General features: G+C 40.3%; 44 protein-coding genes (1 of these 44 cut by a window edge). 3 read left to right on the plus strand and 41 right to left on the minus strand.

Annotated elements, in window-relative coordinates; genetic code table 11:
* From ACFOU2_RS05250 to rpsU, 25 genes are all read right to left on the minus strand, one after another.
* A protein-coding gene (locus tag ACFOU2_RS05250) for a Nif3-like dinuclear metal center hexameric protein (RefSeq protein ID WP_377912872.1) crosses the window boundary here: on the minus strand, positions 1–849 show its 5' portion. It extends 273 nt beyond the left edge of the window; the window shows 849 of its 1,122 coding nt (coding positions 1–849); the start codon lies at positions 847–849; its stop codon lies beyond the left edge, outside the window.
* The gene (locus ACFOU2_RS05255) at positions 842–1,555 is read right to left on the minus strand and encodes a tRNA (adenine(22)-N(1))-methyltransferase (protein ID WP_377912874.1); all 714 of its coding nucleotides are present in this window, start codon (positions 1,553–1,555) and stop codon (positions 842–844) included. Before ACFOU2_RS05255 ends, ACFOU2_RS05250 begins: the two co-directional genes overlap by 8 nt.
* A gap of 446 nt (positions 1,556–2,001) precedes the next feature.
* A complete protein-coding gene (cccA, locus tag ACFOU2_RS05260) occupies positions 2,002–2,361 on the minus strand; it encodes a cytochrome c550 (protein WP_377912876.1) in 360 nt (119 codons plus the stop codon).
* Between the two features lie 410 nt (positions 2,362–2,771).
* Entirely contained in the window at positions 2,772–3,911 is a 1,140-nt protein-coding gene (locus tag ACFOU2_RS05265) for an acyl-CoA dehydrogenase family protein (RefSeq protein ID WP_377912878.1), read from the minus strand.
* Positions 3,912–4,007: 96 nt separating this feature from the next.
* Entirely contained in the window at positions 4,008–4,550 is a 543-nt protein-coding gene (locus ACFOU2_RS05270; protein ID WP_377912880.1) for a hypothetical protein, read from the minus strand.
* A gap of 72 nt (positions 4,551–4,622) precedes the next feature.
* On the minus strand, positions 4,623–5,750 hold the full coding sequence (gene rpoD / locus ACFOU2_RS05275; RefSeq protein WP_377912882.1) for an RNA polymerase sigma factor RpoD: 1,128 nt from the start codon (positions 5,748–5,750) through the stop codon (positions 4,623–4,625).
* Between the two features lie 52 nt (positions 5,751–5,802).
* Positions 5,803–7,602, minus strand: coding sequence for a DNA primase (dnaG, locus tag ACFOU2_RS05280; protein WP_377912884.1), 1,800 nt, complete (start codon positions 7,600–7,602; stop codon positions 5,803–5,805).
* Between the two features lie 40 nt (positions 7,603–7,642).
* Positions 7,643–8,128, minus strand: a complete 486-nt coding sequence (locus tag ACFOU2_RS05285) for a YaiI/YqxD family protein (RefSeq protein WP_377912886.1) — start codon at positions 8,126–8,128, stop codon at positions 7,643–7,645.
* Between the two features lie 305 nt (positions 8,129–8,433).
* On the minus strand, positions 8,434–9,240 hold the full coding sequence (locus tag ACFOU2_RS05290) for a pyruvate, water dikinase regulatory protein (protein WP_377912888.1): 807 nt from the start codon (positions 9,238–9,240) through the stop codon (positions 8,434–8,436).
* Between the two features lie 66 nt (positions 9,241–9,306).
* Positions 9,307–9,945, minus strand: coding sequence for a helix-turn-helix transcriptional regulator (locus ACFOU2_RS05295; RefSeq protein ID WP_377913594.1), 639 nt, complete (start codon positions 9,943–9,945; stop codon positions 9,307–9,309).
* A 235-nt stretch (positions 9,946–10,180) separates the two neighbouring features.
* Positions 10,181–10,972: a DNA repair protein RecO gene (gene recO, locus ACFOU2_RS05300; protein WP_377912890.1), complete on the minus strand. Its 792-nt coding sequence runs from the start codon at positions 10,970–10,972 to the stop codon at positions 10,181–10,183.
* A 31-nt stretch (positions 10,973–11,003) separates the two neighbouring features.
* On the minus strand, positions 11,004–11,150 hold the full coding sequence (locus tag ACFOU2_RS05305; RefSeq protein WP_377912892.1) for a YqzL family protein: 147 nt from the start codon (positions 11,148–11,150) through the stop codon (positions 11,004–11,006).
* A gap of 116 nt (positions 11,151–11,266) precedes the next feature.
* Positions 11,267–12,175, minus strand: a complete 909-nt coding sequence (gene era / locus ACFOU2_RS05310) for a GTPase Era (protein WP_377912894.1) — start codon at positions 12,173–12,175, stop codon at positions 11,267–11,269.
* Positions 12,168–12,566, minus strand: coding sequence for a cytidine deaminase (locus ACFOU2_RS05315; RefSeq protein ID WP_377912896.1), 399 nt, complete (start codon positions 12,564–12,566; stop codon positions 12,168–12,170). Before ACFOU2_RS05315 ends, era begins: the two co-directional genes overlap by 8 nt.
* A 253-nt stretch (positions 12,567–12,819) precedes the next feature.
* A complete protein-coding gene (locus ACFOU2_RS05320) occupies positions 12,820–13,197 on the minus strand; it encodes a diacylglycerol kinase family protein (RefSeq protein ID WP_377912898.1) in 378 nt (125 codons plus the stop codon).
* Positions 13,181–13,648, minus strand: a complete 468-nt coding sequence (ybeY, locus tag ACFOU2_RS05325) for an rRNA maturation RNase YbeY (RefSeq protein ID WP_377912900.1) — start codon at positions 13,646–13,648, stop codon at positions 13,181–13,183. The genes ACFOU2_RS05320 and ybeY overlap by 17 nt, the downstream gene beginning before the upstream one ends.
* Positions 13,635–15,695: an HD family phosphohydrolase gene (locus ACFOU2_RS05330; protein ID WP_377913596.1), complete on the minus strand. Its 2,061-nt coding sequence runs from the start codon at positions 15,693–15,695 to the stop codon at positions 13,635–13,637. Before ACFOU2_RS05330 ends, ybeY begins: the two co-directional genes overlap by 14 nt.
* A gap of 140 nt (positions 15,696–15,835) precedes the next feature.
* Positions 15,836–16,798: a PhoH family protein gene (locus ACFOU2_RS05335; RefSeq protein ID WP_377912902.1), complete on the minus strand. Its 963-nt coding sequence runs from the start codon at positions 16,796–16,798 to the stop codon at positions 15,836–15,838.
* Positions 16,799–16,801: 3 nt separating this feature from the next.
* The gene (gene yqfD / locus ACFOU2_RS05340; RefSeq protein WP_377912904.1) at positions 16,802–17,992 is read right to left on the minus strand and encodes a sporulation protein YqfD; all 1,191 of its coding nucleotides are present in this window, start codon (positions 17,990–17,992) and stop codon (positions 16,802–16,804) included.
* A 17-nt stretch (positions 17,993–18,009) separates the two neighbouring features.
* Positions 18,010–18,294, minus strand: coding sequence for a sporulation protein YqfC (yqfC, locus tag ACFOU2_RS05345; RefSeq protein WP_377912906.1), 285 nt, complete (start codon positions 18,292–18,294; stop codon positions 18,010–18,012).
* A 59-nt stretch (positions 18,295–18,353) separates the two neighbouring features.
* Positions 18,354–18,755, minus strand: a complete 402-nt coding sequence (locus ACFOU2_RS05350) for a hypothetical protein (RefSeq protein WP_377912908.1) — start codon at positions 18,753–18,755, stop codon at positions 18,354–18,356.
* A gap of 27 nt (positions 18,756–18,782) precedes the next feature.
* Entirely contained in the window at positions 18,783–19,772 is a 990-nt protein-coding gene (gene floA / locus ACFOU2_RS05355; protein ID WP_377912910.1) for a flotillin-like protein FloA, read from the minus strand.
* A 13-nt stretch (positions 19,773–19,785) separates the two neighbouring features.
* Entirely contained in the window at positions 19,786–20,559 is a 774-nt protein-coding gene (locus ACFOU2_RS05360) for an NfeD family protein (protein ID WP_377912912.1), read from the minus strand.
* Between the two features lie 126 nt (positions 20,560–20,685).
* Positions 20,686–21,129 (minus strand): GatB/YqeY domain-containing protein, encoded by a 444-nt coding sequence (locus ACFOU2_RS05365; RefSeq protein WP_377912914.1) that lies wholly within the window; start codon positions 21,127–21,129, stop codon positions 20,686–20,688.
* A gap of 14 nt (positions 21,130–21,143) precedes the next feature.
* Entirely contained in the window at positions 21,144–21,317 is a 174-nt protein-coding gene (rpsU, locus tag ACFOU2_RS05370) for a 30S ribosomal protein S21 (RefSeq protein WP_003152957.1), read from the minus strand.
* Positions 21,318–21,514: 197 nt separating this feature from the next.
* Between rpsU and ACFOU2_RS05375 the strand changes: the two genes are divergently transcribed.
* Entirely contained in the window at positions 21,515–22,453 is a 939-nt protein-coding gene (locus ACFOU2_RS05375; protein WP_377912918.1) for a Na/Pi symporter, read from the plus strand.
* 223 nt (positions 22,454–22,676) lie between these two features.
* Here the strand turns inward: ACFOU2_RS05375 and deoC are convergent, their stop codons facing one another.
* From deoC to gpr, 13 genes are all read right to left on the minus strand, one after another.
* Positions 22,677–23,348: a deoxyribose-phosphate aldolase gene (deoC, locus tag ACFOU2_RS05380; protein WP_377912920.1), complete on the minus strand. Its 672-nt coding sequence runs from the start codon at positions 23,346–23,348 to the stop codon at positions 22,677–22,679.
* Between the two features lie 156 nt (positions 23,349–23,504).
* Positions 23,505–24,860: a tRNA (N(6)-L-threonylcarbamoyladenosine(37)-C(2))-methylthiotransferase MtaB gene (gene mtaB, locus ACFOU2_RS05385; protein ID WP_377912922.1), complete on the minus strand. Its 1,356-nt coding sequence runs from the start codon at positions 24,858–24,860 to the stop codon at positions 23,505–23,507.
* A gap of 5 nt (positions 24,861–24,865) precedes the next feature.
* Positions 24,866–25,618, minus strand: a complete 753-nt coding sequence (locus ACFOU2_RS05390; protein WP_377912924.1) for a 16S rRNA (uracil(1498)-N(3))-methyltransferase — start codon at positions 25,616–25,618, stop codon at positions 24,866–24,868.
* 38 nt (positions 25,619–25,656) lie between these two features.
* A complete protein-coding gene (prmA, locus tag ACFOU2_RS05395) occupies positions 25,657–26,598 on the minus strand; it encodes a 50S ribosomal protein L11 methyltransferase (protein WP_377912926.1) in 942 nt (313 codons plus the stop codon).
* Between the two features lie 212 nt (positions 26,599–26,810).
* Positions 26,811–27,938, minus strand: a complete 1,128-nt coding sequence (dnaJ, locus tag ACFOU2_RS05400) for a molecular chaperone DnaJ (RefSeq protein WP_377912928.1) — start codon at positions 27,936–27,938, stop codon at positions 26,811–26,813.
* 549 nt (positions 27,939–28,487) lie between these two features.
* Positions 28,488–30,317 carry a molecular chaperone DnaK gene (gene dnaK / locus ACFOU2_RS05405; protein ID WP_377912930.1) on the minus strand — a complete coding sequence of 610 codons (1,830 nt, stop codon included), beginning with the start codon at positions 30,315–30,317 and terminating at the stop codon, positions 28,488–28,490.
* Positions 30,318–30,349: 32 nt separating this feature from the next.
* Positions 30,350–30,931 (minus strand): nucleotide exchange factor GrpE, encoded by a 582-nt coding sequence (gene grpE, locus ACFOU2_RS05410; RefSeq protein ID WP_377912932.1) that lies wholly within the window; start codon positions 30,929–30,931, stop codon positions 30,350–30,352.
* A gap of 110 nt (positions 30,932–31,041) precedes the next feature.
* The gene (gene hrcA / locus ACFOU2_RS05415) at positions 31,042–32,073 is read right to left on the minus strand and encodes a heat-inducible transcriptional repressor HrcA (protein ID WP_377912934.1); all 1,032 of its coding nucleotides are present in this window, start codon (positions 32,071–32,073) and stop codon (positions 31,042–31,044) included.
* A gap of 84 nt (positions 32,074–32,157) precedes the next feature.
* Positions 32,158–33,297 (minus strand): radical SAM family heme chaperone HemW, encoded by a 1,140-nt coding sequence (gene hemW, locus ACFOU2_RS05420; protein ID WP_377912936.1) that lies wholly within the window; start codon positions 33,295–33,297, stop codon positions 32,158–32,160.
* A 357-nt stretch (positions 33,298–33,654) separates the two neighbouring features.
* On the minus strand, positions 33,655–35,493 hold the full coding sequence (gene lepA / locus ACFOU2_RS05425; RefSeq protein ID WP_377912938.1) for a translation elongation factor 4: 1,839 nt from the start codon (positions 35,491–35,493) through the stop codon (positions 33,655–33,657).
* A 236-nt stretch (positions 35,494–35,729) separates the two neighbouring features.
* Positions 35,730–36,050 (minus strand): YqxA family protein, encoded by a 321-nt coding sequence (locus ACFOU2_RS05430; protein WP_377912940.1) that lies wholly within the window; start codon positions 36,048–36,050, stop codon positions 35,730–35,732.
* 218 nt (positions 36,051–36,268) lie between these two features.
* Positions 36,269–37,468 (minus strand): stage II sporulation protein P, encoded by a 1,200-nt coding sequence (gene spoIIP / locus ACFOU2_RS05435; protein WP_377912942.1) that lies wholly within the window; start codon positions 37,466–37,468, stop codon positions 36,269–36,271.
* Positions 37,469–37,764: 296 nt separating this feature from the next.
* Positions 37,765–38,892, minus strand: coding sequence for a GPR endopeptidase (gene gpr, locus ACFOU2_RS05440; protein WP_377912944.1), 1,128 nt, complete (start codon positions 38,890–38,892; stop codon positions 37,765–37,767).
* Between the two features lie 330 nt (positions 38,893–39,222).
* On the opposite strand from gpr, the gene rpsT reads away from it, so the two are divergent.
* The gene (gene rpsT, locus ACFOU2_RS05445; RefSeq protein WP_377912946.1) at positions 39,223–39,489 is read left to right on the plus strand and encodes a 30S ribosomal protein S20; all 267 of its coding nucleotides are present in this window, start codon (positions 39,223–39,225) and stop codon (positions 39,487–39,489) included.
* Positions 39,490–39,528: 39 nt separating this feature from the next.
* Here rpsT and holA read toward each other — a convergent pair whose 3' ends face one another.
* Positions 39,529–40,557, minus strand: a complete 1,029-nt coding sequence (holA, locus tag ACFOU2_RS05450) for a DNA polymerase III subunit delta (RefSeq protein ID WP_377912948.1) — start codon at positions 40,555–40,557, stop codon at positions 39,529–39,531.
* Positions 40,558–40,878: 321 nt separating this feature from the next.
* Between holA and ACFOU2_RS05455 the strand changes: the two genes are divergently transcribed.
* Entirely contained in the window at positions 40,879–41,013 is a 135-nt protein-coding gene (locus tag ACFOU2_RS05455) for a YqzM family protein (RefSeq protein ID WP_377912950.1), read from the plus strand.
* 88 nt (positions 41,014–41,101) lie between these two features.
* On the opposite strand, the gene ACFOU2_RS05460 is transcribed toward ACFOU2_RS05455, so the two are convergent.
* Both ACFOU2_RS05460 and ACFOU2_RS05465 read right to left on the minus strand, forming a co-directional pair.
* A complete protein-coding gene (locus ACFOU2_RS05460; protein ID WP_377912952.1) occupies positions 41,102–43,408 on the minus strand; it encodes a DNA internalization-related competence protein ComEC/Rec2 in 2,307 nt (768 codons plus the stop codon).
* A 217-nt stretch (positions 43,409–43,625) separates the two neighbouring features.
* Positions 43,626–44,204: a ComE operon protein 2 gene (locus ACFOU2_RS05465; protein WP_377912954.1), complete on the minus strand. Its 579-nt coding sequence runs from the start codon at positions 44,202–44,204 to the stop codon at positions 43,626–43,628.
* Positions 44,205–44,368: the final 164 nt, after the last annotated feature.

Raw genomic sequence — 44,368 nt, forward strand, 5'->3', positions numbered from 1 at the left:
GACTTTTTCCTCCAGGTTTCCTACGACTCTTACCGCCTTCACGTCTAGAGCCGTTTTAACATGTTCGGCAAATTCTTTCAGTGTCATTTCTTTTTCAAGCCTTCCGACTCTCCCCAACCCGTGCACTGCCCCTTCATTATCCAAAGGATAAATGTCATAGGCAACTTCCTCATAAGGGTGGTTTTTCAATAAAACGTTGATCACTTTACGCTCGATTGTCTCAGGAAAAATGGTTTCAAGACGAACTTCATCGACATGCTCCAACCGCCCTTTTTGGCCGATGAAAGGGTTTGTTCCCTCTAACGGCAAGAAGGTTCCTGTCCCTTGAACATTAAAAGTGCAGTGGCTGTAATTTCCAATATGGCCTGCCCCGGCCCGACTAACAGCATCCCTGACCTTTTCTGCATGAGTACTCGGAACGAACACGACTAGCTTTTTCAGTTTAACAGTTGTTGTTGGAGCGAGTATGTCTGTATCTTTCAGATCTAAGGCCTCAGCCAGTAAATCATTGACTCCGCCAATTGCCACATCCAGGTTTGTATGAGCGGCGTATACAGCAATGTCATGTTTAATACATTTTTCAAATAATCGTCCAGGTGGCTGATCTGTTACAATTTGCTTAAGCGGATGAAAAATCGGGGGATGATGGGCGATAATTAAATCGACCTTTTGAGATATCGCTTCGTCCACTACTTCTTCCAGCACATCCAACGTAATCATGACCCTATGGATCCGTTTATTTAATGTCCCCACCTGAAGGCCAATTTTATCCCCTTCCATCGCCAAGCTTTTAGGAGCAAACGATTCAAACAATTGAATCACCTCATAACCATTTGGCACCTTACTCATGGGCCAACACCTCCTCGATAATGGCAACAGCCTGCTGCAGTTCTTCTTTTCTCGCTTTATTTTCGCGGTTCTCTTCTGTTTTTTCTAATTGAGCAATGACTCTTTTCCAGTGATTCAATTCATGAGTCCATTTTTTAACGAAGGCCTCATTCCTCTCGCGCATTAGCATAGGGCCAAGCAACAATCCCGCTTCTCTCTTTTCACCGTAAGGCTTTAAAGCATCCCCCGGCTCTGCTGCAATAATTTCGTATATTCTTCCGTCCTCTTCTAAAATTTTCTCTTCTTTGATTTCCCATGAATATTCAATTAACCATTGTCGAACAGTTTTTGCTCCGATATTAGGCTGAAGTATAAGCCTTTTGACTCCCGCTAATTTCTCTTTTCCTTGTTCTAAAATCTTGCGAATCAACGTTCCGCCCATACCGGCGATGATTACACAGTTCACTTCATTTGGGGAAACAACCTCAAGACCGTCTCCTTTTCGAACATCAATAATATGTTCCAGTCCTACCCTTTTTACTTGCTGAACAGCGGACTGAAAGGGCCCATCCGTAATTTCACCTGCTACAGCTTTTTTAATGAAACCTTGTAAATATGCATAGCATGGCAAATAGGCGTGATCAGACCCTATATCTGCAATGATCGAATTTGACGGAATACATTTTACGACTTCTTCTAAACGTTTTGATAGTTGTAGTTCGTTCATAACTTCACCTTTTATTATGTAATCTTTCTATTCATCATAAATTGTTCACCTAATACTTGCAAGCGAACTCTATGTTATCATTTTTCTTGTTCAAGAAAAAGAGCTCATTGGAGCCTGGCTGCTCCCCTTCGCATATACTTGATGACATCCCGCTTCCCATAAGCTTGATATGGCAAAAAAATAAAGGAGTTGACTCAAAGCCTCTCCTTCATATGATAAAACGATATAAATCCGGCTTAATTTTTTGACATCCGGCACCGGGCTTTTTCTATTCGCATCTTTCTGTTCTCTCATCTTGAATGGGCTTACAACGGTTCTCGTATAAGCGGTTGACAAGAACCCTCAAGGAAGCTTGGCAACCACTTATGCGTAAAGAATTGGACATGGGCTTTTTTTCCTCATGTCCAATTCTTTATGTGAATTCATATCTCTTATAGATTAACAAATTATTTTAACGTGCCGAGCCATTCTGCCATTTCATCAGCCTTGTCTTCCGGAACTAGATTAGCCGGCATCGCACCACGGCCTTTTGTAATGACTTCCTTAATTTGATCTTTTGATAAGCGATCGCCAACCCCTTTAAGAGAAGGTCCTACACCACCCTGATATTGGTCACCATGGCAACCAATACAAGTTTGCTTATAAACATCTTCCGGCTTTGCTGCAGCTTCTTGCTTAGCTCCGCCGCCTTCTTTTTCGGCAGCAATCTCTTTTGCATTGTTTACACCATTAACAGCTAAAACAAGCATAAGGATAAGGCCGACTGCCATGATAAGAAAAAAAGGCGCAAGCGGGTTACGGTTCATTTCGTTTACCTCCTTATGTATCCGTTATCAATTATGAATAGTGAGAAAAGTACAAACACACTCTATTTTACTTCAAAATGATAGTTAGTGAAACCCCTATTCGTGACGTTCTGGATGAAATTCACTAAATAGACAAAAAATAACTAAAGTTGCCTCTAAGCTTTGCTCCACACAGCTTAGAGGCAACCTTTCGCAATGGACCTTTCTATAATGGGGAAAACCTCTAGTTAGAGTGAAGGTCCATTGCGTAAAAAACGATATGGAATCGGCCTCTACTTTCTGAAACAGCCCATAAAAGTCTTTCTCTTCTTTTATCTCGTATCATAAAATAAGTCCATATAAATAATTGATTTTATTTTTATAGACAATATTTATAAAAGCTTCACTCTATTTATTCTTATTGAGAAATTCTAGCATCCAATTTGTCGGGCAATGACCATTCTTTGAACCTCAGACGTTCCTTCTCCAATTTCCAGTAATTTTGCATCTCTCATGTAGCGTTCAACTTGATACTCTCTCATATAGCCGTATCCGCCATGGATTTGAATCGCCTGACTCGTTACTTCCATGCAAATCTCTGAGGCATACAATTTACACATGGATGCCTCTTTTGTAAATCTGCGGCCCTGGTCTTTTAACCATGCCGCTTTATATACCATATTGCGGGCTAACTCGATTTTCATTGCCATGTCAGCCAGCTTAAACTGGATAGCCTGAAATGAAGAAAGTGATTTTCCGAATTGTCGTCTCTCTTTTGCATATTGTAGTGCGCGCTCATAAGCAGCCTGCGCGATTCCAACTGCCATTGCGCCAATTCCGATGCGGCCTCCATCCAGAGTAACAAGGAATTGCTTGAATCCTTCACCGCGTTTTCCAAGAAGATTTTCTTGTGGAACTCTTACATCTTCTAATACTAATTCAGTTGTATTGGAAGCGCGGAGACCCATTTTTTCATAATTATCAATTATCGTAAAGCCATCTGCATTAGTTGGGACAATAATGGCAGATATTTCTTTTTGACCATCTTTTCTTCCTGTAATAGCCGTTAAAGCGAGGTGCTTAGCGTAACTTGCATTCGTAATATAACATTTATTTCCATTGATAATGAAATCTTCTCCATCTTCAACCGCTTCCGTTTGCGTTCCGCCTGCATCACTTCCCGCATTTGGCTCGGTTAGGCCAAACGCTCCAAATGACTCTCCTGTACATATAGGCACTAAATATTTTTGCTTCTGCTCTTCTGTACCAAACAAGTATAGTGGCGCTCCCCCTAGCGATACATGGGCTGAGTATGTAATACCTGTTGAACCGCATGCGCGGCTCAATTCTTCCACAACAATGGCAAAGCTAATGGTGTCAGCACCGCCTCCGCCGTATTCTTCAGGAAATGGTAAACCCATAATACCTAAGTCAGCGAGTTTTTTAAAAACCTCCACAGGAAATTGTTTTTCTTTGTCACGTTGTTCTGCCCGTGATGCTACTTCTGCTTCTGCAAACTCCCGAATTGTCTTTTGAATGAGCTTTTGTTCCGTCGTTAAGTCAAAATTCATATCCATCCCCCCCTGAATTCTGAATCCGCTTACAACAAAATTATAAAACACATAACGGAATTTTCTCAACTTTTAAATTTTTTAAAAAAATTCATGTTATAATAAATTAAACACTAAAACAACGAAAACCCCAAGGACTCCTGCTATTTTAAAATAAGGAATGCGCAAAATGACGCCGGTTATGAACCACATCAAACATTGAAGAATGAGAAGGGCACTCATGACCGGCATATTGTTCGGAAAATAGTAACTTGCTGTTTTATACGTAATAAATAACACACAAAATGCACTTATAACTAATAATCCATGCAATAGAAATCTTTTTTTAATAAAAAATAGTAGTGTTCCTAAACAAACCAAGACAAAAAGACTATAAAGGAGCATTTGCAAAACAAAAGACAATTCAGTAAAATAAATGACAAGAAGGATTACTGGTAAAAATAACAAAATAATTCCAGCTATCCACCTTTTATGCTTCCTGGTGGGGTTAGATTGATTTACATTGTTTTTCTGATTGTTTCTGTTTCCTTCTGTATATAATGCCAATAAGTAGTCGCAATATTGTTCCGGCAGTAAATGACTTTCTTTCCACCATTCTATTTCGCTTATAATGATCTGTTTTTTCGTCTTTCGCTCCATCCGTTTCACTCCAAAAAAAAATAGTTTACTTCCATCATAAGAAGTAAACTATTAATTGTAAATATGAATTCATTATTCTAAAAAGTCTTTTAAACGTTTGCTCCGGCTCGGATGTCGTAATTTCCGAAGCGCTTTTGCTTCAATTTGGCGAATGCGCTCACGAGTAACACCAAAAACTTTGCCTACTTCTTCAAGAGTACGCGTACGTCCATCATCAAGCCCAAAGCGCAAACGAAGTACGTTTTCTTCACGATCCGTTAAAGTGTCCAGCACATCTTCAAGCTGCTCTTTTAACAATTCATAAGCTGCGTGCTCTGAAGGGGATGTTGCATCCTGATCTTCAATGAAGTCGCCTAAGTGCGAATCATCTTCTTCACCGATTGGTGTTTCTAATGAAACTGGCTCTTGCGCAATTTTTAAAATTTCACGAACTTTATCCGGTGTTAAGTCCATATCTTCAGCAATTTCTTCCGGAGTTGGTTCTCGACCTAAATCCTGCAGTAATTGGCGCTGAACACGAATCAATTTGTTAATCGTTTCGACCATATGGACTGGGATACGGATGGTTCTTGCCTGGTCTGCGATAGCACGCGTAATTGCTTGGCGAATCCACCATGTTGCATACGTACTGAATTTATAGCCTTTTCGATAATCGAACTTTTCAACGGCTTTGATCAAGCCCATATTACCTTCTTGGATTAGGTCCAGAAATAACATACCACGTCCAACATAACGTTTTGCGATGCTGACAACGAGACGTAAATTCGCTTCTGCCAAGCGTCGTTTCGCTTCTTCATCGCCGTTTTCGATACGCTTAGCCAGTTCAATTTCTTCTTCTGCAGAAAGCAGGTCGACACGTCCTATTTCTTTTAAGTACATGCGAACAGGATCGTTGATTTTCACTCCCGGAGGAACACTCAAATCATTAAGGTCAAACTCTTCCTCTTTGGATAAGTCTTGAATATCAGGATCGTCTTCATCGACTTCCGATTCATTCATCACTTCAACACCTTGTTCAGTTAGATACTCATAATATTCGTCCATTTGATCAGACTCTAATTCAAATCCGGACATACGCTCTGCAATTTCTTCATATGTTAAGACACCACGTTTTTTCCCTACTTCTGTTAACTGTTCTTTCACTTGATCGAGGGTTAATTCAGAGTCAAGTTCTTTAGAGCGAGCAGATTTTTCAGCCATGTGGCCCCCTCCTTCCGACAATTGTACAACTATATATTCATTAAGGTATTACCTATTTTAACGCTTTTTTTAATTGGATAATTTCCATTGCGATGGATGCTGCTTTCACATGATCTTTACGTCTTTCAGCTTCTTGTTTATCTTTTTCCTTTTCTTTTATTGTTAACAACTTTCGATAAATCAACACCTGCTGAACGTAATCATGGAGTGCTTGCTCTGAAAGTTCTTCATTAATGGACATCATCGCTAGTTCAGAAACAAGATGAACTAATCTTTTATCGGGTAAATATTCAACAAATAAACTTAAATTTGGTTCATGCTCTTCTTCATAGAAACCGTATAAGTAAGTAGCCAGAGCCTGATGCTCCTCCATATTGAAGCTTCCGTTAATCATATCCTGCACCCGAATAGCAAGATTTTGATCTCTCAGCATATAAGCAAGGAGCATCCTTTCGGCATTTTGATAGGCCGGTAACAGTTTCGCCTGGGCGGCCGGTTGTCTAGCTATATTATTTCTATTCCTACGAGCATTATCCTTTTTCTTTTTTTCAAATCTATAAATTTGGTATTGCTGCTTCAGTGCTTCCAAAGAGATTGAGAACTCTTCTGACAACTGCCTTAAATAATGGTCCCTCTCCACCGCTTTAGGTAAAGCACCGATTTCTTTTAGGACCTCATCAATGTATTGCATTCGTTCCGCTTCATTTTGAAGGTTTTTTCCTCTTCGCAAATATTGCATTTTAAAAGACATTAAAGTTAGACTCGCTTCAATCACTTCTTGCCTAAACTTTTCTGCGCCGAATTGCTGGATATATTCATCCGGGTCATAGCCTTTAGGCATTGTGGCAACCTTAACATAGCATCCTGCTGTGTGGAGTATATGAGCCGCTTTATAAGCTGCCTCAATTCCTGCTTGATCGGAATCATAGCAAACAATAATGGATTCAACATTCCGACGAATAATTTTGACTTGTTCATCCGTTAAGGCCGTACCCATCGTTGCAATAGAATTTTCACAGCCTGCTTTAAAAGCAGAAATGACATCGGCAAAACCTTCAAATAATACAACTTCCTGATTTTTCCTTATATGTTTTTTAGCACGATGGAAATTATAAACCGTCTTACTTTTATTGAAAATAGCTGTTTCAGGACTGTTTAAATATTTCGGTTGTCCCTCTCCTAAAATCCTGCCGGAAAATGCGATAGTTTTTCCTTGCAAATCTTGGATGGGAAACATAATGCGATTTCGAAAACGATCAAAATATTTACCGTCCGAATCCCTCTTTATAAGCAGTCCCGCACGCTCCATTTCCTCGAGAGAAAACCCTCGTTTGCCCAAAAACTTCATGGCAAAGTCCCAGGAATCCAGAGCGTAGCCAATTTCAAACTCTTCAATCATTTCCTTTGTAAAGCCGCGCTGTATTAAATAATCAAAAGCCTTTTGACCCTCTTTTGTGTTTACCAATAAATGATGGTAAAATTTCTTTAGGAGCTCGTGAGCTTCAATCATTTTGTTTGCAGGTTTGCTGGATGAAGATTGAGGCTGGTCTGTTGGAAGTTGCACTGAGATTCCAAATTTGTCCGCAAGGTGTTTAACAGCTTCTAAAAAGGAGAATCCCTCCATTTCCATAACGAAAGAAAAAGCATTTCCTCCTGCTCCGCAGCCAAAGCAATGATAAATTTGCTTTTCGGGTGCCACAGAAAACGAGGGAGTGTTTTCCCCATGAAATGGACATAAGCCGAAATAATTTCGCCCTTGCTTTTTTAGCTGGACATAATCACCGACAACATCCACAATGTCAACAGAATGTCGAATGCGATCTATTACTTCGTCAGGTATACGTTCTGCCATCGTTAACAGCTCCGTGTATTGTATTATTCTTCACTAAAAACTAAATTCCTGCAAGTTTCGACAATAACTTATCCATAACTGTTATAAACCGCTGTCGCTCTACTTCGTTAAAGGGGTTTGGCCCTTTCGAATGGTGGCCTGCTCTTCGTTCTTTTGCAGAAATGTAACGAAAAAAAAGGATTGCATCCATATCCTCTTCATTGAAATACTTCCCACGGGGGGACAAAGTGTAAACCCCCTGTTTTACAAGGATGCTTGCCAAACCTGTATCCTGTGTAACAACAACGTCATGCTCTCTGACATGGTTAATGATGTATAAATCGACAGCTTCTCGACTCATATCAACATATCTCCATTCTCCGCCATTTATTTTATTTTGAACATGAGCGTATGAAGCAACAAAAATGACATGAATGCCATATGTATTGGCGAGTTGTAGAATTTCCCTTTTAACAGGACATGCATCAGCATCGACAAAAATACTGAATTTTCTCTGTGTATAACTCTCTATTCTACATCCCTCCAAAGATTCCTTCTTTGACTTACCAATTTACATATAGATGGTTTTTGTCGAATTTTACTCTAGTCCCATCTCATCTTTTATATACATAGTTTATTCGTTCTAGACAAAGTCTAAACCTAAAACAACTGCTTTTTATCACAATTTTTTATTATAATATAAAATTTAATTATTTGCTACAAGAAAAATGAATTTATTTAAAATATATAAAAGCAATCCTCTCCATCCGGACAATTGTTGTTGATTCAACTAAATTATCGGACAGAGTGATTGCTATTATAGAAGCTCAATACCTTTCTTTTGCCTTCGGCTTACGAATGACGATGATATAGATTCAAAATCACATTAGCCGTCTCTTCCACGGCTTTATTCGAAACATCAATCACCTGACAGCCCATTCGTTCCACAACACCGTCAAAATACTTAATTTCTTCTTTAATGCGTTCAACATTGGCATAAATTGCTTGATCGTTTAACCCCAATGATTTTAAGCGTTCTCTGCGGATATGATTTAACTTTTCAGGACTGATTTTTAAACCGAAGCATTTTTCCGGGGGCACTAAAAATAATTCTTCTGGAGGTTCTACCTCAGGAACGATCGGAACATTTGCGACCTTTAATCGTTTATGTGCCAAAAATTGAGACAACGGCGTTTTGGACGTACGAGAAATTCCCACCAATACAATATCTGCGCGCAATATGCCGCGGGGATCCCGGCCGTCGTCATATTTGACGGCAAATTCGATCGCTTCGACTTTTTTGAAGTAATCTTCGTCAAGCTTTCGAACCATGCCTGGTTCATGTTTTGGCTTCAAATCATATGTCTCTTGAATTTTGTCTATAATAGGACCAATAATATCAATAACTTCTACATCATGCTTCCCTGCTTCTTCAATTAAAAACTTTCGCATTATCGGCTTTACAAGGGTAAAGCCGATAATGGCATTGTTCAGCTTAGCGAGTGACACCACTTCTGACAACGTAGCTGTATCCTCTACATATGGCACACGTTTAATCATCACTTCTGCGGGATTAAACTGGCTTGTTGCTGCTTTTACTACTAGTTCGGCTGTTTCGCCTACTGAATCAGAAACGACATAAATGAGCGGGTTGGTCATTTACTTACACATCCCCTTTACCATCAATATTAACAACTTGAAACTATATTCCTCTTTTGTGATTGGCTATAATACTTCATCGTTAGCCAATCCCACTAATAATTTCGTAATGTTTGTTTTCGTGATCCTGCCTATCACCTCATATCCAAGGTCTGTCTTTTTTACAACAGGCATCGCATCTATTTGTTTATTAATTAACGTTTTGGCAATGTCAATGAGGTAGTCTTCTCTTTCGCAAAACGTAATATTGGGCATTCTTGTCATAATAATATTTACGGGAATAGACGTTAACTCTTGCTTTCCTATGCTTGCTCTGAGCAAATCTTTTCGAGATAATACTCCTACTAGTAAAGAATGTTCATCCACTACAAATAACGTCCCTACATCTTCTAAAAACATGGTACAAATTGCATCATAAACGGATACACTTTCATTAACCACAACAGGAACAGATTGATACTCGCCTACCTTTACCTTGCGAATCTTATCGGTCAGCAATTGGGCGCCTGTTTTACCCGTATAAAAATAACCCACTCTTGGCCGGGCCTCTAAATATCCAGCCATCGTTAAAATTGCTAAATCAGGCCTTAAAGTAGCACGTGTTAAGTTCAAACGGTCAGCAATATGTTCTCCTGTGATCGGCCCATGGTCCTTTACAATTTGCAAAATTTGTTCTTGTCTTTTATTCAGTTCGATTGTTCTCACCACCTTCGATTATGACCATTGTGCTATACTGTTTACATCAATATTATATACTTTTTGTAAAGAATAGAAAGAATAATATATTAAGTTGAGGTTTGAGAACGCAAAGAAGGGGGATGACTCAAAAGGGAAAAATTCTCCTTTCTCAGTCATCCCCGTACAATGAACCAGTATGTTACATCCAGTAGCATCAAAAATTCCCGTGAAAGGTCCGTTGTACATTTAAACTAAACCATATTTATTCAACCTGTAAGCCGGATTCTTGTGTATCTTGTGGAGACAGCGATTGTCTCAGGTTTTCTATTTGATTCAAAAAACGCTTAGTTTTTAAATAGAGTCCCGAATACTCTTCATAATAACTGTCAATAACCTGCTTTAGTTGCTTTTTTGTTTCCTCTTTGACAGAAATAGATCCTAATCTTTTTATATCCATATAATACAACAGTCGTAACAATTTTACAGCAGCAGGGGTCAGCTTAAAGTGATAGGGGTCTTTTTCAAAACAACGGTGGCAAATCAATCCGCCTTCACGTATTGAGAAGCCGAAAACCCCGTCTTTTGCCTGACATATGCTGCACTGACCGAGACAAGGATATAACCCTAATACGCTCAGCATCTTGAGTTCGTAAATGTAGGTTAAGATATCTAAATCATAACCCTCATTCATAAAAGATAACGTTTGATAAAGCAGCTCAAACAAAAACGGATTCGATTTTTCATTTTCCGTGGATTTGTCGGTTAACTCCACAATATAAGAAGCATACGCGGTGCTGAATATGTCTTCGCGTATGCCTCGCATAGATGAAATAACTTCCCCTTGTTGAAGGGTTCCCATACCGGATCCTTTTTGCACTAAAAAATGACCATACGTAAAAAGCTGAGTAAGAGAAGCAAAACGGCTGCTCGGCTTTTTTGCGCCTCGCGCCATCAATCCTATTTTTCCCGCTTCTCTCGTGTATATCGTTACTACTTTATTGGCTTCGCCATAATCACTTGTACGAATGACGATTCCTTCACATTTACTTAACAAACTGGTCACCTACCGTTTTTAGAAGGAACGTCTAAGAAACTGGAAGATTAAAGTCCTTTAATTCCTCATCCTGGCTATCGTCGGGTGTTTCCATGTTCTCCTTTTGAATTTCTTTAAAAAGAAGATACGTATCTATATTACCTGTACTACTAAAAACTCTCCAGGTAAAATCTAACATCAAAACCCCACCTTTCTAATCAAAAGAGCTCAGATATATAGTCCAATTCCTTATGATTAGATTGACCTTCCTTCTGCAAAATCATGTAACACAATTTTTGTCAATGGCATCAGATTTTAATATTCGTCTTCCCTAAATCCAAAGTCCCTTAATTGGGATGCTTTATTGCGCCAATCCTTTTGCACTTTTACCCATAGTTCCAGAAATACTTTAGAACCAAGGAGCGCTTCAATATCTACTCGTGCTCTTTGACCGATTTCTTTCAACATTTTCCCTTGCTTTCCGATAATGATTCCCTTTTGTGAATCTCTCTCTACAATGATGGTAGCCCCCACATAAACGGTATTCCCATTCTCTCTTCTTTGCATGGAATCAATAACAACCGCAATGGAATGCGGAATTTCTTCACGCGTTAAATGAAGTGCCTTTTCACGAATTAACTCCGCTACGATAAAACGTTCAGGATGGTCTGTTACTTGATCTGCCGGGTAATATTGCGGCCCTTCAGGCAATAATTCTTTAATTTGATTTAGCAGTGTTTCAACGTTATTGCCTTGTAAAGCCGAAATTGGAATAATTTGTTCAAATGGGTATAGATTTTGGTATGTTTCAATAAGAGGAAACAACTCATCCGGATGAATCTCATCAATTTTATTAATCACTAAAAAAACAGGAGTGTTCATTCCCTTTAAACGTTCAATAATGAACTCATCACCGCGGCCAAAACCTTCCACGGCATTGACCATGAATAAAATCAAATCTACTTCTTTTAAAGTGTTTTGGGCTACCTTCATCATAAAATCGCCCAACTTATGCTTTGGCTTATGTATGCCCGGTGTATCAATAAAAACAATCTGTGCCTCATTCTCTGTATATACCCCTTGAATTTTATTTCTTGTTGTCTGGGGCTTATCACTCATGATGGCGATTTTTTGGCCTATCACACGATTTAAAAACGTGGATTTTCCTACATTCGGTCTCCCTATAATCGAGACAAATCCTGACTTAAATCCTTCTTTAATCATTTAGATCCTCCGCTGAAAATGCTCCTGGCAGCAACTCTTCTACCGTTAACTCCTGTATATCTCCATGCAAATTCGTCAAAAAAACTTTCATATCCTTTGGGCAAAGCTCGGATATCACCTGTCTGCATGCTCCACAAGGTGGTACAGGTCGTTCCGTGTCCGCTACAACCGCAATGGCCGCGTACTCTTTATCCCCTTCCGAATAAGCTTTGAATAAAGCCGTTCGTTCCGCACAATTACACATACTGTAAGCTGCATTTTCAATGTTGCAACCGCGATAAACTTTTCCGTCTTTCGTTAACAAAGCGGCTCCTACTTGAAATTTAGAATAAGGAACATACGCGAGCTCTCTCGCCTTCATAGCTTCTTGAATTAACGCTTGCTTATCCATTGCGCCCTTCCTTTCAAAAACAGAATTAGTGAACTGCCAGTTAGGAACATTGATTACTTTGTAGTAATTCATCTTATCAAAAATGAGAGAAAACAACAACTTTTTCACTGTCCTGGACTGATTCCAGGAAACCTTCAATCAGTTCGGGACACCGGGACGTCATGTCCAATTCATTAAAATCGAATTTTTGATGGGCGGCCCGCTGCATATGAACAATAAAAATCATTATTTTTCACTTATCATTGTACCCTTCTCAAAGGATATACTTACTAAAGATAAGCACTCCTGCAATAACGGATACAACAGCATATATAAATACAGCTCCAGCTGCCGCATCCTTAGCCGTTTTAGCCAGCGGATGATAATCCTTCGTTATTAAATCCACGTTTTTTTCAATCGCTGTATTGATGAGCTCAAGGCTAAACACACCGCCCATCACAATAATTAGGATAACCCAGTCCGAAAGTGTAATGCGAAAATAACATCCTGCAATCACAACAAGGACAGCAGCTGCCGCATGTATTTTCATGTTGCGTTCCGTTTTCAAAGCGGAAAGAATGCCTTCAATTGCATACCGAAAACTCTTTACAAGCCGCGGCTTTTTAGAACCCTTTTTATCTTTTAAGGCCATATGCTTCTAGAATTTCCCTTTGTCTACTGAACATTTCTTGTTCATCTTCAAGTGTCTCATGGTCGTAACCAAGTAAGTGCAAAAAGCCATGGACCGTTAAAAATCCCAATTCCCTCATGAAAGAATGGCCGTACTCTTCTGCTTGTTCATGTGTTTTTGGAATGGAAATAATGATATCGCCTAAAATAGTAGGCATGTCTTCTCCAATAATCTCCACTTCCCCTTCACCCAATTCTTCCATTGCAAACGAAATGACATCTGTCGGTTTATCTTTGTCGCGATATTCCCGATTAATCTCTTGAATGCGTGCATTATCGACAAACGTAATGGACAGTTCCGCTCCATCCGGGATATTTTCCATTTTGGCCGCCATATGAAGAAGCTGCTCGAGCTCTTTTTTCTGTTCTTCTGTAACTTCGTTTGTTTCATCAATAAAATCAATTACCAGCATGTTCTTTCACCTTTTCTTTTTTTAGTTCTGGATACTCAATTCTTGAGTGGAAAATACCGTTTAAGGTTTCACATAAGGACGTAGTAACCAGATCCAGTTCTTTTAATGTGATATCGCATTCATTAAACTGTTCATCCTGCAAACGATCTTTAATAATACTCCTAACCAGCGATTCAATTTTCTCAGGAGTGGGATTCGTCAAAGAACGTACAGCCGCTTCTACGCTATCAGCAATTCCTACGACCGCCGCCTCCTTTGTTTGGGGTTTAGGTCCCGGATAACGATACTCTTTTTCCAGTATCTTTTGATCAGTTTGTTCCAGTGCTTTATGATAAAAATATTTCAACAATGTGGTTCCATGATGCTGTTCAGCAATGTCCACGATTTCTTTTGGCAGCTTGTGCCTTCTTAAAATTTCTGCCCCTTCTGTTGCATGGGCGATGATAATGTTTTTGCTTACCTCAGGAGGCAATTTATCATGCGGGTTTTTACCGCCTAATTGGTTTTCAATAAAGTAGCGGGGTCTTCTCGTTTTCCCGATGTCATGATAATATGCCCCCACTCTTGCCAACAAACCATTTGCCCCGATCGCTTCACAGGCTGAATCCGACAGATTGGCAACCATTACGCTATGGTGATACGTGCCCGGGGTTTCCGTAAGGATTTTTCGCAACAACGGATGGTTAGGGTTGGATAATTCAATTAGTTTCATTGTGGATAGAATCCCGAATCCCGCTTCAAAAAATGGGAGAAGGCCAATTGTCAATACTGCTGCAAGAACACCCGAAGCGATGCCCATCATGCCGTAATAGCTCAATTCTACACTGTCCAATTGCCCGTTTTTAATGAGTAAAATTGCTAAAATCACCATGATATTAACAAGCGAGATAAATAATCCAGCTTGCAATATTTTAGACCGTCGATGTTGTTGACTTAAAAATAATACGGCGGCTAAGCTGCTCACTAATAAATAAATACCGACGTAGACATTAAAAACCGTTGTAACACCGTCATTAAAAATAATGCTTCCGCAAACAGCCAATATAATGCTTGAAATGACGGCCAGACGCTCATTCAATAGAATACGAATCAATAACCCTCCCGCTGCCACAGGTGCGAGAAAACCAATTTCTGATACTTGAATCTCATGAAAGAAACTTAAAATCTTCATTACGGATATTATAACGGTAAACACAATCACATATAATAGCAACGATCGATCGGAATTCGTGGATCGTTCTCTAAAATAATGCATAACAAAGCTAATCATAATGATGGTTAGCATTAACAAACCGATTAACGGTTGAACCGAGTGGCTGCGATCCAAAAGCCCGACAAGTTTCAACTGGCGATAAATATCTGTTGTAATCAGTTGACCCTCTTCTACAAGGATTTGCCCTTGCTTGATGCGAACCGGCTCAACACGTTCAACTGCCTGCCGTCGGTTTTCCTCTGTTTTAATCGGGTCATATACAACATTTGGAATGATGGCAAACTGTGCGACATTATACATCGCCTTTTTTAATTCATTGCTGACATTTGTATAAATGAGTTGATTTTGAACTTGCTGCTTTTTGCTCTCAACATCATTAACTGTAATCCGATCTTTCATCACATTATGGACAGCCGTTACGACAGCATCTTTGGCAATTTTCAACTCTTCATGGTTTGCCTGAAGCAGACGATTGAATGTTTCATCTGATAAACTTTTTTCAATATTTTGAGGCAATTTTTCTTTTAGGATTTTCTGCTTTTCCGCTAATTGCTCCTCAGCTGTCCAGGTTTCTTGTTCTTCAGACTCGGCGAGCTCGTCGTTCACTTCTAAAATAAAATCAAATATAGAGCCTGCGAGATCGACTCGATTTTGCGCATATTCCGTTTTTAATGTATAAACATCTTTGACTGAATCCTTCGCTTCCTTCCGTTTCTTTTCTGTACTTTCTTTATCTTCTACAGCAATAGGCGCATAAACCGTCTGAGGTGAAACAGAAAACAAACGCAGATCCAGCTCTTCAGGTTTAATGTTACTATACATCATGACATACATGACGATTCCAAGCAGTGTATATAACCCGATATGAACAAGTTTAAAACGTTCTAATTGGGCAGCAGTCAGCTTCAGAAACCTCCAGTTTGACACCCGATACGTCTCCTTTCAATGAAAATAGACCCTATGCAGGAAGGGTCTTATGCTTCGTATTTTTCATACGCATTGATGATACGGGCTACTAACGGATGACGAACAACATCTGACTGTTCTAAGTAAACAAATGCTATTCCGTTTACCTCTTTTAAGATGTCTTGAGTAACAGCTAAACCCGACTTGACCCCTTTAGGTAAATCCACTTGTGAAATGTCCCCTGTAATAACCATTTTTGATCCAAACCCAAGCCTTGTTAAAAACATTTTCATTTGAGCAGGTGTTGTATTTTGTGCTTCATCCAAAATCACAAAGGCATCATCCAACGTACGTCCCCTCATATAAGCTAATGGAGCGATTTCAATCACGCCTCGTTCAATCAAACGCTGGGTGTGCTCCGTCCCTAAAATATCATGGAGGGCATCATATAAAGGGCGAAGGTAAGGATCTACCTTGTCTTTTAAGTCCCCTGGTAAGAAACCTAAACTTTCTCCCGCTTCCACAGCTGGGCGCGTTAAAATAATTCGTTTAATATGCCCATTTTTCAAGGCGTTAACAGCCATGACGACTGCTAAATACGTTTTTCCTGTTCCCGCAGGGCCAATCCCAAAGATTAAATCCCTTGCTCGAATAGCTGAGACGTATTGTTTTTGGCCTAACGTTTTGATACGAATGGACTGCCCTTTCACATTTTTGGCAATTTCCTCATTGTACATATCTGCGAAAAACTCAAGCGTTCCGTTTTTCGCCAACTGTACCGCATACAAAACATCTCTTTCCGAAACGGAAATATTCCGGCGAATAATAAGTAAAAGCTGTTTCAATATCTCGTCCACTAACTGAACTTGTTCGGGCTCTCCTGAAATCGTAATGGTTTCGCCCCTTGAAATAATAGAAACCTTCATTTCTTCTTCAAGTCGTCTTAAATGAATGTCTTGAATGCCAAATAAGGCAATTGCTTCATTGTGATTTTCAAGCTGTAAGTTTGTTGTAACAATCTGTTCTGCCATTCCTCAATCTCCTTGGATAATTGGTTGAGTCGTTGCTATATTTTCTATAACTTGGTAATATATCGTTAACTTTACTTTACCATTGTCATTAGTTTGGTGCAAAACTTTTTCACCTTTAATCTTAGCATCTGCATCTAATTTTGAAATTAATTCTTTTCGTCCAATTTCTTTTCCTTTTTCGATTGCTTGTTGAACATTGTATTCCCTTGTTACTTCTTCTTCCTCTCTAGTCGTAATTGTTTCATACGCAAAAGGAAGTCTCCACTTCAAGAAATACACAGGTTTTTTGAGTTCTTCTACCTTTGCTTTTTTATATGTTTCATTCTGGAAAAACCCCCAGATCGGCACCCTGATATTTCCCAAATAAAAAGCATACTTTGTAAAATCTTTCCCTGTTAGAACACGAAAATTCGTTTTCAGCGGAATTTCTACAACAGACTTGTACCATGTTTCTCCATAGATTTCCCCTTTTGCTCCTACAGTACGTTGATAATCTTCCTTTCCAATCGTTCCAGACACAAGCAATTGGCCTGGTTGAACAAAGTCATTTACCTTGACCAAAGGTTGTCCTTTCTCAATAAATAATTTAGTAATCACCGCTTTCTTTTTAGCCACTATGTCGCTCGGTGAAACAGTTTTTGGTTGTTTCGGCTGAGTTTTCTCTACCACCTGGAAATGGAAAGTCGTTCCTCTCAGCTCTACCCCTATCCATGTAATGCTGTCAATATTATTAGTCAGCTTACGCTGAATCGTATCCGGGTCATCCATGAAAAATTGGAGTTTCCCTCTCTTAACACCCATTTTGTCCAACTCTTTTAAAATTTGATATTCCGTATGGGGCTTTGCTCCTGCGATTTTAATATCCCATATCATATTTGATAGCATCATGATAAGAACGAGAAAAACACCGATTCCAATGACAAATCCGCTGTTTTTCCACATTCTCTTCACTAAAAAAGGAAGGCCGTTCTTACGGGAAAAATAAATTTTGCACTCACTCTGACGAACAAGATAGCGAATAGTCGGTATGTCATGTAATAAAATAGTTGCTTTCACGCACTGTTCATCAATACGCTGAATATTCGTAAGCAACAGCCGCTGGCGAAAACAATTATTTAAAAATCGTTCGATACCTTTTCCTTTGATTGTAATGGTCACGGTGCCAGTTATGAAGTTTGTCCATTGGTTCTTCATTTTGGTCCTCCTCTATCTTATTCGTCTAAATAAAGCACTTGGCCAATTTTCCCTTCAAGTACGATCTCCTCGGGCATAATCACCTTAATAACAAGATCTTGGCCCTTAATTAATAGTTGGCCCTGCTTCAACAAAATACGGATTTCTTTATCTGAAAAGGCTAATAGTCCTTTATGGTTTTCAATGTAAATATGGATTTGTCCGACCATGGTAACGCGCGGGAGATCCGTTAATACGTCAGCGGGTAGTTCCATTTTTTTTGTAACCCAGCTTTTCATCTGCTGTTTCCATGACTTAGCCATAAAAAGAACCCCCTTTCATCTCATATTTATGAGAAAAGGGGGTTTTGTATCACTTCAATTTATTTTCTTTTTGCTTTTGGCGGAGCTAAGATTTCGGACCAGATAATTCCTTGAACCATCTGTTTTTTAGAAATGGGAAGTGAATTCACCCTGCGTCCCTTCCTGTTCACATTGGACTGTATCGGCAATGAGGTCTTTTGGGTAGCGGAGGATGCAGGATCAGATCTTTTCGTTTCTTTTACCGTTTCTATTTTGGATATCACCGCGCTTGCTTGCTTTTGGAACCTTCTAGCCTCCTCCACTTCATTACGCACATCAACCGCCGGTTTTCGCTGTACGAGCTCCCTTTGCTTCTTACTCTCTTTCATTTCTTCGCTGTATTTTTTTAAAAGATTGATTAAAAATCCGGCAATGACAATGAAAATAAAGAAGTTGCTCATTAAAAAGTCAATGATGTTCATAAGGGGAAACCTCCCTGGACATGATCATTATTTTTCTTCTTCCTCTTCACTTTTTGTTATGTTGCCGATTGAATTGCGCATATCCGTATCAGCCATGACATTTTTAAAATTCATATAATCCATCACACCGATATTTCCGGAACGCAATGCTTCTGACATCGCTAGAGGAACCTGCGCTTCTGCTTCCACCACTTTTGCACGCATTTCTTCTACGCGAGCACGCATTTCCTGCTCCTTCGCCACAGCCATTGCACGCCGTTCTTCTGCTTTCGCCTGCGCAATATTTTTGTCTGCTTCCGCTTGATCGATTTGCAATACTGCTCCAATGTTTTTGCCAATATCGATATCTGCAATATCAATGGATAAAATCTCAAATGCCGTACCGGAGTCCAACCCTTTATTCAATACTGTTTGCGAAATCAAATCAGGATTCTCCAATACTTTCTTATGATTGTCCGAAGAACCAATTGTACTGACAATACCTTCGCCTACACGAGCGACAACTGTATCTTCACCTGCTCCCCCCACTAAACGTTCAATATTTGCCCGGACCGTAATCCTTGCTTTCGCTTTTACTTCAATTCCATCCATCGCTACGCCTGCGATAAATGGGGTTTCGATAACCTTTGGATTTACGCTCATTTGCACGGCTTCCAGTACATCACGCCCTGCCAAATCAATGGCTGCACAGCGTTCAAAGCTTAATTCAATGTTTGCACGGTGAGCGGCTATTAACGCATTTACTACCCGATCCACATTACCGCCTGCTAGATAATGGCTCTCCAATTGGTTCGTACTTACATCAAGACCCGCCTTGCTCGCTTTGATTAACGGATTGACAACACGTGATGGAATAACACGACGCAGTCTCATTCCGACAAGCGTAAAGATACTGATTCTTACCCCGGCGGCTAAAGCCGAAATCCAAAGCATAACAGGTACGAAGGTAAAAAACACTCCCAACAATATAATGGCTAAGCCGATCCCAACCAAAATCAATAAGTTTCCCGCCAACATATTTGCAGCCTCCTTATTCTTGTTCCTTTATTTTTCTTACTACAATTCTGGAACCTTCCACTTTGATGATCTTTACCTTTTCACCTTTTCCCAAGTAGCTTCCTTCCGTCACAACATCCAAGTATTCCTCATCTATCTGAACTGTTCCAGAGGGCCTTAAGGGCGTTACAGTGATTCCTTCTCTTCCAATTAGTTCTGTCCGGTTGCGGTTTGAGACATAACCGGCTTCTGTTTTCATCGAATCAGTCAAAATGACTTTTTGAAAGGCTGTCAACTTTTTCTTAAAAAATTTCATCATGATAAAAGCCCCTCCAAACGCTGTACACACTGCGATTAAAATAGAAATTCCCATATGAACATAATTGTCGGTCGCCATAAAAAAACTCGCAATCACAGCTCCTATTCCTAGAATACCCGCGATTCCCCCAACAAGGAAAAGCTCCACGACCAATAGTATAATGCCGATAACAAACAGCACAATTGCTTCCACTCCCGCTAACCCGGCAATGGTATGTCCGCAGAAAAACAACAATAGAGAGATAAGGCTCATTGTTCCTGCAAGGCCAAACGAAGGAGTATATAGTTCAAGGACCAACCCTAGACCTGCAATTGACAGGAGAATAGGCACTACTATAGGATGTGTCACAAATTGAGCCACTTTTTCAACTGTTTCTTCCACAGGGGCATACACATGCGTTTCATCTGCTTTCACAGAAAAAACCGGCACAGCAGAAACTAAAAAACAGGATAAAAAAAGCAAACTACACAGCCATGTTCGCTTCTTCACTGTTACACCGCCTTTCGTTGGACAGGATGATAAAGTGAAACCAGGTATCGATTATGTATACGAATGGAAATAGCAAGAGTTTCATTCCCAATAAAAAAAAACGCCTTACAAAAGTAAGGCGCTTTTTTATGACAAGTTCTGAAGAACAAGCTTGTTCACAAGGGATCCGTCGGCTTTGCCTTTTACTTTCGGCATAACAACACCCATGACTTTACCCATGTCAGCTTTAGAGCTTGCTTGTACTTCCGCAATCGCTTCTTTAACAATTTCTGTTAATTCTTCTTCAGTGAGCTGCTTAGGCATATAAACTTCTAAAACAGCTAATTCATTTTGAATTTTATCCACAAGGTCTTGACGACCAGCTTTTTCAAATTCATGGAGGGAGTCTTTACGTTGCTTTAACTCACGAGAAATAACAGTTAACTCGTCTTCTTCTGTAAGCTCTCTACCTAGTTTGATAGCTTCATTTTGCAAAGAGGCTTTAACCATGCGAATGACGGAAAGTTTCTCTTTTTCCTTGTTTTTCATCGCTTGTTTCATATCATTATTTAAACGCTCAAGAAGACTCATAAATACACCCTCTTTTAGAATTTGCGTTTTCTAGCCGCTTCAGACTTCTTCTTACGTTTTACGCTAGGTTTCTCATAGAATTCACGCTTTCTAGCCTCTTGTAAAGTACCAGTTTTAGATACTGAACGTTTGAAGCGACGAAGAGCATCCTCAAGCGATTCGTTTTTACGAACAACCGTTTTTGACATTCTAATTCCCTCCCTCCGAACACAACCACTAGCATCAATGTTGAAAGACATGAAAAGACATGTCTTTTGCAATTATAACCTAATGATCGCACAAGGTCAACTCCTTTACAAAAGAAATGCCTTCTTTACAATTTATTTTATTACATTGTCATACGAAGAATAACTTGTCTATAAAAATGGAGAAAGAGGTGAATTACATGCTGAGTATTCTTTCATTTTTCTCCGTCTATGTAGCGATCTTTCTTTTTGGAATGACAATACTAAGGGTGGGCTTATACAATCTATCACGTGATAAAATGAAGGAATGGCTGGTGAAACTAACTAGAACGCCATGGCAAGGGATGCTAATCGGAACGATCATTACAATGGTTCTCCAAAGCAGCTCTGCCGTCATGGTCATTACAGTAGGACTCGTCGCCACTGGTTATTTAACTTTTCAACAATCAATCGGAATTATCCTTGGCACAAACATCGGGACCACATTTACAACAGAGCTCATTACTTTCCGTTTAGACGACTATATTGTTCCGATGCTGATAGTCGGGGCCATTTTGTTATTGGTTCATCGCCGATTTACTTTCTGTTTTGGGAGCATGCTGTTTGGGCTAGGATGCATCTTTGTCTCCATGAAGGGATTTGAACACCTTGCCCTGCCCCTTGCCAATTTAAAGACGATCAACCATATTATTGCACAAGCCAATAACAGCGAAATACTTGGATTGGGACTTGGAACCCTCCTTACTGCAATTATTCAATCAAGCACCGCTACAACCGGTATTATTATGAGTTTTTTAAATGAAAATCTTCTTTCCTTACAAGCGGGCATCGCCATTTTATTCGGAGCGAATATTGGTACATGCATTACGGCATTGCTAGCATGCATTGGATCCAATCGTGAAGCAAAGCTGACCGCCTTTGCTCATGCCTGGCTGAATATAATAGGAGTTGCTCTTTTCTTCCCCTTTATTCGAACTTTTGGAGACATCGCCAGTCAATTAACGTCTCTTCCTGATGTCCAGCTCGCCCATGTAAGCCTTTTATTCAATGTTGTCTGTTCCATCATTGCTTTGCCATTAACAAGTGCACTGGCAACCTTTATTATTAAAGTACACGGAGAGCGTCCCTCCTTTCGGTAAAAAGCGATAAGAGAGCCGTTCTTTAAACCATTAGGATGGATATTTTAGAATACTGAATGAAGAAGTCAAAAATATTGATACGTATATTGATTTTTAAAAATTCTTGTTTTTTATAAGAAATAGACCGTCACTGAAATCCTTGATTTACCGAACTTCAAATGACGGCCCAGTTCATGAGGCTGGCTCAAAAGGGATTCCCTTTTGAGCCAGCCTCATTGCCTTATTAGTAATCACTGTCAGATCTTAATCCATTTACAATTGCCACACCGGAACTTGCACCGATGCGAGTTGCGCCTGCATCGATCATCTCTTTCGCACCTTGCGCGTCGCGAACGCCGCCGGATGCTTTTACTCCAAGGTCAGGACCGACTGTTTTACGCATTAAAGCGACATCCTCCACAGTTGCACCGCCAGTAGAGAAGCCTGTTGAAGTTTTGACATAATCAGCGCCGGCTTTTACAGCTAGCTCGCAAGCTCTTACTTTTTCTTCTTCAGTAAGCAGGCAAGTTTCAATGATTACTTTTGTCAACGCTTTTCCTTTCGCGGCTTCTACCACTGCACGAATATCACGCTCAACTAACTCATCATTTTTATCTTTAAGAGCGCCGATATTAATAACCATATCTACCTCTGTCGCGCCTTTTTCAATGGCATCTTTTGTTTCAAACGCTTTTGTTTCAGGAGTATTGGCTCCTAATGGGAAGCCGATAACGGTACATACTTTTACATCTGTACCTTTCAATAATTCAGCTGATAATTCTACCCATGTCGGGTTTACACACACAGAAGCAAATCCGTATTCTTTCGCCTCTTGGCAAATGGAAACGATTTGCTCTTTCTTTGTATCCGCTTTTAAAACTGTATGATCAATCATTTTAGCTATGTTTGTTGTCATAACCATTTCTCCTTTCATATTTTCCATAGTTGTCCGTACCTCTTTATCATATCACAAAACAGTAAAACAGACATTCTTTTTTATTATGCAGTCATACACGAAAATTCATAACAAAAATCCCCTTGCCCAAGGCAAGAGGATTTTATAAAAGCCCGCTTATGAGCTCATTTTCATTTTTTCAACTGCTATCTCATCCATAACGCGAACAAACTGCCCTTCATTGTATGGATAGCCCGCTTTTGTAATTTTAACTTTAACAAGCTTGCCAACCATTTCCTCTGTCGCTTCAAATTTCACCTTCAAGTAGTTATCTGTATACCCTACATATAACCCGCTCTCCGGGTCTTCTTTGTACAGCTCTTCTGGAATGACCTCAAGCACTTCTCCTTCAAATAGGGAAGCGTACTCCTTCGCTAATTGATCAGATAACTCAATCAGACGATGTACACGTTCATTTTTCACTTCTTCATCAATCTGATTGTCCATACGTGCGGCAGGAGTCCCTGTGCGCTTAGAATATGGGAATACATGAAGCTCGGAGAACCGATGTTCTTTAATGAAGTTGTATGTTTCCATAAACTCTTCTTCTGTTTCACCAGGAAAACCGACAATTACATCTGATGTAATCGCTAATCCAGGTAATGCTTCTTTCAGACGATTTAAACGATCTGCAAAGAACTCCATTGTATACTTACGTCTCATGCGTTTTAATACAGTATTCGAACCTGACTGAATCGGGATGTGCAAGTGACGTACGACTACTTTTGACTTATCTAAAACGTCAATAATCTCATCTGTAATTTGGCTTGCTTCAATAGATGAAATGCGAAGACGTTTCAATCCCACTACTTGCTCTTCAAGATCTCGGAGCAACTGGGCTAAATTGTAATCTTTCATGTCTTCACCGTATCCGCCAGTATGAATACCTGTTAAAACAATTTCTTTATACCCTGCATCCACTAGCTGCTGAGCTTGGCGAATGACTTCTTTTGGGTCCCGGGAGCGCATTAAACCGCGTGCCCATGGAATAATACAAAATGTACAGAAGTTGTTGCAGCCTTCTTGAATTTTTAAAGAGGCACGTGTGCGATCTGTAAATGCCGGAACATCCAACTCTTCATATACGCGTGTTTTCATAATGTTGCCCACAGCATTGATTGGTTGACGTTCTTGTTTATACTGCTCGATGTACTCAAGCATTTTCACACGGTCTTGTGTACCGACCACAATGTCTACACCCGGAATCGCCATGATTTCAGCCGGTGATGTTTGTGCGTAACATCCCGTTACACAAATGACCGCATCCGGATTTTTTCGCACAGCGCGGCGAATCACCTGGCGGCTCTTTTTGTCACCAGTATTCGTAACCGTACATGTATTGATTACATAAACATCGGCCGATTTCTCAAAGTCTACACGCTCATAGCCATTGTCTTTAAATAACTGCCAAATTGCTTCTGTTTCATAATGATTTACTTTACATCCGAGTGTATGAAACGCAACTGATGCCATCTATTTCACCTCATTAATTCAGTATGATACGAAACTGCCGCGAGAACATACAGCGGTGCAGTTTCTGTCCGTAAAATTCGTGGTCCGAACCCACATATCACAAAGCCGTTCTCTTTAAACGACTGTACTTCGTTATCCGACAATCCTCCTTCTGGCCCGATAACAACAAGAAGGGACTGATCCTGCTTTATATTCGACAAAACCGAAGCTAAATTAGATTTTTCTCCTAATTTCGCCTCTTCTTCATATGCAACTATCTTATAGTCGTATGCTTCGCTTTTTTGAACCAGTTCACGCAAAGAAGCGGGTTCCAGCACTTCCGGCACTTTTGTACGGTGTGCTTGTTCCGCCGCTTCCTTTGCAATTTTGCTCCAGCGCTCGACTTTTTTTGCTCCTTTTTTGCTATCCCATTTCACGATTGAACGGGCGGCCATAAAAGGGATAAACGCGGACGCACCCAGTTCAGTTCCTTTTTGAATCACAAGTTCCAGCTTATCCCCTTTAGGCAGTCCGTTCGCAATGGTAACTGCAACAGGCAATTCCTTTGCCTCATCTAACCATTCTACAACACGTAAATTCACTTCGTCACCGGAAATATCTTCTATTTCACATAACGCTGATTGACCCTTTTCATTGCAGCAAATCACCTTATCACCCTCTGACATTCTCATGACACGCGTTATGTGCCGCGCATCCTCGCTGTCAATGGTAACCTTGTTATCATTCAATTGCTCATTTTTCACAAAATATCGCTGCATACCTTTACACCCTCTTCAAAAAGATGGTTGCTTTACTCTTACTCGTTTTTTTGCGCAGTAATGGCGACCCAGTCTTCCATGACCGTTACTTCTTTAATGATAAATCCTTCTTTTACTAATGCATTCTTTACTTCGTCTTTCTTAGCGCTAATGATACCGGACGTAATGAAAATTCCTCCTGGCTTTAACACACGTGCTGCATCATTTGTAAAACGCACGATAATTTCAGCCAAGATGTTAGCTACAATAACATCAACAGGACCTTCAACGTTATTAAGCAAGTTATTTTGGGACACACTGACAACGTTCTGCACTTTATTTAGCTTAACATTTAAACGTGCCGAGTTAACTGCAACCTCATCCAAATCTAATGCCTTTACTTCCTTTGCCCCCAGCATAGCTGCTCCGATGCTTAACACCCCTGAGCCTGTCCCCACATCAATAACCGTATCGCCTTCTTTTACATTACGCTCCAATGCTTGTAGTGACATAACCGTTGTAGGATGTGTTCCCGTCCCAAACGCCATGCCCGGGTCTAATTCAATGATTAATTCATCTGTATTAACGGGTTCGTACGTCTCCCAAGTTGGAACAATCGTAAAGCGTTCAGAGATTTTAACCGGATTGTAATACTTTTTCCACGCAGTTGCCCATTCTTCTTCATTTACTTCACTAATAGTAACTTTATTGGCCCCAAGATCAAAATCATACACAAGGAGATTGTTGATTGCTTCCTTGATTCCTTCTACCGTTTCTCCTAAAAAGCTGTTTACCGGTAAATATGCTTTGATATAAACACCTTCTTCAGGATAATCATTTGAATTGAGTTGGTAGATCTCTCCGAAAGTAGTATCCCTTTCTTGCAATAAACCGTCCGGATCTTCTATCACAACTCCGCTGGCACCTGCCTCATGTAAAATGTTTGAAATAGGCTCAATTGCTTCACTTGTTGTATGAATACAGATTTCAGACCACTTCATATCTACCAACTCCAATCCTTTTGCGTTAAATATTACTTTCCATTTTTTCCGATAATGGATGTTTCATTCGGGCTACGACCAAAATCACTTGTTCATGCTCTTTTCCATCGAATAAACCTTCCGCTTTATCCAGGCTTTTTCAATCTTCAAGCAACGTTCATTTGATGAGGGTGTGAAGCCTCCCTATAAAAAATGGGAAGCTTCACACCCTCTTATTCACCTTTAAATGCTCTTTTTACTTTTGCAAAGAAAGAATCATGCTGCTCATCTACCACTTCTTGACCGCTTAAGTCTGCAAATTCCCGCAGCAGCTGTTTTTGTTTTTCAGATAGCTTTGTTGGAGTAATAACGCGTATAATGACGTGTTGGTCACCTTGTCCGTATCCTCTTACATTCGGAATTCCTTTTCCTTTTAAGCGGAATTTCGTTCCGGTCTGTGTACCGGCAGGAATTTTCAGTTTTACCTTGCCATGCAATGTAGGTACCTCAATTTCATCTCCAAGCGCCGCTTGAGCAAATGTTAAAGGCATTTCACAATAAACATCGTCCCCGTCTCTCTCGAAAAACTCATGTGAACGGACATGGAATACTACATATAAGTCCCCTGGAGGTCCTCCGTTAAATCCGGGTTCACCTTGACCTGCTACGCGTAATTGTTGACCATCATCAACGCCGGCAGGGATTTTGACGTTGATTTTTTTATTCTTGTTAATGCGGCCTGTTCCATGACATGTACCGCACTTTTCACGAATTATTTTCCCTTTACCGTTACAATATTGACACGTACGACGGTTAACAATACGGCCAAACGGTGTATTTTGTTCAATGCTCATTTGCCCTGTGCCGTGACAGTGCGAACATGTATCTACCTTCGAACCTGGTTTGGCCCCTGATCCATGACATGTATCACATGTTTCTTCACGCGGTATTTCAATCGTTGTTTCTTTCCCAAACACAGCATCTTCGAACGACAAGGTCATGGTATATTGTAAATCGGCTCCTTGACGAGGGGCATTTGGATCACGTCGTCTGCCACCGCCGAAAATAGAGCTGAAAATGTCTTCAAAACCGAAGCCGCCTCCAAAATCCGCTCCGCCTCCGAAGCCGCCAAACCCTTGATTGGGATCTGTGTGACCAAATTGGTCGTAGTGAGCTTTCTTTTGATCGTCACTTAATACTTCATATGCTTCTTTAATCTCTTTAAATTTTTCGGCTGCATCTGCCTCTTTATTAATATCAGGATGATATTTTTTCGACAACTTTCGATAAGCTTTCTTTATCTCATCTTTTGTAGCACTCTTACTTACCCCGAGAATCTCATAGTAATCTCGCTTACTCATGAATCTTCACTCCCGCTTCCTTTCACATAAAGGTAATTGTATCATTAACGATCTTTTAGTCGCAACCTGAAAGTTTAGAACGGAGGTGTACGGAACCATATGGTTCCGTACACCTCAAATGAATCGTCACGAAGAATACTCTAAAATCCAAGAGTTACCATGACGATTCATTTGATTAAAAGACTTTAGCAGCATCAAGGGTCCATTTCTGAATGAACACCGTTGCAAAAGACTCCTTTGACTCAAAAAAAGTCAAAGTCAAGGCAAGCCTGACTTTGACTTTTTTGAGTTCTACACATTCTTATTGTCCAGCTGCGCGAGCTACACCCTACGGTCATTTCGCCCCTTCCGACGAAACCCAAAAACGGTTTCTCTGTCAGAAGCTCCAACGCCCTATGGGTGTGTACGAGCTCGCTTCGCTTTTCTTATTGTCCAGCTGCGCGAGCTACACCCTACGGTCATTTCGCCCCTTCCGACGAAACCCAAAAGCGGTTTCTCTGTCAGAAGCTCCAACGCCCTATGGTTGTGTACGAGCTCGCTTCGCTTTTCTTATTTATCATCTACTTCTTCGAATTCAGCGTCTACGACGTTGTCGTCTTTTTTGCCTTGGCCTTCAGGTTGGCCGTCTTGCGCTGCTTGAGCTGCCTGTTGAGCTTGCTCATACAGTTTCATTGTTAATTGTTGAACAATTTGTTGAAGTTCGTCTTTTTTCGCACGAATTTCATTAAGATCATTTTTCTCGATAGCCGCTTTTAATGCGTCTTTCGCTTCGTTTGCTTTTTGCACTTCCGCTTCGTCCACTTTGCCTTCAAGGTCCTTCATTGTTTTTTCTGTTGTAAAGACAAGTTGATCCGCTTCGTTGCGCAATTCTACTTCTTCTTTACGTTGTTTATCTGCATCAGCATTTTCTTCCGCTTCTTTTACCATGCGTTGGATTTCTTCCTCAGAAAGGCCCGATGAAGATTGGATTGTGATTGCTTGTTCTTTATTTGTACCTAAATCTTTTGCACGAACATTTACGATACCGTTTTTATCGATGTCGAATGTTACTTCGATTTGTGGAATGCCGCGCGGTGCCGGCGGAATATCTGTTAATTGGAAACGTCCTAATGTTTTGTTGTCGGCTGCCATTGGGCGCTCACCTTGCAACACATGGATGTCTACTGCTGTTTGGTTATCTGCAGCTGTAGAAAATACTTGAGATTTGCTGGTCGGAATTGTTGTGTTGCGGTCGATTAATTTTGTGAACACGCCGCCCATTGTTTCAATCCCTAATGAAAGCGGAGTTACGTCAAGTAATACAACGTCCTTAACATCTCCTGTTAACACACCGCCTTGGACTGCTGCACCTAGAGCTACTACTTCATCAGGGTTAACACCTTTATGAGGCTCTTTTCCTGTTGCTTTTTTGATTGCTTCTTGCACAGCAGGAATACGTGTTGAACCACCGACTAAAATGATTTTGTCAATTTCGTTTGCTGAAAGGCCGGCATCTTGCAGCGCTTGACGCACAGGGCCCATTGTACGTTCCACTAAGTGAGCTGATAACTCTTCAAATTTCGCACGAGATAACGTTACTTCCAAGTGAAGAGGACCAGCTGCACCAGCTGTGATAAACGGCAGCGAAATTTGTGTGGAAGTTACACCTGATAAATCTTTTTTCGCTTTTTCCGCCGCATCTTTCAAGCGTTGAAGCGCCATTTTATCTTGTGACAAATCAATGCCATTTTCTTTTTTAAACTCTGCCACTAAATAATCAATAATGACTTGGTCAAAGTCATCACCGCCAAGACGGTTATCACCGGCAGTCGCACGCACTTCAAATACGCCGTCTCCCAGCTCAAGGATTGATACGTCAAACGTACCGCCGCCAAGGTCGTATACTAAAATCGTTTGGTCTTCTTCCATTTTATCCAAACCGTAAGCCAATGCTGCAGCAGTCGGTTCGTTGATAATACGCTCCACTTCTAAACCGGCAATTTTACCAGCATCTTTCGTTGCTTGACGCTCTGCATCGTTAAAGTAAGCTGGAACTGTAATAACCGCCTTTGTTACAGGCTCGCCTAAATAATCCTCTGCATATGCTTTTAGATGTTGTAAAATGATGGCGGAAATTTCTTGAGGAGTATATTGTTTACCCTCGATTTCCACCTTATAGTCTGTACCCATATGGCGTTTAATAGAAATAATGGTATTAGGGTTTGTGATGGCCTGGCGTTTTGCCACTTCCCCTACTTGGCGTTCGCCGTTCTTAAATGCAACAACTGATGGAGTTGTACGGTTTCCTTCTGGATTTGGAATTACTTTTGGCTCGCCGCCTTCTAACACAGCGACACAAGAGTTTGTTGTTCCTAAGTCGATACCAATGATTTTACTCATTGACCCTTACCTCCTAGCTTCATTATGTAACATTATTGATTTACTTTTACCATAGATGGACGAATGATTTTGTCTTTTAATTTATACCCTTTTTGGAATTCTTCCACTACTGTATTTGGTTCAAATGAGCTATCTTCCACTTGCATGACAGCTTGATGTTGATATGGATCAAACGGCTGTCCGACCGCTTCAATGACTTCCACACCTTCTTTTTGCAACGCTTCAAGAAGCTGACGATATACCATTTCCATACCTTGCAGTACAGCTTTTAATTGTTCATCTTCTGTATCTACTTTTAACGCTCTTTCAAAGTTATCAAGAGCCGGTAATATATCCGTCACTAAGCTTTGTGCACGATATTTTTGTGCAGCCTCAGCATCTAAACGAGTACGACGGCGGAAGTTATCAAAATCCGCTTGGAGACGCAAGTAGCGGTTTTCTTCCTCTTCAAGCTTCGCCTTTAATTCGTTAAGCTCTTTTTCTAAAGGATTTACTTCTGCAGTTTCTTCAACCTGTTCGTTTTCAACTGATTGTTCTCCTGCATGCCCTGCTTCCGTTTCTTCCATTTGTTCTTCTGTTACCGTTTCTTCTATTGTTTGCTTTTCGTTTGTCAACGAATTCACCTCCCTTTAATAATACGTAACATTTTTCATTGAATAAGAGGATTGTGAATCATTCGGATGGAGCAGAAGCTGCATCCATCCGTTAACCAATATAACCTGACCTACTTATTTTGATACAGCTTTGTTAAGGCATTTGATAAATTGGATGAAATAAGTTTCAATAAGCTAATGACACGAGAATAAGGCATTCGGATCGGTCCTAAAATCGCCACTGTTCCAAGCTGTTCGTCTCCAATGGAATAGCTTGCTGTAATTAAACTGCAATTTTCCATTTCGCTTACTTGGTTTTCGCGGCCAATTTTCACATCGATGCCCGCCTTGTTTCCCCGAAGGAGCTGATACAATTGTTGTTCTTGCTCCATCATCCTTAATAGTGACTGCACTTTTCCTACATCATGAAATTCCGGATGGCTTAACATGTTTGTCTTACCACCGATAAACGCTTTTTCACCTATTTTTAAACGCAGTGCGTTTTGCATCGTCACAAAAAGCTGCTCATAATTTTGGATATGTGTTTTTAACAACATCGCTACTTCTTTGTACATTTTATCATGCAACTCAATAATCGGAACTCCGGTCAAACGTTCATTTAAAATATTAACCATCTTTTCAATGTCAGATGGATTTATAGAATCAGGCAATGTTAATGTTTTGCTTTCTACATGGCCTGTGTCTGTCACAATAATCGCCACGGCGGTCTCACTTGATAAAGGAATCATTTGAATTTGCTTCAACTTATGATTTACCACATGCGGCCCTAATACAATGGATGTCAAATTCGTCATCTCAGATAAAATTTGTGCAGACTTTTGAACAACGGCTTCCAATTCTACAATGCGTTCAGCGAATACTGATTTAACCTTTGTCATATCAGACGCTGTTAGCATTTGCGGTGATAATAAATGATCAACATAATAACGATATCCTTTTTCTGATGGAATTCGCCCTGAGGAACTATGTGTCTTTTCAATAAACCCCAATTCTTCCAAATCTGCCATTTCATTACGAATCGTAGCAGAACTGAAATTAATCTCTTCTCTTTTTGATAAGGTTCTTGAGCCGACAGGTTGCGCAGACCGAATGAAATCATCAATCACCACTTGTAAAATTAACAATTGTCGATCTGTAAGCACATGCCATCACCTCTGTTAGCACTCATGTGCATCGAGTGCTAAATCTATTAATAAGTTACCAAATCACTTTGGTAATGTCAACGATTAGATTACACCTATAAAAGCTTGGAACACTTCGTTTCCGAGAAATCTTCCTTGTCTTGTTAAGTAGATATTCTCTTTATCCTCGGCAAGCAACCCTTTTTTCATTTGCTCCTGTGCCTGTTGTCCAAACACCTCATTGAACGGTACACCATACTTTCGTTCAAAGATCTTTTTGGATACTCCCGCTGTTTTGCGGAGACCCAAAAAGACTTCCTCTTCCATCATTTCTGCTTTACAGACTTCATGCTCTTCCAAGTAAGCAGATCCATTTTTTCTTACAGCCTCTATATATTTATTAATGGGACCTATGTTAGCCCTTCTGATCCCCTTTGTGTAGCTATGGGCACCCGCTCCGATTCCATAATACTCTTCGTTATTCCAATACGTTAAGTTATGACGGCTCGCAAAACCGGGCTTAGTGAAATTACTGATTTCATATTGATGAAATCCGTGTCGTTCCATCTCATCCATCAACAAATCATACATTTTTGCTTCTTCTTCTTGGGCCGGAACCTGCAATTTTCCTTTACGCATTAAATTATAAAAAACCGTCTTCGGTTCAATAATTAACGAATAGGCTGACATATGATCAACATTCAATTCAAATGCTTCTTTTAACGTTTGGACAAAATCTCCGATCGTTTGCCCCGGTAAACTATACATTAAATCTAGGCTAAGGTTATTAAAACCAACTTTTCTTGCCCTCTCAATCGTTTTAATTGCTTCCCTTTTTGTATGAACACGTCCGATTTTTTTCAAAATCTCATCATTAAAAGTTTGTACCCCGATACTTAAACGGTTAACACTGTAATCCTTCAATAATTGAAGTTTCTCCTCTGTCAATTCATTAGGATTCGCTTCGAATGTAAACTCGCCGCCTTCTTCCACTGAAAGATGGCGCTGAATGATTTGAAGAAACTTTTCCAACTGAGGGACCGTGAGAGCAGTCGGCGTACCTCCACCGACAAAGATGCTTTTCAATCTGCTTTCACCATGTTTTTCAACCGTATATTTCATCTCTTGTTCCATTGCATCCAAATACTGATCGACAGGCTGATTTTCAAAAAAGACCTTGTTAAAATCACAATAATGGCAAATATGATGACAAAATGGAATGTGTAAATATGCAGCTTGTACCATTTATCTCACACCCTTTTCTTTTTTACAAAAAGGCCGCAGATTTGGCTCTGCGGCAATCGTTAAAATAAAAAATGATCCTATCCGTTTAAATTGCATAATAACGCATAACAAAGTGAAACTTCCATCAAGAGATGCTTTTTCTCCTAATGGTTAGTTGATTTTACCAGGCTCTTAGGGGTGGTTATTCCTTCTCGGGAAAAACCGGGATCCTATCACCTGTTAGAGCGGGATAAAAGCTTTTTAACCACAAGGAACCGTCATTGAAATCCCCGGTTTACCGGATTTCCTCATGACGGCTCCTTACAGGAGACCGGATGGCACAACATAAGGAAAATGTCGTGCCATCCGGTCCCGTTATTATTTCTTGCTGTTATCGTCATCCATTTTCAGAACAGCCATGAATGCCTCTTGCGGCACTTCAACAGATCCTACTTGTTTCATGCGCTTTTTACCTTCTTTTTGCTTTTCAAGAAGTTTACGTTTACGGGAAATGTCACCGCCGTAACATTTTGCCAATACATTTTTACGCATCGCTTTGATTGTCGAACGCGCCACGATTTTTTGTCCGATCGCCGCTTGAATCGGCACTTCAAACTGTTGGCGGGGGATTAGCTCTTTTAATTTTTCTACAATCACTTTACCGCGCTCATAAGCGGAATCACGGTGGACAATGAAAGAAAGGGCGTCTACTTTTTCCGCGTTTAATAAGATATCCATCTTCACTAATTTAGATGGTTTATAACCGATTAATTCATAATCAAAAGAAGCATATCCTTTTGTGCTCGATTTTAATTGGTCGAAGAAATCATATACAATTTCAGATAAAGGAATTTCATAGATAATGCTCACACGGTTTTCATCCAAATATTCCATCGTAATGAAAATTCCGCGTTTTTTCTGGCAAAGCTCCATGACGGCACCAACATAATCATTTGGAACCATGATCGTTGCTTTTACATACGGCTCTTCAATACGATCAATCTTTTGAGGATCAGGCATATTCGACGGGTTATCAACCGCCACTTTTTCACCATCTGTTAAAAACACATCATAAATAACACTTGGAGCCGTCGTGATTAAATCGATTTTAAATTCACGCTCAATGCGTTCTTGAATGATTTCCATGTGTAATAACCCTAAGAAACCACAGCGGAAACCAAAGCCTAATGCCTGTGATGTTTCCGGCTCGAATTGAAGTGCCGAGTCATTTAACTGCAGTTTCTCAAGTGCTTCACGTAAATCGTTGTATCGTGCTGTATCGATTGGATATAAACCACAGAACACCATCGGATTCAATTTACGATAACCGGGAAGCGGTTCAGCAGCCCCATTTTTTGCGTGCGTAATCGTATCACCTACACGGGTGTCGCCAACATTTTTAATGGCTGCCGTTAAAAACCCTACGTCCCCAACGGTCAATTCGTCTTTTAATGTCGCCTTTGGCGTGAAAACACCAACCTCTGTTACTTCGAACTCTTTACCCGTTGCCATCATTTTAATTTTATCGCCTACTTTAACCGTACCTTCTACAACACGAATATAGGCAACAACCCCGCGGTAAGCATCATATAAAGAGTCGAAAATCAATGCTTTTAAAGGGCCTTCCGGATCTCCGGTCGGTGCTGGCACTTTTTCTACGATTTGTTCCAAAATCTCTTCAATGCCAATACCCGCTTTGGCAGAAGCAAGCACTGCTTCTGATGCGTCAAGGCCAATTACATCTTCAATTTCTTGACGAACACGTTCCGGGTCGGCACTCGGTAAATCAATCTTATTAATAACAGGCAAGATTTCCAAATCGTTGTCGAGCGCTAAGTAAACGTTCGCCAGCGTTTGCGCTTCAATTCCTTGCGCCGCATCGACCACAAGGATAGCTCCCTCACAGGCAGCCAAACTTCGCGACACTTCGTACGTAAAGTCGACATGGCCCGGTGTATCAATCAAATGAAGGATATAATCATTTCCATCTTTTGCTTTATAATTAAGCTGAACAGCATTTAACTTAATGGTAATTCCCCGTTCTCTTTCCAGGTCCATGGAATCCAATAGCTGATCCTTCATTTCGCGTTGAGTAAGTGCATTGGTCTTCTCTAAAATACGATCAGCTAATGTAGACTTCCCATGGTCAATATGGGCGATGATGGAGAAGTTACGAATTTTAGATCGTCTCTCTAATCTTGATTCTTTATTCATCACGTATTCCACTCCTACTAAAACTCGACAAACATGTACACTAGGATAGATTATATCATTACGACACAGTCAATGTCATTAGAAAAACTTGTCCATTATACAGTCTTTTAGGTAAAGGCCTTCGTTTCTGACACAGTTAAGAAAATGTTCGTTATACGTTCTCATTAGCCAGCAAAAAGACATTTGCCCTTATGTTCCGCTTCATCCATCTTGTAAGGGCAAATGTCCATTCGTTATCTCTATTGGCCAACTACCTTGTTAATGGCAGAATGAACGGCATCCGCAAACTTTTTTCCAAATGAGGAAAAGAAGTTAAAGGCTTTACGTTCTTCCAATTGTTCTTGCTTTTGCTGCAAATCAAGTGTTCTCACTTTAGAACCCAACACTGAAGCCTTAATCTCTCCTTCTTTTGTTTGTGAAACGGTGAAAGCACTTAAAAATTCAGGATCTTCGTAGCCCTTCATTTTAATCATTCCATTATTGGCCAGCTGCATCCCAAGCAAAACTCCAAATAACAGTATTGTCGTCAGCATGAAACTCTTCATCATAAACTTAATCATCTTTTTCTCCTTCAATGGGACGTTTCCTATTAATCATTATGGACGTTTTTTGCTGAAAACATTACCTTCTCATGCATTTATTCCACTCTAATGGGCAGTAATCCCCTCATTCTCCTTACATTAAGTGAAGGAATTACTGCCCATTGGTTCAACTAACACCCGCTGAATAAAGGAATACATGTTAACTGCATATCGTTCTGCCCGCCGGAAGTTTCACTTTATTGTTTCGATTCAACCGCTCCATTCGCTTTTTCCGCTTGCCAATAATAATCGCTGAATACATCTGCTACCGCTTCAGCTGTCCGGTTCAATTCCTGGAATGAATTGTCGACCCCTCCAATTTCCATCAAAATAGCATTCTGGGATAAATCTTGGTTAAACTTACCGTTCGTCCCTTTTCCTCTTTTCGTAAAAACCCCTCTACTTAAACGCGGATACTTTTTGTTGATCATTTTATAGAGATCTTTGGCCAGTTTCTCGTTTCTTTCGTAATTCGCATTCTCTCCTCCTATGATAAAAGCAAGTTTTGCGTAGTCTTTTCCGTTTATCGTCACCGTTGTAGCCTCTCTGCGATTTGAATCCCGGTGGAGGTCAAATAAGAACTGTAAATCACGATTGGAAGCCAGTGCCGATTGAACCACTTCACGCGAAGCAGCATAAGATTTTGAATAGCTCCATCCCTTTTGCTTTAACCTTTTATTCATATCCTCTATACTAACCTGTGTTCCAATACCTCTTTTTCTAAGTTCTTCTCCCAATTTTTGTCCGACCATTGTAATATTTACCTTTGAATGAAAGGCTGCATTCGGGTCGGTTACCCCCTTTAAATGAGGCAAATACGACTCGGTACTGTGTGTATGGTAAATAAATACAACATTTTTGCCGTCTGTTGATGAGGCCCGGGGTTGGACAGGATCATTTTCTCCCCGGGGCTTGTCCACTTCAGATAAATTTTGAATACTCGCTTCCCGTTCTGCCATCAATACTTCTAGCGGCGGCGAAGACTCGTATGGAATGGTTGTATAGTCAGTTCCCTCTTCAGCAACAATGATTTCGCTGTCAAAATGATAAAAACCGGGAAGTTCATTTCCAAGCAAACTTCTCGGATCATCTAGATTGACGCGTGTTGCAAATTGAAACAACTCACTAAAATATCCAGGCGAAGGAATATCCGATGAGAGCGCCTGCTTAAAGTAATGATTTTCATATGAAAATAAATGAACAAAAGAGGAAATGGACAATTCATCTGTTACTTCGCCTAAAGAGGTAGAGGAAATTCGATATTGAGGTTTTAATGATGTTAGCATTCCGACCATTACAAACAACATGACTAATCCTAATACGAACACAATGATTAATTTGCGTATGATGGCTCCGTTCACTGAAACAATTAGTTCCCCTGGTCGCCCGAACTTCATGTTCTCACCCTTTCCAAGCTTCTCGTTATATATATATGTACAAGCCCCCTGTATAGAACGGGACATTCCCCCACACGGATAGACTTTTAAAGAAAACTTGACGATTGCGATCCTTCGGCTGCACTGCCAGTTCATGCTTTCTTAACGTAAAATAAAAGAAAGAGGATGGCTCAAAAGGTATAAAAAGACATACCTTTTGAGCCATCCTCCTGAAAGGTCAACTTTTGTCATTGATTAGAGGCTTATGGGACAGCCTCGTTTCGTTGATAGACAGTTGTGAATACGCGCTTATGCTTTTAATGGGTATAAGCGCCCAGGTTATCCTGATCCACTTCATGATGCAGCGCAGCGTTCAAGCCTCCGGCAACTACATTGGCCATGGACTCAATAAACATATCGACTTCCTTAGGTGTTACCATCAAGTTATGCCCTAAAGGTGCTAACACTTCATGAATGAGTCGTCTCTTTTCCTCATCCGGCAGTGTCCCGATCAATCCTAGATACGTTTGACGCTGCTCCATTTCCGGCAGATCTTCATCTGTTAGCGTCTGCTTTTCACCAAATGTCATCCCCGACGGAACGAGCGCTTTAGATGGCTTTCCTTGCTCTTTCATTTCCCGCCCAAAGTGCTTTAATATAAAATCGATCGTATCGCTTGTGATGGAAACAGCATCTACAACTGTTGGAATACCTACAGCAATTACCGGTATGCCCAATGTATCACGACTGAGCTCTTTTCTCTTATTTCCCACTCCCGAACCCGGGTGAATTCCCGTATCTGAGATTTGGATAGTGGCATTTACACGCTCAATTGAGCGGGCAGCCAGGGCATCAATTGCAATAATAAAGTCCGGCTTTGTTTTTTGAACGACCCCGAAAATAATGTCGCTCGTTTCAATTCCCGTTAATCCCATTACACCTGGTGCGATTGCACTGACAGAGCGGAAACCTTCTTCAACATTTTGTGAATCCAGCTCGAATAAATGTCTAGTAATCAGTAAGTTTTCTACAGCCATCGGCCCAAGAGCATCAGGTGTGACATTCCAGTTTCCAAGCCCCACCACTAAACAACTCGCTTGATTGGAAATCCCTAACTGTTTAATGAACCGATGGAATTCTTTTGCGAGCACTTCTTCCATTATTTTTTGCATTTCCGTATCTTGCTGACGGATTGCCGGTGTCTCTAAAGTCAAGTATTGACCTTTTTTCTTGTTAATTACCTGTGCTCCCTGCTCCGTGATTTCAACAGCGGTTACTTTAACTCCCTGCACATCTCTTTCCTTAACAATAACCCCCTCAATCTGCGCTCTCTGCTGAGTGCGTCCCTTCTCTGCTTTCTCTCGCTCTTGAACAACCATTTCATGGGCCTCTACCGCTAAATCTGTGCGAACATTATATTGACTTAAATCAAGACGATTATCCACATTCCTTCCTCCCAGCCTAGTATGTAATATCGTTAATTTGTTCTATAATCCGTTCCAACTCACATAGAAATATTTACTAACTATTGCGGAGTAGATATTTTGGGACTTTACCCGTACAATAGTCAAGTACGGTCAATAGGTGAGCTGTTGAAAAGGTATTTGTATTTTCACCTATTTAACTTCTCTTCATTCATCTTATGTTTGTGTAAAATTCATCGTGATATTGTATTGCATTCTTTTTATTGGTTTGATAGAATATCATGTGTTCTTACTGTAAAAATGTCGAGTTTAACATAATCTCGATTTTAGTAATTTCGGGAGGTGAAACGGATGCCAAACATGAAATCTGCGATCAAACGCGTAAAAACTAGCGATGCTCGTCGCGCTCAAAACGCTCAAGTTAAATCTACTATGCGTACTGCTATCAAAAAGGTTGAAGCATTAGTAGCAAACAACGATATCGAGAATGCAAAAGCTGCTTTCGCAGTAGCTTCTGAAAAATTAGACAAAGCTGCTCGTAAAGGTCTTATCCACAAAAACGTTGCTGCTCGTCAAAAGTCTCGTTTAGCTAAAAAAGTTAACGGCTTGTCAGCATAATAAAAACGACTCTCCTCAAGGAGAGTCGTTTTTATTATGTCACTGTCGTTTTTGGTTAACATTCTTTAAGAAAAACAACTCTAGAATAAGGGATTTATCCATTTTCCCCATTTTCATTTCATAATCGGCTTCCGCCAACTCTTTCATGATGCTTCTCAGTTGATCTTCCCCGAACATTTTGCTTTGCTGTAAGGCTAGCTTCACGCGAAATGGATGGATTTTTAGTGACTGGGCGATTTGTTGTTGACCGTACCCTTGATTGGATAGTTGCTTGGAGTGATAAATCAATCGGAACTGCATCGCCAAAAGGGATAAAATTTTAATTGGTTCTTCATTATTTTGCAGCAAATCCCGATACAAATATAGCGCCTTTACCGAATCCTGCTGAACCACCGCTTCAATCAGAGAGAATACATTTTGTTCCAATGATCTCGACACTAACAATGAGACAATCTCTTCGTTAATGGTCTGGCCTTCTCCTACATACAGAACAAGCTTTTGCAGCTCATTCAGAACAACCGTCAAGTTAAGACCAGTCAATTGTAAAAATAACTGTTTCGCCTCCTCTGTCATGGTCACGGACGAAGCTTTTAATTCATTATCGATCCATGCCCGGATCTCTTGTTCCCCGAGTTCGTTCGTTTCGATGATTTCCGCATGCTTTTTCAACAATTTTGTGATTTTTTTTCGTTCATCGAGTTTTGAATAAGGGACATTTATGACCATCACCGTGAATGGAGAAGGTTGTTCGATATAGTGCTGCAACTTTTCGATATTGTGCTCCACTTTTCCTTTTAACTTTTCCGCTGTCAAGAATAAAGCATTATTGAGTACGACAACACGTTTTTCACCAAAGAAAGGTAACGTTTCTGCATCCTCAACAGCATGGTCGACCGGAACTTCTTCTAAATCATATGTGGACAAATTAAAGCTTCTTTCTTCCTCGTTCAATGCAGCTTCAATAATTTTTTTGCGTGTTTCTTGTAATAAAAACGTATTCGTTCCATATATTAAATAAATAGATGACAATTGAGTTTGTTTTACTTTTTTCCAACTATGTAATACCAAGTGTTTGCCTCTCCCATTCTTTCTGTATTCCTCCTTATCATCGTACAAAGATTAGGGACATTTTACAAGCTGCCTGACTGAATTGAATGACATGAATAAAGGGAATTGCACCTAAAGAAGCAATTCCCTAATCTATGATAAACACTAACAAAAGAAGCCCTAGGATACTTTTTTGTTAGTGAGTGCCCCTTTTGTTTTATTATGGACACCATGCCTTGAACTATTTGTGACAAGTCTTGTCAGCAAAGGAAAACGGTTTCTTTTATATGGATTTTTTCATATTTTTACCTTATACTTAAGTATGAAATAGGAGGGGTAGCTGTGAACGAGTTTGAGAAAAATGTCCAAAGTACACGAAATGACGCAGTCGATTCAGGTGTAGGTTTCGCGGTTTCATTCGGATTTTTCGCAACAATGTTTATTATTGCAACTATCGTACAATTAGTGGCGTCCTGATATCGGAGAAGATATCCCTTAACCCGCTTGTTGCGGGAATGAAGCTGTTGAAAATGACTTTTCAACAGCTTTTTATGTTTACTACATGTTATGGAATTTCCCATCGGAACGTTCCATCGTTTTTGAGAAATATATAGGAAATGGCTCCGTGTTCGTCTGTTCGAAGAATAGCAATGTCCCTTTTTTGCAGCTCCTTTATGACAGAAGAATGGGGATGCTGATACCGGTTATTTTTCCCGACTGAAATGATGGCTACCTTCGGTTTTATATGATCTAAAAACAGAGAAGATGTAGAGGTTTTACTTCCGTGATGTCCCACTTTCACTATGTCGGCTTTTAATAATGGAAAATTTAAGACGAGCTTCTCTTCTCCGTTTGATTCCATATCGCCTGTAAACAGCCAGTTTAACCCTCCCATCCTGGAAAACAACACGAGAGACTGATCGTTTTTAGTTGTTTCATTTCCGGCCGGAGATAAGAAGAAAAAAGAATAGCCCCCTTCCTTCCATCCATCTCCCTTTTCCATAAAAGTGACCTTTGCTCCTTTAGAAATGCTTTGCTTTATCGCTTTTTCTTCCAGCTCGTCCAACACATCTTTCTTTCCTAAGACTAACTCTTTTACATGTACTTTCTTTAACACTGTTTGCGCCGCTCCAGCATGATCATAATCCCCATGCGTAATAATCAATTTATCGATATGCCGAATTCCACGTGCCCGTAAAAAAGGAACAAGGACATGCTTGCCTACCTCAAAAGGCTTACGTTTTACCTGCCAGGGTTCTCTTGCAAACGGCATACTTCCCCCTGTATCAATTAAGTAGACACCTCTTCGATAAGGAAGCTCAATTAAAATGCTGTCTCCTTGCCCCACATCGATAAAAGTTACACGTCCCTGAGGATTCATGTTGAATTGGAAGTATTGAAATAGTAATAAGAGAAGAAGACCCGCTGCAGGCCACATCCATGTTTTCACTTGTTTTTCCACCATCGCAAACAGACATACTATCACGGCATATAAGCCCGCCATGAGATAAAAAGGTGGCTTTCCGAAAATGAGCTGTGTGAATGGAGCGGTTACTGCGAACTTGACCATTTCACCACTGACTTCCAGTACGGCATTCAATAAAAAGGCCATTATTTCTCCCAGAGGGGAACATATTATCCAAGTTAGAAACATCAGTAAACATATTGGTAGAACAAATATGGAAAAAAGAGGAATAAACAATAGATTCAACGGGAGACTCAATAAGGAAACTTGATGAAAATGGTACAAAATCAACGGAAGAGAACCTAACTGTGAGACAATGCTTGCTGCTATTAATTGCTTCAAAAAGGAAGAATAGCCCTTCATAATGATCCCTCTGGACATGATCAAGAAGAAACTGACCATAAACGAAAGCTGGAACCCAATCTGATATATATAGTACGGCTGAACACCAACCATAATCAAAAAGGTCAAACTGATGGCATCATGAGAAGTGATGGTCGTTTTAATTCGGATGACAAGCAAGATAAGAACGGTCATCATGACAGCTCTGATAACAGAAGGGGATGCCCCTGCAACAGCTCCATATACCGGAAGGACGATCATTAACGAGAGTGTCGCATTTTCCCTTGTGACTCCTATTCGAACCAAGAAATAAAATAAAATTCCTGATAGAAATCCAACATGTAACCCGGATATGGCAAGTAAATGAATAACACCGCCTTCCTGGTAGTACCCCAGCGTTTCTTCACTTATATTTTTTCGCTCTCCATAAATGAGGGCCTGCATCATTCCTAGAGATGGCTGTTTGACGTTTTTCTCAATAAAACGGAGCCCGCTCTCCCTCCAAGAAGAGAACATATATTCTTTCCCCGCACTTGAGGCACATCTTCCCAATGACATGTCGGAGAGACTCAACACCCAGTGAATTCGTTGTTGATGTAAATACTGGGCATAATTAAAGCCAGCTTCATTTCTCCTTTTCTCGGGTTCGGTTAACGTACCTTTCAATTGACAAGAAGCTCCCACTCTTAATTTTTGAAGCTCTTTCTTTTCTTCAGCTGTGGAAATATTGTACATAACGATAATTGTTTCGTCTGGAAGGCGAAAATGAAAGGAGAGTGTTCGGCCATTTAGATCCGGAATAGTGGAGATATAACCTTGAAAGGAAGTTTGCGAGGAAGAAAGCATAGTATGATTACTCTTTTCAGTCACGATATAATGCCCCGGCAAAAAAATCGAGGCGATTATACTTGCATAAAATACGGGGCGAGGAACATAATGATACAACCAAAAAAGATAGGTGCCAAAAGCAAGCCACACAACCGGCTCCTGCCATGTTAAACAAATGAATGCCAGCACTGCTGCAAATGCAATATAAATCCAAAATCCTTTTACTCTTCTTATCATTCACATATGCTGAACACCTCCCTATCGTTCTAAAGGGAAAAGGACTGTCCCATAACTCTTCACAAAGAAAGACATTTCATTTTTCGGAAGGGTGGCTCAAAAGCAAGTCCTTTTTGCTTTTAATGAGCCCTCCTTCCTTTTTCAAAACAGCCCTTTTGGACATCCAAAAAGGCCCGTTTCAAGAAAATATGCCAAAATCATCTTTTGAATTTTCTTTTTATATTTTTTGTTTGGAAGCAAAGAATAGCTTTTCTGCCTCTTTTTGAAATTCATCCATCGTTTCCGGCTCTGTCCCATTTGCTTCTGCCAGCGCTAACAAACGAGAGACAAAATCTGATTTTTCCTTTGCATACATATCAATTGCCGCTTCATAAAACGCCACTTGCTCTACATGTACACCAGCTTGCTTAAACAATTCAATCGCATAAGGATGGTTTTTGTAGTCATTTGCATAATAAACAGATTTGATTCCAGCTTGAATAATGGCTTTACAGCAATGTACACACGGAAAATGCGTGACGTATATTTCAGCCCCCTCTGTTTTCACACCAAATTTTGCGCATTGTAATAGTGCATTCATCTCTGCATGAATCGTTCGGATACAATGGCCGTCTATGACATAACATCCTTCATCAATGCAATGGACCCCACCGCTGATCGATCCGTTATACCCTCCTGCAATAATCCGCTTATCGCGCACGATGGTCGCCCCTACCGCTAGTCGCTCACACGTACTGCGAAGCGCCAATAAATGGCTTTGTGCCATAAAATATTGATCCCAAGAAATTCGATTCATTGCTCTTCCCCCGCTTTTTAACTGTTAATGTCAGAGCTAAACAGTCGGCCCCGCTTTTCTTCATTGTCCAGCTGCGAAAACCAAGCCGTACGGTCGTTTCACTTTCTCCCACGGCACCAAAGAGCGGTTCCCCGGGAGAACGCTCCAACGCCCTATCGGCTTAA

This window comes from Bacillus songklensis, assembly GCF_042649685.1.
In the GTDB taxonomy this organism is placed as follows: domain Bacteria; phylum Bacillota; class Bacilli; order Bacillales; family Bacillaceae_H; genus Bacillus_BA; species Bacillus_BA songklensis.

What these genes read in the sequence shown, in the direction of transcription:
- ACFOU2_RS05255 (WP_377912874.1), bottom strand. Translation starts at nt 1,555, where the DNA reads ATGAACGAACTACAACTATCAAAACGTTTAGAAGAAGTCGTAAAATGT.
- cccA (WP_377912876.1), bottom strand. Translation starts at nt 2,361, where the DNA reads ATGAACCGTAACCCGCTTGCGCCTTTTTTTCTTATCATGGCAGTCGGC.
- ACFOU2_RS05265 (WP_377912878.1), bottom strand. Translation starts at nt 3,911, where the DNA reads ATGAATTTTGACTTAACGACGGAACAAAAGCTCATTCAAAAGACAATT.
- ACFOU2_RS05270 (WP_377912880.1), bottom strand. Translation starts at nt 4,550, where the DNA reads ATGGAGCGAAAGACGAAAAAACAGATCATTATAAGCGAAATAGAATGG.
- rpoD (WP_377912882.1), bottom strand. Translation starts at nt 5,750, where the DNA reads ATGGCTGAAAAATCTGCTCGCTCTAAAGAACTTGACTCTGAATTAACC.
- dnaG (WP_377912884.1), bottom strand. Translation starts at nt 7,602, where the DNA reads ATGGCAGAACGTATACCTGACGAAGTAATAGATCGCATTCGACATTCT.
- ACFOU2_RS05290 (WP_377912888.1), bottom strand. Translation starts at nt 9,240, where the DNA reads ATGACCAACCCGCTCATTTATGTCGTTTCTGATTCAGTAGGCGAAACA.
- ACFOU2_RS05305 (WP_377912892.1), bottom strand. Translation starts at nt 11,150, where the DNA reads ATGTTAGATTTTACCTGGAGAGTTTTTAGTAGTACAGGTAATATAGAT.
- era (WP_377912894.1), bottom strand. Translation starts at nt 12,175, where the DNA reads ATGATTAAAGAAGGATTTAAGTCAGGATTTGTCTCGATTATAGGGAGA.
- ACFOU2_RS05315 (WP_377912896.1), bottom strand. Translation starts at nt 12,566, where the DNA reads ATGGATAAGCAAGCGTTAATTCAAGAAGCTATGAAGGCGAGAGAGCTC.
- ACFOU2_RS05320 (WP_377912898.1), bottom strand. Translation starts at nt 13,197, where the DNA reads ATGGCCTTAAAAGATAAAAAGGGTTCTAAAAAGCCGCGGCTTGTAAAG.
- ybeY (WP_377912900.1), bottom strand. Translation starts at nt 13,648, where the DNA reads ATGCTGGTAATTGATTTTATTGATGAAACAAACGAAGTTACAGAAGAA.
- ACFOU2_RS05330 (WP_377913596.1), bottom strand. Translation starts at nt 15,695, where the DNA reads ATGTATGTCATGATGTATAGTAACATTAAACCTGAAGAGCTGGATCTG.
- ACFOU2_RS05335 (WP_377912902.1), bottom strand. Translation starts at nt 16,798, where the DNA reads ATGGCAGAACAGATTGTTACAACAAACTTACAGCTTGAAAATCACAAT.
- yqfD (WP_377912904.1), bottom strand. Translation starts at nt 17,992, where the DNA reads ATGAAGAACCAATGGACAAACTTCATAACTGGCACCGTGACCATTACA.
- yqfC (WP_377912906.1), bottom strand. Translation starts at nt 18,294, where the DNA reads ATGGCTAAGTCATGGAAACAGCAGATGAAAAGCTGGGTTACAAAAAAA.
- ACFOU2_RS05350 (WP_377912908.1), bottom strand. Translation starts at nt 18,755, where the DNA reads ATGAACATCATTGACTTTTTAATGAGCAACTTCTTTATTTTCATTGTC.
- floA (WP_377912910.1), bottom strand. Translation starts at nt 19,772, where the DNA reads ATGTTGGCGGGAAACTTATTGATTTTGGTTGGGATCGGCTTAGCCATT.
- ACFOU2_RS05365 (WP_377912914.1), bottom strand. Translation starts at nt 21,129, where the DNA reads ATGAGTCTTCTTGAGCGTTTAAATAATGATATGAAACAAGCGATGAAA.
- rpsU (WP_003152957.1), bottom strand. Translation starts at nt 21,317, where the DNA reads ATGTCAAAAACGGTTGTTCGTAAAAACGAATCGCTTGAGGATGCTCTT.
- ACFOU2_RS05375 (WP_377912918.1), top strand. Translation starts at nt 21,515, where the DNA reads ATGCTGAGTATTCTTTCATTTTTCTCCGTCTATGTAGCGATCTTTCTT.
- deoC (WP_377912920.1), bottom strand. Translation starts at nt 23,348, where the DNA reads ATGACAACAAACATAGCTAAAATGATTGATCATACAGTTTTAAAAGCG.
- mtaB (WP_377912922.1), bottom strand. Translation starts at nt 24,860, where the DNA reads ATGGCATCAGTTGCGTTTCATACACTCGGATGTAAAGTAAATCATTAT.
- ACFOU2_RS05390 (WP_377912924.1), bottom strand. Translation starts at nt 25,618, where the DNA reads ATGCAGCGATATTTTGTGAAAAATGAGCAATTGAATGATAACAAGGTT.
- prmA (WP_377912926.1), bottom strand. Translation starts at nt 26,598, where the DNA reads ATGAAGTGGTCTGAAATCTGTATTCATACAACAAGTGAAGCAATTGAG.
- dnaJ (WP_377912928.1), bottom strand. Translation starts at nt 27,938, where the DNA reads ATGAGTAAGCGAGATTACTATGAGATTCTCGGGGTAAGTAAGAGTGCT.
- dnaK (WP_377912930.1), bottom strand. Translation starts at nt 30,317, where the DNA reads ATGAGTAAAATCATTGGTATCGACTTAGGAACAACAAACTCTTGTGTC.
- hemW (WP_377912936.1), bottom strand. Translation starts at nt 33,297, where the DNA reads ATGGTACAAGCTGCATATTTACACATTCCATTTTGTCATCATATTTGC.
- ACFOU2_RS05430 (WP_377912940.1), bottom strand. Translation starts at nt 36,050, where the DNA reads ATGATTAAGTTTATGATGAAGAGTTTCATGCTGACGACAATACTGTTA.
- spoIIP (WP_377912942.1), bottom strand. Translation starts at nt 37,468, where the DNA reads ATGAAGTTCGGGCGACCAGGGGAACTAATTGTTTCAGTGAACGGAGCC.
- rpsT (WP_377912946.1), top strand. Translation starts at nt 39,223, where the DNA reads ATGCCAAACATGAAATCTGCGATCAAACGCGTAAAAACTAGCGATGCT.
- ACFOU2_RS05460 (WP_377912952.1), bottom strand. Translation starts at nt 43,408, where the DNA reads ATGATAAGAAGAGTAAAAGGATTTTGGATTTATATTGCATTTGCAGCA.
- ACFOU2_RS05465 (WP_377912954.1), bottom strand. Translation starts at nt 44,204, where the DNA reads ATGAATCGAATTTCTTGGGATCAATATTTTATGGCACAAAGCCATTTA.